Genomic DNA, 57,671 nt, shown 5'->3' with positions numbered 1-57,671 from the left:
CCATTTGCACGACCAACCATGAAGTTGTCGTTGTTCTGGTACATGGTGTCATCGCCATAGATTGGCAATTGGTCGGTGTAGGACATTACGTCGTAGATCACGCCGTAGTTACGACCGTAGTCGAATGAACCAGCATCACCGAATTTCAGACCTGCGAAGCCCAGACGAGTTTTGTTGCCTTCGTCGCCAGCGCTTTCTGCGTGGTTAGCCTGAACGTTGTATTCCCACTGGCCGTAACCGGTCAGTTGGTCAGTAATTTGAGTTTCGCCTTTAAAGCCGAAACGAACATAAGTCTGGTCGCCGTCATCGCCAGCGTTGTCAGAGAAGGTGTGACGTGCATCAACTTTACCGTACAGGTCCAGTTTGTTGCCGTCTTTGTTATAGATCTCTGCTGCATTAGCTGCACCAGCAACTAACAGAGCTGGGATTACCACTGCAAGAATGTTGCGCTTCATCATTATTATTACCCTCATTGGTTTTATTCGGACACCTGCCACTGCCGTGAATAATTCTTTACGGAACTATTCATGAAAGTTTGGTGTCTCCTGTGTCTGAACGCACTATTCCATCCGAGGTTCGCTTAATCCATAGCGAAAATGCTACTAAATTACTAAATATGTTTCAGTTAGAAAAAATGTATTTCAAAATGTGTATTTTACGGAACTTTGTGACAGGGATCTATCTTTAAAAATGACAAAGGCCAGCTAAGCTGACCTCTGAATTGTGGCAATTTTGTAAAATAAAAATACGTTACTTAATTAGAAGGTTGCATTACGTGGTGTGCGAGGGAACGGGATCACATCACGCACGTTTTGGACGCCGGTCACATAAGCAACTAAACGCTCAAAACCTAACCCGAAGCCAGAGTGTGGCACGGTGCCGTAACGACGAAGATCGCGATACCACCAATAATCTTCCTGTTTCAGACCCATCTCAGCCATACGGGCGTCCAGAACATCCAGACGTTCCTCACGCTGTGAACCCCCGATAATCTCACCAATGCCTGGTGCCAGAACATCCATCGCGGCGACTGTCTTGCCGTCGTCGTTCAGGCGCATATAGAAAGATTTGATATCTTTAGGATAATTTTTCACAACGACCGGCGCTTTAAAATGCTGCTCAGCAAGATAGCGTTCGTGTTCGGATGAAAGATCCACACCCCATGAAACCGGGTTTTCGAATTTCTGACCGCAATTCATTAGGATTTCTACTGCATCGGTGTAATCCACCTGCGCGAAATCGGAGGTTACAAAACGCTCCAGGCGTGCAACAGCATCTTTGTCTACGCGTTCTGCGAAAAAGGCCATATCGTCTGAACGTTCGTTCAGAACGGCCTGGAAAACATACTTCAGCATGTTTTCAGCCAGTGACGCGATATCGTTCAGCGTTGCAAAAGCAATTTCAGGTTCAACCATCCAGAACTCAGCCAGGTGTCGGCTGGTGTTGGAGTTTTCTGCACGGAATGTCGGGCCGAAGGTGTAAACCTTGGACAGCGCGCAGGCATAGGCTTCACCGTTCAGCTGGCCGGACACGGTCAGGAAAGATTCTTTACCGAAGAAGTCTTCGCTGAAATCTACTTCGCCTTTGTCGGTACGCGGCAGGTTTTGCAGATCCAGCGTGGAAACGCGGAACATCTCGCCTGCGCCTTCAGTATCAGAAGCAGTGATCAGCGGGGTGGATACCCAGAAGTAGCCGTTTTCGTGATAGAAACGGTGAATCGCCTGAGACAGGGTGTTACGCACGCGTGCAACCGCACCAATCAGGTTTGTGCGCGGACGCAGGTGAGCTACTTCGCGTAAATATTCGATGCTGTGGCGTTTTGCCGCCATCGGATAAGTATCAGGATCATCCACCCAACCCACGACCTTAACGGCAGTTGCCTGCAGCTCGAAACTCTGGCCTTCGCCAGGTGAAGCCACAACGGTACCCGTCACTTCTACTGAGCAACCGGTCGTCAGGCGCAGAACGTCTTCCTGATAATTGGGCAGAGAATTATTGACGACGGCCTGTAATGGATTAAAGCAGGAGCCGTCATAAACGGCGACGAATGAGATACCAGCTTTAGAATCTCTCCGGGTACGTACCCAACCGCGTACGGTGACTTCACTGTCAACCGCAGCACGGCCTTGCAGTACGTCGACTACAGGCACAACGCTCATAGATTTCTCTCTTTCTTTATATATGTTGACTAAGAAATATTGGACACCCTGTAAAAAGGGATTTTGCTATGTTACTTAGCCTTTCTCAGGACACAAGCAGAAATCGTCATCGTCAGCCAAGAATTCACAGGCAGAAGGATGGATTGGCTGAAATTATTAACCGAACGAATGAAAGCCGAACGAATTAAATCGTAGCTATATAAAGGAAGAGAATGCGAGGCATTATTACGGGGAAAAATACATCACTGTGCCGGCGTTCATTTTTCCGGCACAGTATTTATGTCTTAGGATGCTTTCTTAACCAGCGGCAGATCGAATGCCTTACGCAACGCTTTTACAAACGCTTTATCCTGGCAGATGGTTTTTCCCGGGCTGTCAGAAAGTTTTGCTACCGGTTTGCCATTGCACTGAACCAGTTTGATCACGATGTTCAGCGGTTTGACGTGCGGGATATTACAGGTCAGGCGTGTGCCGATACCAAAGACCAGATTCACCCGCTGATGGAAATGCCGGTACAAATGCAGCGCTTTATCCAGGTCCAGATTGTCGGAAAACACCAGCGTTTTGGTCATCGGGTCGATTCCGAGCGCCTGGTAATGTGCAATCGCTTTTTCACCCCATTCAACCGGATCCCCGGAGTCATGACGCAGTCCCTGATAAGCGTTGGCGAATTTTGTTCCGAAATCACGCAGGAAAGCATCCATGGTGATGCAGTCCGTGAGGGCAATGCCCAGCTGATCGGGATATTCTTCAAGCCAGGCTTGTAAGGCCGCGCGCTGGCTGTTCGCCAGAACCGGGCTGATTTGCTGATGTGCCTGGAACCACTCGTGCGCCTGTGTTCCAACCGGCGTCAGCTGCAATTTATGGGCTAAATCGTAGTTGCTGGTGCCGACCAGATAAGGGAATTCGTTTTTCAGCGTGGTGACAATCGCTTCCTGAACTTCACCGGAGAAACGGCGACGCGTGCCGAAATCCATCAGCCGAAAAGCGGAAAGATCAATGTCAGCGGCCTGTTCCTTGAAACTGGCGAGATTTTTACGCAGCTGATCGACCGCCATTTTCGCGGTAATATCCGGCGAGCGCTGACGGTGCACAACTTCACTGATGACGGCCAGCAGCGGCACTTCCCACATAATCACTTCACGCCACGGCCCTTCAATGCGCACGTGCAAATGCCCGTTGTGATCGGAAACGGTGACATGTTCAGGATTGTAGCGGAACGTTTTCAGCCAGTTGAGATAATCCCGGGTGAAGAAGGGCAACCCGGAAAGATAGGTGAATTCGTCGTCGGTCAGCGCCAGTTGGCTCATTTTCTGGATCTGCAGACGAATTTCGCCGGCGTATTCGCCCAGAAGTTCATCACCGCGGCAACGGAACTCAGCCACGACGTTAATATTGCGATAGCGATGGTAAACCGCTTGCTGCATATGAAGCTTGTAGGCATCGGTATCTAACAGCGAAGTCAAAATCGGGGAGGCGTATGGAATCATAGCGCGCTTACAGCATCCTCGTCAGAAACTGAGTGTTTGAACACAAACAACCGTTCCGTAAAAAAAACGTTCTGGATAAAACAGCAAAGTCTGTGAAGTATACCGTATTATCCTGTTAAAGAACCCTCATCACATCATAATTGTCTGCAAATGGTCGAGGCTTAATTGTGCTCAAACATAGGGAATATGGGCAAACAGGCGATCTTCCGGATTAAAAAAAGCACAAATTGATTACATAAATTTAATCAACCTGACATTCAGAAAAGAAAAATCGGGGCGATTTTACCCCGATTTTTGTGTGTTCATTCCGCTTCGTTTGTTCACGATAGTAAACGATCAGATGTTTTCCAGATTAATCCCCCGCGTCTTAGGGCCAAAAATCCCGATCACCAGCATCACGATAATCATACTGAGGACGATGAACGCAATCACGCCCTGCGTTCCGGCATATTGCAGGATCAGGCCGATCAAAATACTGCTAAAGACGGTCGACAAACGGCTGAAGGAATAACAGAAACCCACCGCACGGGCGCGGATGTGTGTCGGAAATACCTCGGTCTGATACGCGTGATAACTGAATGTCAGCCATGCGTTGGAATAGGTGATCAGGAAACCACAAATGACCAGCATGACCGGATGAGTCTGAAACGCGAAGAGGGTGCCGAAAATTACCGTCATCAGGGAAGAAAGGACGATTTGCCATTTGTTTTCGATCTTGTCGGCATAACGGCTGCAAATCAGAGAACCCAGCGGATACGCCAGTGTAATAAAGAAGGCGTAAAGCAAACTGTGGGTCACTGTAGTGCCTTTGCCGGAAAGCAGGGCGGGCAGCCAGTTGCCAAAACCAAAGAAACCGATGGCCTGGAAGAAGTTCATTACCGTCAGCATCAGCGTGCGTTTGCGGTATTGAAATGACCAAATTTCCCTGAACGTGCCTTTTCGCGGTAATCCGCTGGCCTGTTCAGGCGCGACATATGCCGGGCTTTCGGCCACGCCGCAGTGTTTTTCCATCGCCGATACGACATTGTGCGCCTCTTCGTTTCTTCCCTGCTGTGCCAGCCACCGGGCGGATTCAGGCAGGTTTTTACGCACAAACCAGATAATCAGTGAACACAGCGCCCCGGCGATTACTACGTAACGCCAGCCTGTGAGGCCGAAGAAAGTCTGCGGAACCAGCCACCAGGACATCAGGGCGACGGCCGGAACCGAGAGGAACTGTATAAAGAAAGCAAACGCAAAGGCTCGGCTTCGCAGATGACTGGGAACCCATTCGGTCAGATAGGTATCAATCGTTACCAGCTCCAGTCCCAGGCCAATCCCGACCAGAAAGCGGCAAAGAATGATCCCCTCCGCGCTGTTCTGGAACGCCATCAGTAATGAAAAACAGCCATACCACGCCAGCGCAAACATAAATGTCATGCGGCGGCCAAACCGGTCAGCGTTAGGTGCCAGCATGCTCGCGCCGAGAAAAAGGCCCAAAAATGTGGAAGATGCGAAGGCGGCCTGATCGGAAATACCGAGTACACCGGCGCTGCCAATATGAAATATGTTTTCTGCGATCAAACCCGAACTAATGTATCCCGTCTGGAAAAGGTCGTAGAGTTCGAAGAATCCACCCAGCGAGAGCAAAATAATAAAACGCCATAGCCCGGCGGAAGCGGGAAGCGAGTCAATTCTGGCTGATAATGTATTGTTATTTAATGTTTTTTGATTTGTTATCCCCTGGTCGGGGGCGCAGGTGTCACTCATTTTATTATTAGCCTCAGTGATTCATCGTATTCATGATCATGCTAATGACTCCCGATCGGATTTAAATATTGAATTTATGTAACGAATAAGAAAATAGAGCATAAAAAACTGCGCAAAAGTGCGTTTTGAAAAGTACAGTTTTATCAGTGCAGAATGTGACGGCGATCGGACTTCCATTTTTAAGCCCGAGAAAGGCCCTTTAAGACAAATTTCTGTGTTTTGGTTGAAAGGTGCGCATACGCACTCACAAACTGGCAACAATCTGGGATTTTCTGGTGCCTGTGTTAGAGTTTAGAGAGAAAAGTATGAAGGCCGGCAGGGCTCTGCGCAGCGATTTGCTGACAAAAAGCGCCCGCTTCAATGCCATGAATCGTCATCACCCTAAACAATGAAAACGCCAAAAGGTTTTTTATGACTCAACTGCCACAAGCCAAGTTTCGCCACGACTATCGTGCGCCGGACTACACCATCACGGATATCGACCTGAATTTCGAGCTTGATGCACAGAAGACCCTTGTGACCGCCGTCAGCCAGATTAAACGACAGGGTGCAGAAGGCGCTCCGCTGGTGCTCAACGGGGAAGATCTGACGCTTATCAGCCTGAAAATTAACGGTCAGGACTGGCCTCAATATCAGTTAAAAGAAGGCGCGCTGGAAATCACTGGCCTGCCTGAAGCGTTCGAACTGGCGATTGTTAACGAAATTCACCCGGCGAAAAACACCGCGCTGGAAGGGCTGTATCTTTCCGGGGAAGCGCTGTGTACTCAGTGTGAAGCCGAAGGTTTCCGCCACATTACCTATTATCTGGATCGCCCGGATGTTCTGGCGCGCTTCACCACCCGAATTGTAGCTGACAAAGCCCGCTATCCTTATCTGCTGTCCAATGGTAACCGGATTGATCAGGGGGAGCTGGAAGGTGGCAAACACTGGATAAAATGGGAAGATCCGTTCCCGAAACCTTGCTACCTGTTTGCGCTGGTTGCTGGTGATTTCGACGTTCTGCGTGATTCTTTCAAAACCCGTTCAGGCCGCGATGTGGCGCTGGAGCTGTTCGTTGACCGCGGCAATCTGGATCGCGCGGGTTGGGCAATGGAATCCCTGAAACAGTCGATGAAATGGGACGAAACCCGCTTCAATCTCGAATACGATCTCGACATCTTCATGATTGTTGCCGTTGATTTCTTCAACATGGGCGCAATGGAAAACAAAGGCCTGAACGTCTTTAACTCCAAATACGTGCTGGCAAAAGCCGAAACTGCGACCGACAAAGATTACCTCGGAATTGAAGCGGTGATCGGCCACGAATACTTCCACAACTGGACCGGTAACCGCGTGACCTGCCGCGACTGGTTCCAGCTGAGCCTGAAAGAAGGCCTGACAGTATTCCGCGATCAGGAATTCAGCTCTGATCTGGGCTCCCGTTCCGTCAACCGTATCGATAACGTCCGCGTTATGCGTGGCGCGCAGTTCTCTGAAGATGCCAGCCCGATGGCGCATCCTATTCGTCCAGAAAAAGTTATCGAAATGAATAACTTCTATACGCTGACTGTGTATGAGAAGGGTTCTGAAGTTATCCGCATGCTGCACACCCTGCTGGGCGAAGAGAAATTCCAGGCCGGAATGCAGCTTTATTTCGAGCGCCACGACGGCAGCGCTGCGACTTGCGACGATTTCGTGCAGGCGATGGAAGATGCCTCGAATGTTGACCTGTCGCTATTCCGCCGCTGGTACAGTCAGTCCGGCACGCCGGTGCTGACCGTGCGCGACGACTACGACGTGGAAAAACAGCAATACACCCTGACCGTCAGCCAGAAAACCCCGCCAACGCCTGATCAGACTGAAAAGCTGCCACTGCATATTCCGCTGGATATCGAACTCTACGATCCGCAGGGCAACGTGATTGCGCTGAAACAAAACGGTCAGACGGTCAGCAACGTGCTGAATGTGACCGAAGCCGCGCAGACCTTCATCTTTGACGATGTGGAATACCCGCCGGTGCCTTCTTTATTACGTGAATTCTCCGCGCCGGTGAAACTCGATTACAAGTGGGGCGATCATCAGCTGACTTTCCTGATGAAGTACGCGCGTAACGATTTCGCCCGCTGGGATGCGGCGCAAAGCCTGCTGGCGATTTACATCAAACTGAACGTGGCACGTCATCAGCAGAAACAGCCTCTGTCTCTTCCGCTGCATGTGGCGGATGCGTTCCGTGCGGTACTGCTGGATGAAAATATTGATCCGGCACTGGCGGCGCAGATCCTGACCCTTCCGTCTGAAAACGAAATTGCAGAACTGTTTGAGATCATCGATCCGGAAGCCATCAGCGCCGTTCACGACGCCATTACCCGCTGCCTGGCAACGGAAATGGCCGATGAATTCCTGGCGGTTTATAACGCCAATCGTCTGCCTGCGTATCGTGTTGTGCATGAAGATATCGGTAAACGTTCACTGCGTAATACCTGCCTGCATTATCTGGCTTTTGAGGATGTTACTCTGGCTGATCAGCAGGTTAAAACCCTGTTTGAGCAGGCCGATAACATGACCGACTCACTGGCCGCAATGGCCGCCGCTGTGTCCGCGCAATTGCCTTGTCGCGAAACACTGCTGGCCGCTTACGACGAGCGCTGGCATCACGATGGCCTGGTTATGGATAAATGGTTTATCCAGCAGGCGACCAGCCCGGCGGCCGATGTGTTGCAGAAAGTACGTTCACTGCTCAACCACCGTTCATTCAGCATGGGCAACCCGAACCGCGTCCGTTCACTGATTGGTGCGTTCGCGTCGGCTAACCCTTCTGCATTCCACGCCGCAGATGGCAGCGGTTATCAGTTCCTGACCGAAATGCTGACCGATCTGAACACGCGTAACCCGCAGGTTGCCGCACGTATGATTGAGCCGCTGATCCGTCTGAAACGTTATGATGCTGGCCGTCAGTCGCAGATGCGTAAGGCACTGGAACAGCTGAAAGGGCTGGAAAATCTGTCCGGTGATTTGTTCGAGAAAATCACCAAAGCGTTAGATGCGTAACTAACCGCAGAAACGCAGTAAGGCAAAAGGGCGATGGAAACATCGCCCTTTTTACATGTTGAGATGACGGGACTTTCCGTCAACTCTGCGCGCGTTTCGCTTCCTGCGGAACGTTCTGCGCAGGCTGTGGCGTCAGCACGCGTTCCAGCACTTCCGCTTCCAGCTCAGCCAGACGGGCAGATCCTTTACGGCGCGGGCGTGGCAAATCAATGGTCAAATCCATGCCAATTTGCCCCTGGTCGATAAGGATCACGCGATCCGCGACCGTGACCGCTTCGCTGACATCATGTGTCACCAGCAAAACGGTGAAATCATGCTGCTGCCATAAACGTTCTATCAGGCTTTGCATTTCAATACGCGTCAGCGCATCGAGCGCACCCAGCGGTTCGTCCAGCAAAAGCAAACGGGGGCGGTGGATCAGCGCCCGTGCCAGCGCCACGCGTTGCTTTTGTCCGCCGGATAACGCCGAAGGCCATTCGTCGGCGCGGTCGGCCAGCCCGACTTCTTCCAGCGCTGCCCGCGCGGCTTCACGCCATTGACCTTTCAAACCCAGCCCGACGTTATCAATCACCTTTTTCCACGGCAGCAGGCGGTCATCCTGAAACATCAACCGTGTATCTTCCCGAACTTCACTCAACGGCGCACTGGCGCTGAGCAGCTCGCCTTGCGTGGTTTTTTCCAGCCCTGCGAGCAGGCGCAGCAGGGTACTTTTCCCGCAACCGCTGCGGCCAACAACGGCCACAAACTGGCCGGGTGGAATACGCAGATTGATATCATTCAGTACGGCGCGGTTGCCGTATTTTTTCGTGATGCCGGATAAGGTGACCGGCGTGCCTTGCCCGATACGTGCAGGTGCGCTCATGCGGCGTCTCCTTGTTTTTTCTGATAGGCCGGGTGCCAGCGTAGCCAGACACTTTCCAGCTGGCGGGCCAGCACATCGGCCAGTTTGCCGAGGATGGCGTACAACACAATGGCCACAACCACGACGTCAGTTTGTAAAAACTCGCGGGCGTTCATCGCCAGATACCCGATGCCTGAATTAGCCGAAATGGTTTCCGCGACGATCAGCGTCAGCCACATAAAGCCCAGCGCAAAACGAACGCCGACCATAATCGACGGCAGCGCGCCCGGTAAAACCACCTGAATAAACAGCGGGAAACCGGATAAACCGTAGCTGCGCGACATTTCCAGCAAACCGCGGTCAATGTTGCGGATGCCGTGATAAGTATTGAGATAAATCGGAAACAGCGTGCCCAGCGCCACCAGGAAAATCTTGGCGGATTCATCGATGCCGAACCACAAAATCACCAGCGGGATCAGGGCCAGATGCGGAATGTTCCGCAGCATTTGCAGCGAGCTGTCGAGCAGACGTTCGCCCCAGCGTGAAAGCCCGGTGATAAAGCCGAGCAGTAAACCCAGACTACCGCCGATGGCAAAACCGGTCAGCGCGCGGAAGGTGCTGATCTTCAGGTTCTGCCAGAGATCGCCGCTTTTGGCCAGTGTCCAGAAGGCTTCCACCACCGCGCTCGGTGCCGGAAGTATGCGGTTAGACAACCAGCCAGCTTCAACCGCCAGCTGCCAGCCGCCGATCAGGACAACCGGAACGACCCAGGGCGCGGCGCGGTTCAGCCAGCGTTGTGATCTCGTCATCTTTATTCTCCTTAATGCTGGCTGGCGGCACGTTTATTCGCAAAATCGTGCGCCACAAGTTCACCGCGCGGCAAAATGGCTTTTTTCACGGTTTGATCGTCTTCGTGTTTTGCCAGATCCAGATGCGGGAATAGCAGCTCGCTGACGCGGTACGCTTCTTCCAGATGCGGATAACCGGAGAAAATAAAGGTATCGATGCCCAGATCGGCATATTCCTGCATGCGGGCCGCAACGGTCGGGCCGTCTCCGACCAGCGCCGTGCCGGCTCCGGTACGCACCAGACCAATGCCTGCCCACAGGTTCGGGTAGATTTCCAGTTTGTTGCGATCGCCGCCGTGCAGGGCGGCCATGCGGTGCTGACCGACGGAATCAGTTTTCGCAAATGCGGCCTGCGCACGCTGAATAGTTTCGTCATCCACGTTGGCAATCAGCTTGTCGGCTGCGCGCCAGGCCTCTTCGTTTGTTTCGCGGACAATCACGTGCAGACGAATACCGAAACGCACGGTACGGCCTTTCGCTGCGGCTTTCGCACGGACCTGCTCGATTTTTTCTTTCACCAGTGCCGGCGGTTCACCCCAGGTGAGATAAAGTTCAACCTGCTCAGCGGCCAGATCCTGCGCTTCGTCAGAAGAACCGCCAAAATACAGCGGCGGACGGGGGTACTGAACTGGCGGGTGCATCAGGCTCGCCCCTTTCACCTGAATGTGTTTGCCTTCGTAATCCACGGTTTCCCCTTCCAGCACACGACGCCAGATACGGGTAAATTCGGCGGACGCTTCGTAGCGTTCCTTGTGATTGAGGTGCAAACCTTCGGCAGCCAGTTCGGTGGGATCACCGCCTGTCACCAGATTAAACAGCGCACGACCGCCGGAAAGCCGGTCCAGCGTGGCGGCCTGACGGGCAGCCAGCGTCGGAGAAATAATCCCCGGACGCAGCGCGACCAGAAATTTCAAACGCTGAGTCACCGAAATCAGTGAGGCGGCCACCAGCCATGAGTCTTCACATGAACGGCCCGTTGGCAGCAATACACCGCCAAAACCCAGGCGGTCGGCGGCCTGTGCGATCTGCTGAAGATAGCCGTGATCGACTACTCGCGCGCCTTCTTCAGTGCCTAAATAACGGCCATCGCCGTGGGTAGGTAAGAACCAAAATACGTTCAGACTCATGTTGTTTTTCCTCTCAATTCGTCACGGGTGCCGCTCAGCGGGCGGCTCAATGAGTGATCAGTTAGCCTGTACAGCGGGCTTCCAGATGCGATCTTTAATCTCAACAGGTTTTGGCAAAATATGGTTTTCATAGAACAAATCGGCGGTTTGCTGTTGGCGTTTTTCCGTTTCAGCACTGACCGGTGTGATTGGCATATCCGGCAGATGATCGAGATAAGACGCCACGACTTTATCCGGCAGCCCCATCGACTGGGAAAGCAGCGTGATGCTTTGCGCACGGTCGGTTTTCGTCAGCGCATTCGCCTGCGTTAACACGTCCAGAACGGCGCTGATAAATTGCGGATTCGCTTCGGTATATTTTTTCGGTGCCAGATAGAAAGAACCGGTCTGGTGCAGCGTGGAACCGTCGGTCAGGACGCGGACATCGCCCTGAACTTCAGCGGCGGAGTAGTACGGATCCCAGATAGCCCAGGCATCGACGTCATGCTGCTGGAAAGCCGCGCGGGCGTCAGCGGGCGTCAGATAAACCGGCTGGATATCGGTGAATTTCAGCCCGGCCTGTTGCAGCGCACGAAGCAGTAAATTGTGCGAGCTGGAGCCTTTTTGGAAAGCCACTTTATGTCCTTTCAGGTCCGCGACAGTTTTAATCGGGCTGTTGCTGTCGACCAGAATAACTTCAGCTTTCGGCTTCGGCGGTTCAGAACCGATATACAGCAAATCCGCGCCCGCGGCCTGCGCGAACAGCGGTGGCAAATCACCGGTTCCGCCCAAATCAATGCTGCCAACGTTCAGTGCTTCCAGGATCTGCGGCCCTGCAGGAAATTCCACCCAGCTGATTTTGGTGTCCGGGAAACGCTTTTCCAGTAACTGATGAGATTTCGCCAGCACCAGGCCGACGGATCCTTTCTGGTAGGCGATGCGTAACTGTGCGGGATCTTTTTCCTGCGCAAGCGCCGCACCGCTTAGCGTCAGGCTGGTCAGCAGCCCGGCAATAACCGGCAGGCGGCGTAATAAAGAGAAGGATGCTGGCATGGTTAATTCCTTTTAAAGTTAAACGCGTAATGCCTGAGCAGAAAGGGACGCGACTGACGGCGCCAGCGGGCGGCGGCGGCTGAGTGCCAGATAGAAGTTCTCCAGCGATTCGGTCAGACGCTCTTCAAGTGCGGGATCAAGCTTCGCCGGGTAACTCTGGTAATCGGTGATCAGGCTGTCATCGGCGAAAACGCCCTGCAAAACTTCCTGGGCCTTGAGCGACGCCAGTACCGGTTTGAGCGCGTAATCCACGGCGAGCATGTGGCCGATCGAACCGGCGGTGGCCAGCGGCAGTACAACTTTATGGTCGAGCGCGCGTTCCGGCAGCAAATCCAGCAATGTTTTCAGTGCACCGGAAAACGAGGCTTTATAGACCGGCGTTGCCACGATCAATCCATCGGCGCTTGCCAGTTCAGCAGTCAGCTGTTTGAGCTGCGGGCTGGCGAAATTTGCGAAAAGCAGGTCGTCAGCAGAAAAATCCTGAATCGTATAGGTGAAAACCTCGACGCCGCGGCTTGCCAGCCACTGATGGCTGAGCGCCAGCAGGGAGGAAGAACGTGAAGGTTGTCGCGGGCTGCCTGCGATTGTTATAACGCGCATCTCTCTTCCTTATAACAAAAAGTAATAGAACCATTATTTTCTTTAACAAAGTGGAGTAAACGTAACAGGGGGACGCTGCGCACCGGAAATCTCAATTTTGGCTATGAATAGTTTGAAAACGGATAAAGCAGGGATGAAGCGGGCGCGGGGGGAATAAAAGTAAAATTAAGGTAAATAAAAAGTAATCGTTTGCGTACGGAAACAATTATTGTGCCAATCCGCTGGTTATCGTTTCCAATTGCCTGACGCTTAGTCGATAATACCGCCCCGTCTAGCCACCGGGAATCCAGGAGTCTCCATGTATTATCCTTTTGTCAGGAAAGCACTGTTTCAGCTCGATCCAGAACGCGCCCACGAGTTAACCTTCCGCCAGTTAAGCCGCATCTCCGGCACCCCACTTGAGTTTTTAATTCGTCAGTCCGTTCCGGCCAAACCGGTGACCTGCATGGGATTAACTTTTAAGAACCCGCTGGGGCTGGCTGCTGGCCTGGATAAAGACGGCGAATGTATTGATGCACTCGGCGCAATGGGATTTGGTTTTGTGGAAGTGGGAACCGTGACACCGCGCGCGCAGGCGGGTAATGATAAGCCACGTTTATTTCGCATCGTTGAGGCAGAAGGCCTGATTAACCGCATGGGTTTCAATAACCACGGCGTGGATAATCTGGTGAATAACGTCAAAAAATCCCATTTTGACGGCATCCTGGGGATTAATATCGGCAAGAATAAAGATACTCCGGTCGAGCAGGGTAAAGATGATTATCTGACCTGTATGGAAAAGGTATATCCGTACGCGGGTTATATCGCGGTGAATATTTCTTCACCAAACACGCCGGGATTACGTTCACTGCAATACGGCGAAGCGCTGGATGATTTACTGGCGGCGATTAAAAATAAGCAGCTTGAACTTCAGCAACGTCATCAGAAATATGTGCCGGTTGCTGTGAAGATCGCGCCGGATCTTTCTGAGGAAGAATTGATCCAAATAGCCGACAGTCTGGTGCGTCATAATATGGATGGTGTGATTGCGACTAACACGACGCTCGATCGTAAACTGATCCAGGGCCTTAATAATTGTGATCAGGTAGGCGGACTAAGCGGTCGCCCGCTGCAACTGCGCAGCACAGAAATTATCCGTATGCTGTCAAATGAATTACAAGGTCGTCTGCCTGTTATTGGCGTCGGTGGCATTGATTCCCTGACGGCAGCGCGTGAAAAAATGGCAGCCGGTGCATCATTAATTCAAATCTATTCCGGATTTATCTTCCGCGGACCAGGTTTGATCAAAGATATTGTTACTCACCTCTGATATTTTTCATCCTTAAGGCGAGTCAGGGGTTTATTTATTAACCCGGCTCGTCTATATTTTGTCCACTGACCATTATTCAGGCTCAGGATTTGTCTGATACCCGTTCGTAATAAAAAATTCTATTCTTATCGGATCAGGTAACAATAGAACATCACGAACAAACAGGCAGAGGGCATCGCGCAAACAGGATGACGAAATGAAAATCAAACCAGATGATAATTGGCGTTGGTATTTTGATACTGAACATGACCGGCTTATGTTGGATCTCGCTAATGGCATGATTTTCCGTTCCCGATTCCCCGCTAAAATGTTAACGCCGGATGCGTTCGGCGATATGTCATTTTGTGTCGATGATGCGGCGCTGTATTTTGATTTCGAAGAGCAGTGCAAACATATTCGCCTGGCCGCCGAGCAGCGCGCCGAATTAGTATTAAATGCATTAGTCGCCTTTCGCTTTTTAAAACCGCTGATGCCTAAGAGCTGGCATTTCAGTCAGCAACATCGTCCTTTCCAGCCAGCAAACGGTCAGCTTGCGCAGGTGCAGGTAATGGAAAGTGGTGAGCAGGCGACATTACTGGTGGTTGAGTCCGGCGATAACGCCAGTCTGTGCCTGCTGGCGCAGGAACGTCTGACAGTGGCAGGGCGCGGGATGGTGTTAGGTGATGCGATCAAAGTGATGCATGACCGGTTGATGCCAGCGGCATTCCGGGTAGACAGCGATGTCTACGATCAGGCAGTTTAAGTTCTTTAATTCCGGTTTAAACTGCCTGACTCTGCATTAACTGCGTTTTCTAGCCGATGATAATATCTGAGGCCGGAATACAGCTGCACGACAATATCATTCCGTCTTTGCCCACTGCGCTTTCTTTCAGCGGCGAAACTTTTCCCTCTTGTAATGTCATTTTGCAGGCACCACATATTCCCGCACGACACGAATATGGGATCCGTAATCCCTGCAATTCCAGTTGTTCGAGCAAAATCTGCTGATTATTCCCGGTAAACTGCGTGCCCTGATAATTGATGGTCACGTCCTGCGCAGTGCTTTTCGGTGCGTCGACGTTTTCAACCACTTCACCTGCGCCGTAAGGCCGCGGTGGTTTGGTGGCCAGCACCTCAACGCTGTCGCCCGCTCGGATCACGCCGGTATTTCGCGCAATCATATTCTGGCCGAAATCCACGTCGCCATCGCTGGCAGTACGGTAGCCCTGCAAGGTCTTCAGCGGTTCGCCACGCGGATGTTTACGTCCGCGCTCAATGCTGACCGTGGTGAAAATACAGCGGCTGCACGGTTTGACCAGATCGAAAATGACTTCGCCGATGCGGATCGTCTGCCAGGTATCTTCGGCATAAGCTTCGGTGCCACTGACCACAATGTTGGGCCGGAATTGCTCAATGCGTACCCCCCCCGGACAGCGGCGCTGTAAATCCTGCATCGACGCTTCATTGATCAGCAGATACGGGAAGCCGTCGGCAAACGACAACGGGACTTCCGGATGTTTTTTCACACGGCGCGTCGGCTCTTCGCCAACCCAGCGAAGCTGGACGTCACGCTTTAAATAAGCACTTAACCAGCGATTTACCGGTTCCGGCGCGATGAGTGAGGTAAACTGATTGCCCCAGACTTCTGTCGGAGAGTTTTCACCGGCGAATTCACGGAATTTTACGCTGATGCTGTCACCTTCTGGCGCAGAGATCATCAGGCCATCGGGCAGGATCACCGGGGTGAACAGGACAAGGTTGGGATACTGGCGGGCCGTAATAAAAGTGCCTTGCGTATCGGTAATCATGAACTGGCGGTCGAACGTCAGTCCTGTTGCTGTAACCAGTGCGTGGGAGACTTGCAGACCACGCATGGATTTGACCGGGTGTACGAATAAACGTGAAAGAATGGGCACTGAACGTCGCCTCTCTGTATATAAAGTCTTAAAGAGAACCAGAGACTTTATGACAAGCGGTGGGGATTAGCTATAATGCGCAACAATTTTATTTTTGGTGATATGTCGATATGAACTCTTTGTTTGCCAGCACGGCGCGTGGACTGGAAGAACTGTTAAAAAGCGAACTGGAAACGCTGGGTGCGCAAGCCTGCAAAGTTGTGCAGGGAGGGGTACATTTTGAAGGTGACGATCGCCTGATGTATCGGAGCTTACTGTGGAGCCGTCTGGCTTCGCGCATCCTGTTACCGCTGAACGAATTCAAAGTTCACAGCGATCTGGATCTTTACCTCGGCGTGATGGCGATTGACTGGCCGTCCGTGTTTGGAGTGGAAAAAACGTTTGCCGTGCATTTCAGCGGCCTGAACGACGAAATCCGTAACAGCCAGTATGGCGCGTTGAAAGTGAAAGACGCCATCGTTGACAGTTTTACCCGCAAAATGGACGAACGTCCGAATGTGGCAAAACAGCAACCGGACATCCGCGTTAACGTGTTTCTGCAACGTGATACTGCCAGCGTCGCGCTGGATCTCAGCGGCGAAGGCCTGCATCAGCGCGGCTATCGTGACCTGACCGGCCAGGCTCCGCTGAAAGAAAACCTGGCCGCGGCTATCGTGATGCGTTCTGGCTGGCAGGCGGGTACGCCAATGGTCGACCCGATGTGTGGTTCCGGTACGTTGCTGATTGAAGCAGCCATGATTGCCGCCGATCGCGCGCCGGGCCTGCATCGCCAGCACTGGGGCTTTACCGGCTGGAGCAAATTTGACGCTGAACTGTGGCGTGAACTGACTGCCGAAGCGCAGGTTCGTACCCGCCGTGGCGTTCAGGAAACATCATCACGCTTCTTCGGCTCTGATATCGACCGTCGCGTTATCGAGATGGCACGTGCCAACGCCCGTCGCGCGGGTGTGGCAGAATTGATCAGCTTTGACGCTGCCGAAGTCGGCAAACTGGTGAATCCGCTGCCGGAAGGCCCGACCGGGACGGTGATCAGCAATCCGCCATACGGCGAGCGTCTGGAAAGCGAACCGGCGCTGATTGCGTTGCACAACATGCTTGGCCGCATTATGAAGACACAGTTTGGCGGCTGGCAGCTCTCCTTATTCAGTGCGTCACCTGAGTTGTTAAGTTGTCTCCAGCTGCGCGCTGAGCGCCAGTTCAAAGCGAAAAACGGCCCGCTGGAATGTGTGCAGAAAAACTACCAGCTGGCGGAAAACCCGACCGGCGCGGCAGGTGCGCAAATGGCAGAAGATTACGCCAACCGCCTCCGGAAAAATGTTAAGAAACTGGAGAAATGGGCCAAACAGCAGGGCATCGAATGCTATCGTCTGTATGACGCCGATTTGCCGGACTACAACGTGGCGGTTGACCGCTACGGCAGCAAAGTTGTGGTTCAGGAATATGCGCCACCGAAAACGGTTGATGCGCAGAAAGCCCGTCAGCGTTTGTTCGACGTGATTAACGCCACGATGTCCGTCTTGGATATTTCTTCCAGCCAGCTGATCCTGAAAACCCGTGAACGTCAGAAAGGCACCAGCCAGTACGAGAAACTGGCACAGAAGGGTGAGTTCCTGCTGGTTGAGGAATTCGACGCTAAACTGTGGGTTAACCTGACGGATTATCTCGACACCGGTTTGTTCCTGGATCACCGTATTGCCCGCAAAATGCTCGGCGAAATGAGTAAAGGAAAAGACTTCCTGAACCTGTTCGCGTACACCGGCACGGCCAGCGTTCACGCCGGTCTGGGCGGTGCGCGGAGCACAACCACGGTAGATATGTCCCGTACCTATCTGGAATGGGCAGAGAAAAACCTGCGTGCCAATGGCCTGACCGGCCGTCAGCACCGCCTGATTCAGGCAGATTGCCTGTCTTATCTGGGCATGTGTGATGAACAATTCGATGTGATCTTTATCGATCCACCGACGTTCTCCAACTCGAAACGTATGGCCGACAGTTTTGACGTTCAGCGCGATCATCTGGCATTAATGAAAGATCTGAAACGCATTTTACGTCGCAACGGCACCATTATGTTCTCGAACAACAAGCGCGGCTTCCAGATGGATCTCGACGGACTGAGCAAACTGGGGCTGACCGCCAAAGAAATCACCAGCCAAACCCTGTCACAGGATTTCGCCCGTAACCGTCAAATTCATAACTGCTGGCTGCTGTCCCACGCCGGCGAGGAAAAATAAAGTTTATGTCGTTAATTAGTATGTCAGGTGCCTGGCTGTCATTCAGTGACTCGCCGCTATTGGATAACACCGAATTACACATCGAGCCGAACGAACGCGTCTGTCTGGTTGGCCGTAACGGCGCCGGTAAATCGACGCTGATGAAAATCCTTAACCGAGAAGTGCCGCTGGATGACGGCCGTATCGTGTATGAGCAGGACCTGATTGTTGCGCGTCTGCAGCAGGATCCGCCGCGTAACGTTGAAGGCACGGTCTTTGATTTCGTTTCTGAAGGCGTGTTCGAGCAGGCTGAATATCTGAAGGCGTATCACGCCATTTCGCATCTGGTTGAAACCGATCCGAGCGAAAAGAACATGAACAAACTGGCGCAGGTGATGGAGATCCTCGATCACCAGGGCCTGTGGCAGCTCGACAGCCGCATTAATGAAGTGCTGCTGAAACTGGGTCTGGACGCGGATACAGAGCTTAAATCTCTGTCCGGCGGCTGGTTGCGTAAAGCTGCGCTGGGCCGTGCGCTGGTCAGCGCGCCGCACATTTTACTGCTCGATGAACCAACCAACCATCTTGATATCGAAAGTATCGCCTGGCTGGAAGATTTCCTGAAAGAGTTCCAGGGCAGCATTATCTTCATTTCCCATGACCGTTCTTTCATCCGTAACATGGCGACCCGTATTGTCGATCTCGATCGCGGCAAACTGGTGTCTTATCCGGGTAACTACGAAGAATACCTGCTGGCGAAAGAAGAAGCCCTGCGCGTTGAAGAATTGCAGAACGCAGAGTTCGACAAAAAACTGGCACAGGAAGAAGTGTGGATCCGCCAGGGCATCAAGGCACGTCGTACCCGTAACGAAGGCCGCGTTCGCGCATTGAAAGCCTTACGTCAGGAGCGTTCTGAACGTCGCGAAGTCATGGGCACCGCTAAGATGCAGGTCGTTGAAGCTTCGACTTCGGGCAAGATTGTCTTCGAAATGGAAGATGTCAGCTACGCGATTGCCGGTAAGCAACTGGTGAGCCACTTCTCCGCGCAGGTGATGCGTGGCGATAAAATTGCGCTGGTTGGCCCGAACGGCTGTGGTAAAACCACCTTGCTTAAACTGATGTTAAGTCAGATTAAGGCCGACAGCGGTCGCGTTCACTGCGGCACCAAGCTGGAAGTGGCGTACTTCGACCAGCACCGCGCCGAGCTTGATCCGGAACGTACAGTGATGGACAACCTCGCTGAAGGTAAGCAGGAAGTGATGGTGAATGGCCGTGCACGCCACGTGCTGGGCTATCTGCAAGACTTCCTGTTCCATCCGAAACGTGCAATGACGCCGGTAAAAGCGCTGTCCGGCGGCGAACGTAACCGTCTGCTGCTGGCAAAACTGTTCCTGCGTCCAAGCAACCTGTTGATCCTCGATGAACCGACCAACGACCTGGATGTGGAAACGCTGGAACTGCTGGAAGAGATGATCGACAGCTATCAGGGCACCGTGATGCTGGTGAGCCATGACCGTGAATTTGTTGATAACTCGGCCACCGAATGCTGGATTTATGAAGGCAACGGCGTGATTAACAGCTATGTGGGCGGTTATTTTGACGCACAGCATCAGCGTCGTAACCAGAAGCCAATTCGTCAGGCTGTTGTCACGGAAAATAAACCGGCGGCGCAACCAAAAGCAGAACCGGCCAAACGCACGGCAAATAAGCTCAGCTATAATCAACAGCGTGAACTGGAACAATTGCCTCTGCAAATCAGCGCACTGGAAGAAAAAATTGAAGCCCTGCAACAGAAGATGAGTGATGCTGATTTCTTCACACTTCCTCATGAAGAAACACAGAAAGTGCTCACTGCTTTTGCTGCCGCAGAGCTGGAATTAGAGCAGGCGTTTGAACGTTGGGAAGCGCTGGAAGCGCAGAAAAACGGCTAACACTGCATTACGATTGGCAACCGGCGTAATGGAAATCCGGTTGCCACTATCCTTTGCCTTTGCGCTGTTGAGGAGTCGATAGTGTGTTTTGACGCCCATGACAATGACCCGCACATCCTGTGTCCCCAATGCGACATTCTGGTGGCCATACCTGGTCTGAAAATAGGGCAAAAGGCCGTTTGTCCCCGTTGCCATACGACGCTGACAACCCGCTGGAATGAGCCACGCAGACGTCCTGTCGGTTATGCAATCAGCGCATTATTCATGCTGTTGCTGGCCAACCTTTTTCCTTTCGTCAATATGAACGTTGCCGGGCTGAGCAGTGAAGTGACACTGGTGCAGATCCCGCAGGTTTTGGTTTCTGAAGATTACGCCAGTATGGCGTCTCTGTTTATGATCGTGGTGCAACTGCTTCCGGCGGTTTGCATGCTCTCGATTATCCTCCTTTGCTACGGCAACAAAATTCCGGTTCACTGGAAAGTGAGCATCGCGCGCACGCTGTTTCGGCTGAAAAGCTGGTGCATGGTGGAGATTTTTCTCGCCGGTGTGTTGGTGAGTTTCGTCAAACTGATGGCGTACGGTGATGTGGGGATTGGCACCAGCTTTATCCCCTACGTTTTGTTTTGCCTGCTGCAACTGCGCGCGTTTCAGTGCACCGATCGCTTCTGGATGTGGGAACACATCGAACCCGCACCTGAACTTGTTCAGCCGTTACGGGTAGGCGAGAGCGGTTTGCGCCAGGGGCTGCGCTCCTGCCATTGCTGCATGGCGATTCTGCCTGCGGAGCAGGAAGTGTGCGGGCGCTGTAAAAGCAAAGGCCACGCGCGACGTAAAAATAGTCTGCAATGGACGATGGCCCTGCTGGTGACGTCTATTTTGTTATATCTCCCGGCCAATATGCTGCCGATTATGATCACGCAGGTTCTCGGGAATCCGATGCCTTCAACGATCATGGCCGGTGTTGTGCTGCTGTGGAGTGACGGCTCTTACCCTGTGGCAATGGTGATTTTCATCGCCAGTATTATGGTGCCGACATTAAAAATGATCGCCATTGCCTGGCTGTGCTGGGATGCCAACAGTAATAAGCAAATCGACAGGGAAAGGTTGCATGTCATTTATGAAGTTGTTGAGTTTGTTGGCCGCTGGTCAATGATTGACGTGTTTGTTATTGCGGTGCTGTCAGCCCTGGTAAGAATGGGGCAACTGATGAGTATATATCCGGATATCGGCGCGCTGCTGTTTGCAGGCGTTGTCATTCTCACGATGTTCGCCGCCATGACGTTTGACCCAAGGCTCATTTGGGATCGCGCTGGAATGAAGTCTGCAAAGGAGCCACAAGATGGCAGGAAATAACATGGCAGAACACGACGGAACTGCCAAAGTCGAAAAAATTAAACGCTGGTCTCCGGTGTGGATTGTGCCGATTGTTACGGCACTGATCGGGGCCTGGATCCTGTTTTATCACTACAGCCATCAGGGCCCGGTAGTCACGCTCATCACTACTACCGCGGAAGGCATTGAAGGCGGCAAAACCACCATCAAAAGTCGCAACGTGGACGTGGGCAAAGTGGAGACGGTCACGCTCAGCGACGACCTCCAGCAGGTCATCATCAAAGCCCGTCTCAATACCGGTATGGAAAAAATGCTGCGTGGCGATTCCGTATTTTGGGTGGTCAAACCACAAATCGGGCGCGAGGGTGTTTCCGGCCTCGGTACGTTGTTGTCCGGCGCATATATTCAGCTACAGCCCGGTAGTAAAGGTGGCGAGAAAGAAGAATATAAGCTGGACGATTCACCACCGCTGGCGTCACCGGATGCGAAAGGCGTCCGTGTTATTCTGGAAAGCGAGCGTTCAGGGCAACTGAATCCGGGCGATCCGGTGCTGTTCCGTGGTTATCAGGTCGGTACGGTTGAAACCAGCCACTTTGATCCTAAAGCCCGTAACATCAAATATCAGCTTTTTGTCCGTGCGCCATACGACACGCTGGTGACCGACAATGTGCGTTTCTGGAAAGACAGCGGAGTGAATTTCGACATGTCCGCCGCCGGTATGCGTGTGGAGATGGGGTCACTGACGACGCTGTTTAGCGGAGGCGTAAGCTTCGATATTCCGAACGGCTGGACGCAGGGCGCTGAAGCGAAAAATGGCGATAACTATCAGCTGTTTGACGATCAGAAAAGTATTCAGGAATCACTGTATACGCGTCATATGGACTACGTGATGTTCTTCTCGGATTCCATCCGTGGGCTGCAAAAAGGCGCGCCAGTAGAATTCCGCGGTATTCGTCTCGGTACTGTGGCCGAAGTGCCGTTCCCGATGAATGTGCTTAATCAGCAAATGTCAGATGATTACCGCATTCCGATCCTGATCCGTATCGAACCAGACCGCTTCGCACAGTTGTTGGGCAGCAATTTCAATATTGACGATCATATCCGCGACGGCATCGCACATGGTCTGCGCGCCTCCATGAAATCAGCCAACCTGCTGACCGGGGCGATGTATATCGATCTGGATTTCTATCCGAACGAGAAACCGTGGAAAGGGCCGCTGGAAATTGCCGGACATAAACTGCTGCCGACCGTGAGCGGCGGGTTTGCGCAAATCCAGCAGAAACTGATGACGACACTGGATAAAATCAACAATCTGCCAATTGAGCCGATGATGCGTGAAGCGACCAGCACGCTGGCTGAAAGCCAGAGAACGATGAAATCTACGCAGAAAACCATTGAGTCCCTGAACGCGATTGTCTCGAGCAAAGAGATGAAAAATCTGCCTGCGGATATGCAGCAGACGCTCATTCAGCTTAACCGTAGCCTGAAAGGCTTCCAGCCTGGCTCACCGGCCTACGGCAATCTGGTTGGCGATATGCAGAGTCTGGATAAAACGCTGCGTGAGCTTCAGCCGGTATTGAAAACGCTGAATCAGAAAAGTAATGCACTGATTTTCGCCGCCCCAGGGCAAGATGATCCTCAGCCGAAGAAGGCCAAATAATGATGAAATGGATACCTGTCGTCTTAGTATTATTCCTGTCTGCATGCAGCAGCAGTAACGAGAAAACGTATTACCAGTTGCCGGTACTTAGCAGCACGCCAGTGGCGGGCAGCACGATGGCATCCGGTTCAACCGCGCAGCGTCACTTGTGGGTAGAACGGGTGAGTGTGGCTGATTATCTGGCGGGAACCGGGTTGGTTTACCAGACCAATGATGTGCAATATACACTGACTCAGAATAACCTCTGGGCCAGCCCGCTGGATCAGCAGCTTCAGCAATCCCTGGTGACCTATCTGCGCCGAGATTTGCCGGGCTTCCTGGTTTCTTCGCAGGCGGGCGGTTCTGACGATCAGGATGTGCTGAACGTGAATGTCACCGGCTTCCATGGCCGCTACGATGGTATCGTGGTGGTCAGCGGCAGCTGGACGTTGACGCACGCTGGGCAGACAGTTCAGCGTGATTTCGCGCTGAACCTGAAACAAAACGAAGACGGTTATGATGCACTGGTCAGAACGCTGGCGACAGGCTGGCAGCAAGAAGCAGGCCAGATTGCATCACAGATAAGATGACAATTTTTTAAGCTTAATATTTTTTAAGTTAAAGACAAAAAATCCCGGTTTCTGACTTTTCAGACACCGGGATTTTTTTATGACGATCAGCCAGATGAGCATTACGCTGGCGCGATTAGTTTGCGCGCAATCGAATAATATAGCTCACGAATGTGACATTGGCGTGAATTTTGCGCATTGACCTCTCCTGCGATTGCGGCTATTTGTTAGGTGTGGACGCAGAAGCGCTCCACTGTTTTCTTTCCACCTGACCTGAATAATGAGGGATACAAGGCATGAAGAGACAAAAACGCGATCGCCTGGAACGGGCACAATCACGTGGATATCAAGCAGGTATTGGCGGACGCTCTAAGGAGATTTGTCCGTACCAATCATTAGATGCCCGATCACACTGGCTCGGGGGTTGGCGACAAGCCATGGAGGACAGGGCCGTTACCGCTTAAGCGGCTCCCCTGTCAGAATAAGGAACGACCTCCGCTGCGCGCGGAGGTTTTTGTTTGTGGCTCTTTCAGCTGAACTTTAAAAGATCATAAAAAAACGGCGAGCACAGGGCTCACCGTTTGTCTGGCATGAACTGAAAGGGCTCTTAGAACGCCGCCGCGTCTTTGAACAGGCCGACTTTCAGATCCGTTGCAGTATAGATAACTACGCCATCAACCAGAACTTCGCCATCTGCAACGCCCATGATCAGTTTACGGTTGATCACGCGTTTGAAGTTCAGGCGGTAAGTGACAAGTTTAGCCGTCGGTAATACCTGACCGGTGAATTTCACTTCACCCACACCCAGTGCGCGGCCTTTGCCTTCGCCACCGAGCCAGCCCAGATAGAAACCTACCAGCTGCCACATTGCATCCAGACCCAGACAACCCGGCATGACCGGATCGCCGATGAAGTGGCAACTAAAGAACCACAGGTCAGGATTGATATCTAATTCAGCTTCAACATAGCCTTTGCCATGGGTGCCGCCATCTTCCTGCATCTTCACGATGCGGTCCATCATCAGCATGTTGCCTGATGGTAATGGAGGGCCGCCTGCACCGAACAGTTCACTGCGGCCAGAAGCTACGAGGTCTTCTTTCGTATAGGAATCGCGTTTATCTACCATGTTCTATGTAAGCCTTATTTTAATGAAGGGCGGAGCTTAGCTTACAGCTGTAAGCTGAACAACTCCGATCAGCTGTGGTTGAACCAGTTCAACCAGCGAAGAGGCCACGGATAGCGGGGGCTGCCCTGAGACGTGACAAGTGCAATACGCTGCTGAATTAATCCCAGCAAACTTGCAAGCTCTTCTTCAGCTTCTCCTTCGTTGGAGTAAATCAGTCCGGTCAGGATAGGCAGCGCTTCGTCTGCGCTATCGACTGCCCATAAGTGAAACTGGCCGTCGCGAACGGCGTCAATCACCTGCGGATGCAGGCACAAATTACGCACGTTGCTGGTTGGCAGAATGACCCCTTGTTTACCGGTCAAACCGCGACGCTGACAAACCTCGAAGAAACCTTCGATTTTTTCGTTCACGCCACCAATAGGTTGCACATTCCCAAACTGATCGACAGAACCGGTCACCGCAATTTGCTGGTTAATCGGCTGCATCGACAGCGCACTAATCAGCGCGCAGAGTTCAGCAAGGGAAGCGCTGTCGCCGTCCACTTCACCGTAAGACTGCTCAAACACAATCGAAGCGGAGAAGGGCAGAGGCTGGTCGAGTTCTAACTCGGAGATCAGGAATGCCTGCATAATCATCATGCCTTTCGCATGAAGATTGCCGCCTAATTCTGCCTTGCGCTCAACGTCGGTAAATTCGCCGTCGCCGGTGTGTACGACACAACTAATGCGCGAAGGTTCACCTAAAGCACGCGGATGACCCGGATATTCCAGAACAGAGAGGCCGTTGATCTGCCCGACCACTTCTCCTTCAGTTTCTATGCGGATTTGCCCAAGCTCAATTTCATCCTGCATACGTTCCTGCAGGTAACTTTCGCGCCATGCACGTGCGCTGGACGCGGCTTCCAGCGCCTTGGCGCTCAGCAGCTCATCTTCATTATAAAGGGCAGCTTCACTGAGTTGCGCGTTCAGCCAGACCGGATCGAGCGTCAGACTGCCCTGATCGGTGCTCTGGCGGATTGCCAGCTTAAAGAATTCAGGCCATGCATCGGCAGCAAGGCGGGGAATTTCCAGCTCATCGGCCAGCGTGTTGACATATCCACACCAGGTTTCCATGTCGCTTTCTTCTGTCAGCGGCAGGTCAGCTTCAAATTCGCCATAAATGGCAGAATCCATCAGCTCCGGTTCCATGTCACTCAGATCGCCCAAAGAGAGACGGTCGCCAACCAGAAGCAGACGGAGATCCAGTGGCATAGGGGGAATGGTAACCGGTAAAGGTTTGGTTTCATCCGGGGAAACCCAGTGATACATGCCTTCGGTGATCATCTGTTTCAGGCGAAGCCACATCAGCGGTTGAGCGATGAGTGTGCGGATAGACAGCACCAGAACACCGCCATTAACCTGATGAACCAGACCAGGTTCGAGCTGGATGAGATCTTTATGCACACGAACACAGCCAAACAGCTGCTCCGGCTCAAGCCACTCGCGATACTGGCAGGTGAACTTCGCAGCAAAAGCATCTTCCGCTGATTTTGCCGCGAGCAGGGTGACCTTACTGCCTTCAATATGATAGCGGTTGCCAGTCACTTCAGTGGGTTCAGGCAACAGATCGTTTACCGCCTGAGCAATGCGTGACAGATACTCACGGTTTTCCTGCGCCTTAAGCGTCATAAAGCGAGGGCGGGAGCGGGGATGACAAAACAGCGTTAAACCATTTTCCAGCCGGGGCTGTGTTCCAGCGAAATCGACAGGGGCTAACTGGGCTGCCGTTGCAAATATTGCCTCATAAGGCGCGGAGTCAGGCAGTAAAAGCTGCCAGTCAAGTCGGTTATTGGTCAATGTGTTAGCTGTTTTCTATAAAAAGGGAAAGAGCGATTATACAAGAATAAATCCGGCTGCATACAATGAGAGTCGCGACTGAACATGGCTTAGTGCACATTGCTGACCAGGTGCGCAAAAAACGGACAATATATGCAGGTTTATTTGGGGTGAAAATTGAAATAAAGCTGTTATGCTTAGTAAAGTTACGGGGTCACCGAAGAGTTCACGATGAAATATCAGCAACTGGAAAATCTTGAAAGCGGTTGGAAATGGAAGTACCTAGTGAAGAAACACCGGGAAGGTGAGCGGATCACCCGTCATCTGGAAAACAGTGCCGCACAGGAATCCGTGAACCAACTTCTCAGTCTGGAAAATGAGCCAGTGAAGGTCACGGACTGGATTGTGAATAACATGAATCCGGCGCTGGAAAACCGGCTTAAACAAACTATTCGTGCACGCAGAAAACGTCATTTTAATGCTGAACATCAGCATACCCGTAAGAAATCCATCGATTTAGAATTCCTCGTCTGGCAGCGGCTGGCAGGCCTTGCACAGCGTCGTGGTGCAACGTTATCTGACACCATCATTCAACTGCTTGAAGACGCAGAACGAAAAGAGAAATACGCCAACCAGATGTCTTCACTCAAAGAAGACTTACAGCAAATCCTCGGTAAACAAGATCTCTGAGCCTTTTTGTATCTCTGGTTGAAAGCTTTCTCCTGTTGTATTCGAATCGCTGAATTCAAAGCATAAAAAAACCCCGCCGAGGCGGGGTTTTTAGTATCTATCGTTAAAGCTAAAGAGTGTTATTAAGCCTGTGGCTGAGTAACAGTATCTTTGTAGCCTTTAACTTCGATTTCTACACGACGGTCTGGTGCCAGGCAGTCGATCAGAGCAGCACGGCCTTTAACGGAGTCACAGGTAGAACCAGTAACTGGGTTAGATTTACCTTGGCCTTGTGCAGAGATCTTGTTCGCAGGGATACCTTTAGATACCAGGTAATCCACTACGCTCTGTGCACGTTGCTCAGACAGTTTCTGGTTGTATTGTTCTGAACCGATACGGTCGGTGTAACCCAGAACGATAACTGAACCGTCTTTAGGATCGATTGAACTCAACTGGCTGTACAGCTGATCCAGAGCCTGTTGGCCTTCTGGTTTCAGAGTCGCTTTGTTGAAGTTGAACAGAACGTCAGACTTCAGAGTGAATTTCTTAGTTTCCACAACTGGAGCTGGTGCTGGAGCTGGTGCAACAACTGGTGCTGCAACATCATCCTGACCGAAACGGTAAGAAACACCTACAGACAGCATGCCGTTGTCTGGACGTGCGCCAACAGTCTGCGCGTCGCCGATGTTGTTAACCCACTGGTAATCCAGACGGGTAGCCCAGTTTTTGGTCACTGCGTATTCAACACCAACAGCTGCCAGTGGAGAAACACCGGTGTCGTGATCGCTTACGCGCTCACCAGTACCACCGAAGTTACCTTTGGAGTCTGCACGCCAAACCATACCACCCAGACGGGTATACAGGTCCAGATCGTCAGTCAGCGGGTAGCTCAGTTTAGCAGCCAGCTGAACGCCTTGTGCTTTGAACGCGCCGTTGTTTACGCTGCCTTTGTAAGGCATGCGGCCAAGCCAGTCATATCCCATTTCAAAGCCCAGGTATTGGTTCGCTTGGTAACCCAAGAACGCACCTGCACCCAGTTGGCTATCGTGGGTAGGGCCGTTGCCGATACCTTCGTAAGCATTTGCGAAACCAGTGTCATGGTATTGGGACCAGCCCAATTTACCACCGGTATACCAGGTGTTATCTTTAGGGGCGGCTTGCGCTACGGTAGCGAAACCTGCCAGTGCCACTGCTAATGCGATAGCTGTCTTTTTCATTTTGCGCCTCGTTATCATCCAAATAGGCAATTGAGCTTTAAGCTTTAAGCCCTTGGTTAAAATCCTTACGCCAAGATTCTTGCTTCAATTAAGAACTTGCCACTTTACGTTGGCATTATAGAGCAACCTTGGCGTTGTAAAGTCTACAACGTGGCGCGAAACTTACAAGCTTGAAGTGTTAACACCGTGGAAAAAAAGGGAAAAACGTACACATTTCTTAACGGCTTTGACTAATTGTTGACAAAAACTGGAGATAATCTGAGGTCGGAATACCCATTTTTACTGGGTTTGAAGCCGGTTTCAGCACAAATCACTAAGTTCCGTACTATTTTCGTAGGAACATTCCTATTTGAACTAATGGTATACAGAAGAGTGAATTTTTACTGTGGAGTGATGTCCACTAGCTGAATTCTGTTCATTTGTTGGCTTCATAATGAACCCATATGACCCTCCCTGACGTGCTGCAATTTGCAGTCTTTCTCTTTCTGAATCATTCAAATCGGGTAACCACCCAAGCACAACACTGTAATTCCCTGTGAGCAACGCTTTTTCCATTGCATCAACTGTAGACATCGCTGTGATTTGATTTACCTGCACCATTTTATCGACCGGCAAACCAGATTGAGATAACCAGTGACGGCTCAGTTTCTGCTGAGGCGTGAGCCATAACAACCAGCGGGATTGCATACCCAAATGTTGAAGCAGGGGCAGAAGTAACTGCGCAAATGCTGGCTGGCTCGCACTATAAACGAACTCCGTGATCAGACCATTATTCAAGGACGCAGACGAATTTACCTGTGTGTGGGCGACGGGCAAAGCAGACTGACTAAAATGATGATTTGTAAGATGTTGAGTGCGCATAGTGATATACCCCAGTAGGTTACTGTATGAATGTACAGTACTCTGGCGATGAGCAAAGATCAACCCAATTTTTCCAAGACATCTCGCAAATTTTGAAGGGAATATCCTCTGGCTGCATTTTATGTTTGTTGCCCATCTCTACATTGCGTATTTTGCTTTTAGCAGTACAGGTAACTTACATGGGATATATGGAATGAACATGAAAAGGATAACGCGATGATAAATCAATCAAAAAAAAGAGTGCTGGAGTGTCTGGAAATTTTTGCTTCTCTGGGGGAAGTACGTGCCCGTACCCAGTTTGGCGGCTTCAGTTTATCTGCTGATGGAGCCATGTTTGCATTGGTCTCAGACGGAGAATTATATCTGCGCGCCAGTGCTGAAACTGAGGCACATTTTTGCCGGAAGAAGATGGAGAGATTGATTTATCGCAAGCGGGGAATGGATGTGAAGTTACGTTATTTCAAAATTAATCCGGCGCAGTGGGACGATACCGAGGCTGTGCGGAAACTGGGTAAATACTCACTTAAAGGAATGCTGCGTGAAATCGAATTGCGCAAAAATAACGAAGCCGGGCGGCTAAAAGATTTACCGAATCTTTCTCTGGCTCTGGAGCGGTTGCTCTGGCAGGTGGGGATAGCAAATTCGGGCGATCTGCGCACACAAGGCGCGTGCAAGACCTACCTGAAACTCTGCGCAATGAAAAAGAAGAATCTGGGTATTAACTTGTTAATGGCGCTGGAGGGCGCCATTTTGGGATATCACGAGGCCGCTTTGCCGATGGCTTCCAGAGAAATACTGACTCAATGGTTTAACCACCAGCAAGAGCAGCCATTCGACACGATGCACTAAGTTTCACCGGATCCTGACGGGCTGTCAGTCATGGCTCTGAACGGGCAGAATTTTACTGTTAAGACTGGTGAGCTCTGGAAGATGGGCCACCAGCAATCCGATTTGTTGCAAGACAAGCTGTTCTTTGCTGTCTGAATCGGTCGTCCGCATCTGGATCCTTGCCGTCAGTTGCTCCAGGGCTTTTTCTATCCGCCCGGATTCAGAAGGCAAATGGTGCAGTGCGCCATCAACACAGCAGACCGCGTCATCAAGCAGTCTCAGGGTTTCGGTATCACCGAGTTTTTCACGATGCGCCCCCAGCGCTGAAATGAAACTCAGCATGGTGTGATTAAGACACAGCAAGCGAAACGCCGCTTCAAGCGTGGCAGGGTCGTTGTTTTTCTCCGAACTCATATTCGAAACCACCGATGCCAGCTCAGCATCGCAGTTATGCGCGTCACGCCGAGCCAGACGGTAATCCAGACTGTTATCTTTGCCCTGATGGTATTGCACTAATATCGCATCCAGATACCGGCAGTTTGCGTCGAACGTTTTGCTGACGACTTTATCAATCTGCCTGAATTTCCAGTCCGGCCAGATGAACGTCACGGCGGCCCATGCAATCGCACAGCCAATCAGCGTATCGATGATTCGGGGTATCGCAATCTCAAAACCCTCTCCCAGCAAGTTGAAGCACAGCAACACCAGCAGGGTGATGAACATCGTCGCCTGCGCGTATTGCACGGTGCGGAAGGCAAAGAACAATAATCCGCTGATCACAATCAGGATCATTTGCCCTTCAACCGAAGGCACGAAGTATAAAATCGGAATGCCCAGAGCAATCCCGGCCAGTGTCCCGATGATTCTCAACGCCAGCCTGCGGCGGGTCGCGCTGTAGTTCGGCTGACAGACAAACAGGCTGGTCAGCAAAATCCAGTAACCGTGGCTCAGGCCGCTGACCTGTATGAATACGTAGCCGATAAACAGCACCACCGACATGCGCACTGCATGACGAAACAGGACAGACTGCGGCGTGAAATGCCGGGAAATACGTAGCCAGATATCATCCAGCCCGGTGAGCTTATCGTCGACGAACGGACTTTTGCCTGTCTGGTTTTCCGGTAATGATTGCTCTGATTCGATATTCGCCAGCTGCGCGTCAATCGCGTGCAAATTCCTCAGAAGATGGCGAAGAGCCTGGAGCATTTCCCGGTGCTCGCCCTGATATTCCAGTCGTTTCAGCGCTTCTTCAAGACGGGAAAACGCCCGCTCGAACTGGCTGTTGTGCGTATATTTCTGGCGATACAGGATGCACTGGGAAAGCTGCAAACAGGCGCGGGCCTGCATACTCATCAGACGCTGAAAACGGAAAAGAATATCGCTGTGGTGAAACTGCTCGCTGAGTTTGAGGTATTTCACATGCGATGAGCTTGCGCGCTCATGAATATCCTGTACCACAAAATAATAGTGCAGGGTCCGGCGAGTACCTTTCTGTCCGCGGTCACCTTTCAGGCGGGTTTGCAGCGTATTTTTGGTCTGATTCAGCGTAGAAACCAGCTGGCCGTTAGCCATGGCCAGTTCCACCAGTTGCTGATTATTATCTTCCTGATCGGGGTCAAAAAGCGTCGCTTTAGCTTCCAGATAAGCCGCCAGCTGCGTGAAACAGCGGGAAATCTGATCCTGGAGCGGCCGGATAGGGAAAATAATATGCCCGGCCAGCGTCAGCAGGTTATACCAGATGGCGCCGGCGAGCAGGATCAGAGGCTGCTGATACCAGATGTGATACATGCTGGTGCCGAGCATTGTATAAATCGCGATGAGCAACGCACCGAACGCAATCGTGGCATACCGTTGTCCAAGTGCGCCCAGCAGGATAAAACCGCAGGTTGAAATCATCAGCCCGGGTGCGAATAACCAGGGATAGGGAAACAGCAGTTCGATAGACGCTGAAGCGATAAAAAAGCAGACCAGAGTGATCAGCAAATTGCGTAAGCGACCTGCCAGACGATCGTCCAGATCGGCCAGCGCAGCCGCTACCACGCCGAGCGTCAGAGGGATGGTCAGCGTTATCTGACCCAGCCACCAGGGCATTGCGGCGGCACCCGCCAGCGCAATGAAAATCCTGATGTGGTAAAGCACATTGCTGTTATAGGCATAGCGCCTCAAACCCGGTGCAATAGAAAGCACGGAAAAACCCCACGGTTAACATCAAAAATGAAAAATCAGCGAATGCGTCCGTTTTTTAGCTGACGGCTGGCATTGGCTTCACGAACTTGTTTTGCCAGTTCGACGGAGACCACTCTTCGCCCTACCGGCCAGAGCGCGATGGCTGCGATTTTAAAGTTCGCGATGCCCACCGGAATACCGATAATGCTGATACATTGAGTGATGCCGGCCAAAATGTGTGACAAGCATAACCACCAGCCGAAAAAAATAAACCAGAAGATATTCAACAGGGTTCCGCCACCGGACATCAGCGCGCTGCGTTTTTCCGGGTATAATTCGTCAACATGCACCGCTTCATTGCCAAAAGGCATCAGTGAAAGACGGGTGATCTCCCAGCAAGAGCGGGTCAGCGGCAGGGTGAATATCAGCACAATGCTCACCAGCGTGGCGAATAGCCAGGCGAGGGTGGTAAAAAAACCGCCTAAAACGAAGTTAAGAATATTGAGTACAGTGCGCATATCGACTCTTCCCGAAGATATTAATAAGTTGAAAAATTTCAGGTTAACTAAAAAGAAACACCGTCTTATTCTACCCTGTTTTGGAATGTGGATCGCCTCTGCAAATCAAAGGTAAACTCTTAAAACGACTTGCATGTAAAATAAGAAATATTACTTTTCCGTCAGGAATTAAAGAGAAAAAACGGTGTGATGATATGGAATTGAAATCGACCTCTTTCGGGAAACATCTGGCGCAGCATCCCTATAATCGGGTGCGTCTGCTTAATGCAGGCGTAGAAGTCAGCGGCGACAAACACCACTACCTGATCCCTTTTAATCAGCTTATCCAGATCCGCTGTAAGCGTGGCATTGTCTGGGGCGAGCTTGAATTTGAATTGCCCGAGGCAAAAGTTGTCCGCCTGCACGGCACTGAGTGGCAGGAAACGCAGCGTTTTTATCAGCACCTTCTCAAAATCTGGCAGGCCTGGAGTGAGGAGATGAGTGGCGTCAGCGCGGGCGTTCTGCACGGGCAAATTGAAAAAATCACGCACATTGAAGAACAGGATAAGTGGTTTAAAAGCGCCGATCTGGCTGACGTCCAGAAAGACATCACCGGGGCATTTTCCGCCATTCCTGTCCCCGTCGGGCGTCTCAATGATTTCGATAATTGCCGCGAAGATTATCACACCTGCTTACGCTGGCTTGAGCAGGGAAAACGCAGCGTCGATAAACGCAATCTGGCCTGGACTGACCGGGTGATTGCGGAAAATCAGGACTTCTTTGATACCGTCGAAGTTTCTCCGCTAAATGAAAGTCAGTGTCGCGCGGTAGTGAATGGCGAAGACGCGGTTCTGGTGCTGGCAGGTGCTGGCAGCGGCAAAACCTCGGTGCTGGTGGCGCGCGCAGGCTGGTTGCTGCACCGTCAGGAAGCGGTACCGGAGCAAATTCTGTTGCTGGCGTTTGGACGTCAGGCCGCGGATGAAATGAACACGCGTATAAAAGAACGTCTGCATACCGACGGGATCAAAGCCAAAACGTTCCACGCGCTGGCTTTGCAGATTATTCAGGAAGGCAGCAAGAAAGCGCCAAAAATCAGCAAACTGGAAACTGATGCGAAAGCGCGCCGCAGCCTGCTTATCAAAACCTGGCAGGAACAATGCGCTGGCAAGAAAGTGCAGGCCAGCGGCTGGCGGCAGTGGATGACCGATGAGCTTGAATGGGATGTGCCGGAAGGGGATTACTGGAAGAATAAACCGCTGGCCGAACGTCTGGGCAGCCGTCTTGAGCGCTGGCTGAGTCTGATGCGTACGCACGGCGGGAGCCAGGCCGAAATGATTGAGAGCGCACACGAAGACGTGAAAGACCTGTTTTCTAAGCGCATCCGCCTGATGGCTCCGTTACTGAAAGCCTGGAAAACGGCGCTGAAAGAAGAGGGCGCGGTGGATTTCTCCGGGCTGATTCATCAGGCTGTGAACATTCTGGAGAAAGGTCGCTTTGTCAGCCCGTGGAAACACATTCTCGTCGATGAATTTCAGGACATTTCCCCGCAGCGCGCGCTGTTGTTGTCGGCATTGCGCAAGCTGAATAAGCGCACCAGCCTGTTTGCGGTGGGCGATGACTGGCAGGCGATTTACCGTTTCAGCGGTGCAGAGCTTTCCCTGACCACCGCTTTCTCAACACACTTTGGCGAAGGGGCTCAGTGCACGCTGGATACCACTTACCGTTTCAACGACCGCATCGGTGAAATCGCCAATAAATTTGTTCAGCAGAACCCTTATCAGCTGAAAAAACCGCTGAACAGCCTGACGAAGGGCAACAAGAAAAACGTGGTGATCTTGCCGGACGAACAGCTGGAAAAGCTGCTGGATAAGCTCAGTGGCTATGTCACTGCCGATGAAAAAATTCTGGTGCTGGCGCGTTATCACCATTTACGGCCGCAGATTCTGGAAAAGGCCGCTACCCGCTGGCCTAAGCTGAATCTTGAATTTATGACGATCCACGCCAGTAAAGGTCAGCAGGCGGAATACGTCATTATAGTCGGCCTGCACGAAGGCAACGACGGCTTCCCGGCACCGGCGCGTGAATCGGTGCTGGAACAGGTCTTATTGCCGGAACCGGAAAACTTCATGGATGCCGAGGAACGGCGGTTACTGTATGTGGCGATGACCCGTGCGAAGCATCAGGTCTGGTTAATGCAGGATAAAGCACGCCCTTCCGTTTTTGTGGAGCAGCTGGAAGATATCGGCGTTCCGGTGCAACGAAAACCCTGACAACACAACGCCCGGCAAATGCCGGGCGTTGTGTTGATGAAGGTGTGACGAATACGCAGTTGTGCGCATCATTCTTTCAAACGTGCCCACAAGTAACGCTGATAATCAGGGATAGTAATATCCACTTCTGACTGGAAAAGCGGCGAGGCAATCAGGAAATCCGCCGTCGCCACATTGGTGGCGACCGGAATATTCCATACAGTTGCCAGGCGCAGCAGGGCCTTAACATCCGGGTCGTGAGGAACGGCATTGAGCGGATCCCAGAGGAAAATCAGCAGATCAATTTTTCCTTCCGCAATCAGTGCGCCAACCTGCTGGTCACCCCCCATCGGGCCACTCAGCATACTTTTTACCGTAATCCCGGTGCTACGCTGAACCATATTTCCGGTGGTGCCGGTGGCATAGAGAACGTGTTGCGACAGTTCAGCGACGTTTTTATCCACCCATTTCATCAGGGTATTTTTGCAGTGGTCATGCGCGACCAGGGCAATGTGTTTTTGTTTGGCGATCGTACGGGTCGTGTATTCCATCTAATTCCCTTCAACGCGTAAGTAAGAGTGGCTCACAGAATACTGAAACTCCGTTTTACTGCATAGCGTGGGGGCAACAAATCGACGTTAAGAAAGAGAATGCGTGATGCAGATTAAGTTACGACGCGCGTTCTTGTTTTTCCGGCAGTTTAAACCAGAGTAAAAATTGTTCGATACCGGCATTGGCGGCCAGACGCGTCCAGAGCGGATGAAGATAAGCGATGGAAATTTGCGAAGGAACATCACTTGCCAGCGCTGATTTTCTGTCGGTATTACCTCGGGCAAAAGAAGGTACGGCAGCGCGTGCACCGGATAAGTTATACGTCATCATGAGCTTTTCAGCGGCAGCCGTATTACCCGGGGTAAACAGGCTCAGGACATCGCGTTGGGTTACCAGAGTTTTTCCCTGATCATCCACCAGCTGATAATTCATTTGCTGACTGAACTGGGCGGTGTCTTTTTCATTACTCAGTGAAGGCAGGATGAAAGAAACCGAGCGACTTCCTTTGGCATTGAATGTGACGATCAATGCCGGAGAGTGATAAATCTGCGCGTTTTGCGCAGCAGCAGGGTGCAGATTCTTGCTGACCTGAAACAAAATCTGATGCTGCCCGCCATCCAGCTCAAGGCTGTCCGCGCCTTTCAGAATAGCGCCAGACATCTGTTTGCCGTCGATAACCAGCACATCCACATCCGCAGATAGTTTGAGTGAGGTCGCAGAAGCTGACGCCATCAGGCTGAAGCTCGCTAATGCGACCAGCGCACGACAGACTTTCATTCTTCTCTCCTCAGACACACCATTGCTCATCCTCCATTATTCAGTAATGGTGATTGTGTGTCAAAGTTTTACAAAATGTTTTAATTTCACATAAGGCAATTCTGCACACCGATCCTTTTTGCGCCGGGCCCTGTCGAAACTGTCAGGCTGCGTTACACTTAGCGGATACAGGTCAAAAGGAGATAACCCCGTGCAAGACAATGATATTCGCAAAATTCTTGAGGACGTAAAAACGATCGCTCTGGTGGGCGCCAGCGACAATCCTGGCCGCCCGAGTTATGGCGTCATGGCTTATCTGCTTTCTCAGGGATATAAGGTTATTCCGGTCAGTCCGAAACTGGCAGGGCAGGAACTGCTGGGGCAAAAAGCGGTGGGATCGCTGGCTGAAATCGCAGAACCGGTGGATATGGTCGATGTTTTCCGTAACGCGGAAGCCGCTTACGGTGTAGCGCAGGAAGCCATCGCAATTAAAGCAAAAGTGCTGTGGCTGCAACTGGGCGTGATCAACGAACAGGCCGCTGTGCTGGCAAAAGATGGCGGGCTGAAAGTGGTGATGGATCGCTGTCCGAAAATTGAAATCCCGCGGCTGGGTATGGAAAAGTAACCGCCGCAGGCAGTGATTAGACGAAAAAAAACCGGCCAAAAATAGCCGGTTTTTCATTATGCGGGCGCGGGATAATCAGTTGCGCAGACGCGGTGCCTGTAACTGACTGCGGATAGAAGCGGCCAGGTCATCCAGAGACGTTTGTTCCGGGTGCGAGCGGGCAGCTTCATGATCAATCTGAATTTCTGCCAGATACGTGTGTACCGGCTGGCCTTCTTCATCTTCCATTACCACGTGATACCAGGGCGCGGCACGCATTGAATCGTCAGCGGCGACGTCATCGACGCCGGGTTTTTCGAGTGAATATTCAGCGTCGACATCAATTACCACGCCTAAATAGCCTAACAGTCTGTGGCGAACCTGCTGGCCGATACCGTATTTGCTGGCAATCATAGTCATCTCCCAAAATCATCATTAATCTCTATATGGAGATAAAATGTGCTATTTCAAGTTTTGACCGCTTAATCTGCTAAAAATTCTGCGACGCGCTGCCGGAACAGCACGTCGTGATCATCGGATTAATTCATCACCAGACAGGCGAAGCCCTTCAGGTACAAACCTTCAGGATACGCGCCGGTCACCGGGTGATCGGCAGCCTGACGGAACTGCTCCACGAACTGAATTTCCCGGCCGGCATCCAGTGCGGCGTCAGCGAGGATTTTCTGGAACAAATCGGTTGGCAGCAGACCGGAACAGGAGAAGCTCAGCAGAATTCCGCCCGGACGCAGCAACTGAATCGCCAGCATATTAATATCTTTATAACCACGACAGGCGCTTGCCAGCTGGTTTTTGTTCTCAACAAATTTCGGCGGATCCATCACAATCATGTCGAACTGCTGGCCTTCCGTGCGGTATTTACGCAGCAGCTGGAAAACGTCTTCGCGGACGAATTCGGCTTTCGATAGATCCAGTTTGTTCAGCTCAACGTTCTGACGCGCAACGTCAAGCGCGGCCTGAGAGGTATCTACGTTAGTGACTTTGGTGCAGCCGCCCATCAGCGCAGACACGGCGAACGCGCCGGTGTAGGAGAAACAGTTCAGCACATTGCGGCCAGCTGCGTAGCTGCGTGCAGCAAAGCGGCTGTCGCGCTGATCAAGATAGAAGCCGGTTTTATGGCCTTCTTTGATATCAACCAGCAGGCTCATACCGTGTTCCTGAATCGGCAGCAGGGCAGGGGGTTCTTCACCGACGACGTGACCCTGAACCAGCTCCAGGCCTTCTTTTTTACGCACCGCAACGTCGGAACGATCCCAGATGGCGCATTCCGGATAGCAGTGTTGCAGCGCGGCAATCAGAGGTGCGCGCTGGTATTCTGCACCAGCAGATAGCAATTGCAGCACCAGGAAATTCTGGAAACGGTCAATGGTGATGCCCGGCAGACAGTCGGATTCACCGGCAATCAGACGGTAGCCGTCCAGCCCGTCACGTTTGGCGATATAATCACGCCAGCTTTGCGCCTGCTGTAAACGGCGGATGAAAAAATCAATATCGATGTCTTCATCTTGTTTAAAAGTCCAGACACGGGCACGGATCTGGGATGACGGCGAATAAGCACCGCGCGCCAGCCATTTCCCCTGACTGTCTACAATATCAATAGTGTCGCCGGAATTGGCTTTACCCTCGAGGCGCTGAACAGCGCCGGAAAACACCCATGGGTGGCGGCGTAAAAGTGATTTTTCGCGGCCTTTGGCCAGAATTAAACGTGCAGTCATAAAATTAGGTTCTGTCGGTTCGGAGACAAAAAAGAGCGACATTGTCCGGTCATGCAGGTGAAATTGCAACGAACCATACCGCTAACGGAGAGAAATATTATGGCAAAAGTCAGTATAGCCGCCTATGTCTACGGCAGGGTGCAGGGGGTCGGTTTTCGTTTTGCGACACAACATCAGGCTACCGGGTTAGGGCTGACCGGTTATGCAAAAAATCTTGAGGACGGCAGCGTCGAGGTGGTGGCGTGCGGCGAACAGGAGAAAGTGGATCATCTGCTAGCCTGGCTGAAACAGGGCGGCCCGAAACATGCGCGGGTTGATCGCGTGCTGTGTGAGCCCGCCGCTCCCGGTCATTACACCGATTTCAAAATCAAATACTGAAGCATTACAGGCATTTTACCGGTTTTGGCAGGCCTGCGATTTTTGTCGCCTGTTTGGCCGGGCCTTTCGGGAACAGCCTGAACAGATAGCGGCTGTTGCCTTTCTCTTCACCGTATTTCTGTGCCATCGCTTTCACCAGCATGCGCACGGCCGGTGATGTATTGAATTCGAGATAAAACCCGCGCACAAAACGCACCACTTCCCAGTGCGCATCGGTAAGCTGAATGCCTTCTTCTTCTGCCAGCAGCGGTGCCATGCCTTCCTGCCAGTCATTACTGTTTTTCAGGTAACCCTGAGCGTCGGTTTCTATTACCTGACCGTCGAATTCCAGCATACAACCTCTGACCTGTAAAAATGCAGCCGACAGTTTAGCAAAAAGCCCCGTCTGACAAAATAAAAAGCCCCGCACGGTGGCGGGGCTGGAACGAATTACGTGTTTAATCAGTTACGTGATGACATCCCGAGAATGCTCAGCAGGCTGACAAACACGTTGTAGAGCGACACATACAGGCTGACCGTGGCGCGAATATAGTTGGTTTCGCCGCCGTGAATAATATTACTGGTCTCCCACAGGATCGCGCCCGCTGAGAACAGAATAAACAGGCAACTGATCGCCAGTGACAGCGCCGGAATTTGCAGGAACAGGTTCGCGATCACCGCCACCAGCAGCACAACAAAGCCCGCCATCATCATGCCCGACAGGAACGACATGTCTTTTCGCGTTGTCAGCACGTAAGCCGAACAACAGAAGAAGACCAGAGCCGTACCGCCAAGCGCCAGCATAATAATGTCACCGGCACCCACGGAAAGCAGGGAACTCAGCAACGGTCCGAGCGTGTAGCCCATGAAACCGGTCAGCGCGAAGGCTGATAAAATACCCGCCGGACTGTTCGCCGTGCGGTAAGTCAGGAACATCAGGCCATAGAAACCGACGATAGTCAGCAGGAAGCCTGGTGCAGGTAAGCGGAGAACTGTACTCGCCGTCGCAGTAATCGCCGAAACGCCGAGCGTCAGTGCTAACAGGAAATAAGTATTACGCAACTCCCGGTGTGTGCTTAACAACGAGCCTGCGCGTGATGACGTAGAGGCAGCGTAACGATCCATAATAAAATTCTCACTTTTAACAAAACGTTGGAGTCGGTGAAAATACAGTCAGACTGGAGTGTAAGTAGTTGCGTGACGTCATTAAAGACGTTTTACCCTTCTTTACCTCTCTAAGCGCCGCCAGGCGGGGTTTCCTGATGCCAAAATCGCCGTAATGATGCTTAAATCGCCGCTTAAGAACCGAATGCCTGTTTTTCAGGCAATTGAATGTAATCAGGCTTTACAACCCGATCGGCTATGTTTATAGTTCGCTTCGTTGCGGAGGGGTGGCCGAGCGGCTGAAGGCACCGGTCTTGAAAACCGGCGATGGGAAACCATTCAAGAGTTCGAATCTCTTCTCCTCCGCCATATACAACACAAGAAAGCTGCTAAGAAATTAGCGGCTTTTTTTGTCTCTGAAATTTGTGAAGCTGATTTAAATGCTCATTAAATCAACAAAGTAGACTGAAAATAATGTTTGCATCTTTTTTCCGGTCTTGTATACTACGCCCCGTACTGAACGACTGACGTCGCGAAGTGCTTGTTGTTTACGGAGGGGTGGCCGAGCGGCTGAAGGCACCGGTCTTGAAAACCGGCGATGGGAAACCATTCGAGAGTTCGAATCTCTCCTCCTCCGCCATAAACAACACATTGAAGCTGCTAAGCAATTAGCGGCTTTTTTTGTGTCTGAAATTCGTCTCACTCCGCAATGGCTGTATTTTCTTCGCCCGCTTCTATCTGCCCGTATTGCCGTGGCGAACAGCCGAGCGTCCGTTTAAACGCCGTGCTGAATGCACTTTCTGATTCATAACCCAATGACAATGCCACGCTGGAAACCGGCTCGTTGCCGTTTGCCAGCCGGTCTCCGGCCAGCAACATGCGCCAGCGCGTCAGATATTCCAGCGGCGCGCTGCCGACGGCCTGTTTAAATTTCAGTGAGAAGACCGAGCGCGACATGCCTGCGCGTTCTGCCAGCGTCTGAACCGTCCACCGGTGCGCGGGATTTTCATGCATCGCGTTCAGTGCTTTCGCTAATTGCTTATCCGCCAGTGCGGCAAACCATCCGCTGGCCCCGCGTTCTGGCGCGTTATCGACGTGCATCCGCAGCGCCTGCACCAGCATCATGTGCGCCATATGCTGCGCGATAAGCAAACCGCCGGGGCGTTCGTCGCGCAGTTCCTGCATCATCTGTTCCACCGCCCAGCGCAAACTGTCTTTGTCGGATTCTTTTGAGATATGCACAACCGGCGGCAGCATCGCCAGCAGGGTCGGGGCGTTGGCTCCGCTGACGGCAAAACGGCTGCCGGTCAGGAAGAAATCTTTGCCGCCATTACACGACACCGTGCCGCCGCCGCGCGCCTGTTCAAAAATCGGCCCTGCATCGACCGGTGAAATACTCAGATCGCTGGCAAGCCGGAAAGGGCGGCCGCTGGGCAACACGAAACAGTCTCCGGCTTTAAGATGGACCGGTTCAGGCACCGATTCGACGGCCAGCCAGCATTCGCCGGTAATAATCGCATTGCATTTAATTGACTGATAATGAGACGGAAATTGCACGGACCAGTCTCCACCGGCTTCAAAACCTTTGGACATATAGCTGCGTGGTTTGAGCAGCGACAACACATCAGAAAGTGGATCCATCAACGACTCCGGACGATTACAAAGATATTACGGACATTAGCGCATAGATCGTCTTTTCTCCAGCCCCTATATTTCATGGCGTAGTCTTTCATTTTTTCAGAGAACACAGAGGAAATTGCCATGCGTGTATTTGTAACAGGAGCAACAGGTTTTGTCGGTTCTGTGGTCGTGGAGGAATTGCTGCGCGCGGGCCATCAGGTGCTCGGGCTGGCCCGTTCGGACGCGTCAGCGCAGGCGCTGAAAGGGGCCGGAGCCGGTGTGATTCGCGGCAGTATTGAAGATCTGCAAAGCCTGAAAGCAGGCGCGGCGCAGTCCGACGGCGTGATCCACACTGCGTTCATTCATGATTTTTCTAAATTTATTGAGAACTGCGAAAAAGACCGGCTGGCAATAGGCGCGCTGGGAGAGGCGCTGGCGGGAACGGAAAAACCGCTGATCGTGACGTCCGGCACGGCGCTGGTGAATAACGGCCAGCGGGTGACGGAAAAGGATTTGCCGGATCCGCAGGGCGGAAATCCGCGCGTGGCGTCCGATCTGGCCGTCGCCGCGCTGGCAGAACAGGGCGTGCGGGTTTCGCTGGTGCGCCTGCCGCCGTCCGTGCATGGCGCGGGTGACCACGGTTTTGTGCCGATGATCATTGCGATGGCGCGGGAAAAAGGCGTGTCGGTGTACATTGGCGAAGGCAAAAATGTCTGGCCTGCGGTTCACCGGCTGGACGCGGCGAAAGTGTTCCGGCTGGCGCTGGAAAAGGGCGCGCATAATGCGGTTTATCATGCGAATGCCGAGGAAGGCGTGCCGTTCCGCGAGATTGCAGAAATGATCGGCAGACACCTGAATATTCCGGTGGAAAGCAAAACGGCAGAAGCCGCCGCGGCGCATTTTGGCTGGTTTACCCACTTCGCGGGGCTGAGTAATCCGACGTCCAGCGAACTGACCCGCAGGGTTTTAGGCTGGAAACCCGAGCATCAGGGCTTGCTGAAGGATATCGATACCGCCGGATACTTTGATTAATTCCTCACGCAAATCAGGCTGCGTTTGCAGCCTGATTTTAACGTCTCGCCGTGGTTTTTATGGTGTTAATTGCCTAAAAAACGCCCCGACTCACAAATCGGGAAGATAAAAACAATCCCTCATTGCCTGTCTGACGTTATGCGTTATGTTGATTTTTAGTTTCTCAAATGTAACTAGAGGTTAACAATAATGTCTAAAAAATTACGTCTGTCTCTGATTGCTGCTTCTGTACTGATGTCTTCCTCCGCAATGTCTGCCCTGCCGCAGGGCTATCCTGCGGATTACCAAAAAGTCGTCGATGCCGCGACCAAAGAAGGCAAAGTGGTGGTGTATTCCACCACCGACACCAAAGCTGCCGGCCCGCTGATCCAGGGTTTTGAGGCCACTTATCCGGGCATTAAAGTGGAATATAACGACATGAACAGCACCGAGCTGTACAACCGTTATATCAGCGAACAGGCGGCGGGCGGCACCAGCGGTGACGTGGTCTGGAGCTCTTCCATGGACACCGCGCTGAAGCTGGCGACTGATTACGCGCAGGAATACAAATCGCCTGAACAAGGCCAGTTGCCGAAATGGGCGGTGTGGAAAGACAAAGCCTACGGCACGACCTATGAACCGGTGGTGTTTATTTATAACAAACGCCTGATCCCGGCCGGTGATGTACCGGATTCCCACGCCGCGCTGGCAAAACTCATCGCCAGCCAGACCGAGAAGTTCAACAAAAAGGTCACCACTTACGATATCGAGAAATCCGGTCTTGGCTTCATGCTTTCCGTGCAGGATTTCAAAGCCGATCCGAACTATTTCAAAACGCTGGCTGACGTCGCCAAAGGCGGTTTAGCAGTGCAGTCTTCCACCGGCACCATGATGGAAAGGGTGTCTTCCGGTGAAAACCTGATTGGTTTTAACATTCTCGGTTCCTACGCCGAAGCCCGCGCCAAAACCGATCCGTCGCTCGGCATTTCCTATCCGAAGGATTACACCCTGGTGCTTTCGCGCGTTTCCTTCATCAGCCAGCAGGCCAAAAATGACAACGCCGCCAAACTGTGGCTGGACTACGTGTTGTCTGAAAAAGGGCAAACCATTCTGGCAAATCAGGCCGACATTCCGTCAATCCGCAACGATATCGAAGGTAAAAACGACATCGACGGCCTGACCAAACTGCTAGGCAATGCGCTCAAGCCAATCCCGGTCGATGAAACCCTGCTCGAATACCTGCAACAGAAAAAGCGTCTGGATTACATCAAAGAGTGGCGCGCCGCAGCACAAAAATAAGACTCACGGAGGCGTCCGCGCCTCCTGTTCTCTTACCTGATTTCGCTGTTCAGGGTTCCTAACCGAAGGGAAGTAACATGAATGCATTGCGCAGAAAGTGGCAAAGCTTGCCGCGTGGCATTGTGGTGCTGATAACCGCGCTGGTTATCTACATTCCGTTGTCGTTCATCGTGATACAAAGTTTTCTCTCCGCTCCGTTCTTTTCCCCGTCAAAAGAGTGGAGCCTCGAGTCTTTCGGATTCATTTTCACCGATCCGGATTTTTATAAGGCGCTGAGAAGCGGCTTTATTCTGGCCTTCGGGCTGGTGGTGATCGCCATTCCGCTGGGCGGTATTCTGGCGTTCCTGATGGTGCGCACCGATTTGCCGGGCCGCCGCGTGATTGAACCGCTGATCCTGGTGCCGATTTTCGTCTCGCCGATGGTATTAGGTTTCGGTTACGTCGTCGCCGCCGGGCCGGTCGGGTTCTTCTCGCTGTGGGCGCAGTCGCTGATCGGGTTTGTGCCGTGGAACATCTACGACATGTCGAGCATCGTGGTGATTGCCGGGCTGACGCACGTTCCGCACGCTTATCTGTACATCTCCTCGGCGCTGCGCAGCGTGGGTTCAGATGTGGAAGAAGCCGCGCGAACCGCCGGTGCCTCGCCGCTTCAGGTCATGACCGCCGTCAGTCTGCCGATGGTGCGTCCTTCCATTTTATACGCCACCGTATTGCTGTTTTTCCTCGGGCTGGAAGTCTTTGGGCTGATGCTGGTTCTCGGCGACCCGGAAGGCAACATGGTGCTGGCAACTTACCTGTATCAGCTGACCAACAAACTCGGGACGCCGTCTTATCATCTGATGGCCGCCGTCGCGGTGGTGCTGATTTGTATCACCATTCCGCTGGTGATGTTGCAGCGCCGCCTGATGCGAACGGCGAACCGCTTCGTGACCGTCAAAGGCAAAGCCTCTCAGGCGCGGGCGTTGCCGCTCGGGAAATGGCGCTGGGTGGCCGGTGCGGTGGTGGCGTTCTGGCTGACCGTCACAATTGGTGTGCCGCTGCTCGGCGTGATGCTTCGCGCGTTTATTTCTAACTGGGGCGTCGGTGTTTCCCTGTGGGATGAGCTGTCGTTCAACACCTTCCGCACGATCTGGGAACAGCCGAACCTGCTGCGCGCGATCGTCAACTCGATGGCAATTGGTGTCATCGGTGGTGCGCTGGCGGTGGCCTGTTATCTGTTTATCGGCATTGCGATGCACCGCAAACCGGACGGCGTCACGCGTTTCCTCGATTACAGTGTACTGGTACCGCGTGCGGTGCCGGGCTTGCTGGCCGGTCTGGCATTTTTGTGGGTATTTCTGTTCCTGCCAATGTGGCTGGATAACGCGCTCAAATCCGGCTGGCTTTCCGGGATGCCGTGGTCGCAATGGCTGCGCGACAACCTGGTGGTCTGGCTGCGTTCCCTGCGCAGTACCATTTTCAGCGTCTGGCTGGCCTACACCGTGGTGTGGATGGCGTACGGTCTGCGGCTGATCTCCTCCACGCTGTTGCAGGTCGGCCCTGAACTGGAAGAAGCGGCGCGCAGCACCGGCGCAACGCGCGGGCAGATTACCCGCCACGTCACTATCCCGTTGTCGCGCTACGGCCTGATTGGCTCGTGGTTGCTGATGTTCCTGATTTTCGAGCGCGAATATTCCACCGGTGTGTACCTCTTATCGCCGGGTACAGAAACCATCGGCTCAATGCTGGTTTCCCTGTGGGCGGCGGGTGCGATAGACATCGTTGCCGCGCTCTCCTTTATTAACATCCTGCTGGTGGTGTTAGGTCTGGGTATTGCCCTTCGTTTTGGAGTCAAATTACATGATTGAATTATCGGTCGAGAATCTGCACTTAACCTACGGCGACAACCCGGTGCTCAAAGGCGTGTCGATGGATCTCAAGCGCGGGGAAGTGGTGTCGTTGCTCGGGCCTTCCGGCAGTGGCAAAACCACGTTATTGCGCGCCGTCGCCGGGCTGGAAAAGCCGACGCAGGGCACCATTATCATCGGCAAAAACAAAGTCTACGACGGCACGCCGCGCAGCGAAATTCCTGCGGAAGAGCGCAACCTCGGGCTGGTCTTCCAGTCTTATGCGCTGTGGCCGCATAAAACCGTGTTCGAGAACGTGGCGTATCCGCTGAAACTGCGCAAAATCGCAGCGGGTGAAATCACTCAGCGCGTGCAGGATGTGCTGAATCAGCTCGGGCTGGGGCATCTGGGCAAACGCCATCCGCATCAGCTTTCCGGCGGACAGCAGCAACGCGTGGCGATTGGCCGGGCGCTGGTCTACAACCCGCCGGTGATTTTGCTCGATGAGCCGCTCTCCAACCTGGATGCCAAACTTCGCGAAGAAGCCCGCGTCTTCCTGCGTGAGCTGATCATCAAGCTGGGGCTGTCGGCGCTGATGGTCACGCACGATCAGAACGAAGCGATGGCAATTTCCGACCGCATTCTGCTGCTCAATAACGGCAAAATTGAGCAACAGGGTACGCCGCAGGAAATGTACGGTTCGCCAAAAACCTTGTTTACCGCGGAATTTATGGGCAGCAATAACCGCCTGCACGGGAAAATCACTGAAGTCCGCGACGGCAAAGCGCGGATCGAAGGCAGCGGCTGGACGCTGTGGGGGCAGGCGGGCGACGGCGTGCAAGCCGGTCAGGAAGGCACGGCGGTGATCCGCGTTGAGCGCGTGGTGCTGGCGGAGGGGCCGGGCGATAATCAGCTGGAATTACCGCTGCTCACCAGCATGTATCTCGGCGACCGCTGGGAGTATCTGTTCCGCACGTCCGGCGATGATTTTGTGATCCGTGCGTACGGCGCTGATGTACGCGATCCGCAGCATTGTCATCTGTCTTTGCCGGAGCAACATGTGTGGATCTTCCCTAAACAACAGGGAAGCACTCAGGGCGCTTGACACAAACAAGGGGAATCGACAGATTGGTTCCCCTTGTTTGTTTAAAACGGTTTTTCCATGACTCAGATTTCATCTTCCACCGCTAACAGCACCTTAAAAATTGTCAGCCTGGCCGACGTTCCTCAGTATCTGGACGTCGTGACCGAATACCTTCACGGTGAATGGTCTGACTTTCCTCACTGGGCCCAGAAAGAGTATATCCGCCAGCGGCTTATACAGCGGATGAACAGTCGCGGACGCCAGTGTGTGCTGATTGCGCTTGATGAAAATGACCAGGTTGTGGGCACGGCGGGCGTGATGCGTTACGAACTCAGCGATGTCGCGGAACGCAAATACTGGCTGGGCGAAGTGTTTACGCCGCGTCATCTGCGCGGAAAAGGGATTGGTACGGCGCTGGTTAAAGCCTGTATCAGCCGCTCGCGCGATGCCGGGCTGGAAACGCTCTGGCTGTACACGCCGGATCAGCAGGGGCTGTACGGGCGTCTTGGCTGGCAGGAAGTGGAAAACCGCGAAGTCGATAATGAACAGGTCACCGTGATGCAGCGTTCGCTCCGCTGAAGCTATTCATGCTCTTCCATTCAGGGGAACCGCGTCCTGCGGTTTCCTGAAATATTTCTGTCATTTCCTGCGCGTAAAATTCTGCCTCTTATCCAAATAATGCAGAATAATCATGATATTAACTTCTCATTCACGTATTGGTAAAATACCTTTCAACAGATTATTTCGATCTGTTTTCACAAAGCGTCCGCGGGGAATACTTTTCGGGGTAATTTGTGTTATCGCCCTGTTTTCTGCTTTACAGATTTTCTCCACCGTTGTGCTCACCAACATTCTTCAGGACGCGCGCAATAACGTTATTGCGACGGAAAACCTGCGTCAGCAACAGGCGGTGATGGATAAAGCCCGCATGGAACTGCTGATGGCCAGTGACAAACTCAACCGCGCAGGCATTTATTACATGCAGGATAAAGAAACCGGTTCTGACGGCAGCTGGCACAGCCTGATGCAGGAGTCGCTGGATTCCCTGACCGCCTCGCAAAAAGCGTTTGCCCGTTTCGACGGCATGACGAAGAACGCCGACAAAGCCACCGCCGAGCTTAAAGCCAGCTACCAGATGTTCTTTGACGGGCTGCGCGAACAGTCGGACGGTCTGCAAAAAAACAACACCATTGATTCCTTCTTTGAAGTACCGATTCAGGCATTTCAGGATGATTTCAGCCAGAAGTATTACGCCTATCTGGAGGTCAATGAACACACGGCGGTGTCGCTCAGCGACCGTTTGCTCAGCTCGCTGACGCAGGCAAAAACCTTATTTATGGGCGCGCTGGTCATTCTGGCGGTGATCGCCGTTCTGGTCTGGCGCGGCGTCACGGCCTGGATAATCCGCCCGCTGCAACGGATGATCGGGCATATCAGCGTGCTGGCCGCCGGGGATTTATCCCGCGACGTCGAAGACGATCATTCGCGTGTGATTGAAATGCGCGAACTGGGCGTAAGCCTGCGCAACATGCAGCGCGGCCTGCAAAAGCTGGTCAGTGAAGTGCGCGATGCGTCCTCGCACATCATGCTTAACATCAACCAGATGGCGAAAGGTAATGAAGAACTTTCCGCGCAGGCGGCCATTCAGAGCGAAGAACTGAAAGCGGCGACCGAACACATCACCCATCTGAATGAGCGGGTCAAAGAAAATGCCCTGCACGCGCAGCAGGCCAGTAAACGCGCCGAACAGGCAAAAGGCGTGGCGACGCGCGGCGGCGAAGTCATGGGGCAGGTGGACACGGCGATGAAAGAGATTGTCAGCCAGTCGACGGAAATGAGTAGCATCGTGTCGATGATCGACAGCGTGGCGTTCCAGACCAACATTCTTGCGCTGAATGCGGCCATCGAAGCAGCGCATGCCGGGCAGCACGGGCGCGGCTTTGCGGTGGTGGCAAAAGAAATCGGCCTGCTGGCGCAAAAAGCAGCCATTCCACACGCGGCATTCATCAGCTGATTGACGATTCCGTAGAGCAAATCGGACGCGGATCGGCGTCTGTCAGCGTTCTGAGCCAGAGCCTGGAGGAGATTATCAACATCTTCAACGGTCTGAGCGCGCTGGTGAATGAAATTTCAGAAGCGACGTTGTATCAGGGGCAAAGTGTTCACGATGTCTCCGAACGGATCACCGCGCTCAACCATGTGACGCTGCAAAACGGCAAACTGGCCGATCACGCGGCGGCATCTTCCCAGCAATTACTCGACCAGTCACAGCGGCTGGAAAGGGCGGTGGCGCGTTTCGGGCTGGCAGCGGCGTAAGTAAAGATTAGCTTTTATGCCAGACCAGCATGCTGCCTTCGCTGTGCCCGGTGACCGGATCGGTCGCCGGCAGCGGCACGGCTTTGACCGCCTTAGTGCGTGCGGCCAGCAGCGGCAGTTCGTCATGACACAAATCGGCTTTAATGTCCGGTGGATAAGCGCCGACCAGCATAAAATCCTCGTCGGCGGAAATCTGTTTATGGCCGATACCGGCGGGAAGTAACAGGACATCGCCGACTTTCACGTCAATAATCTTGCCGTGTTCGCCGCCGAGTTGCAGCTTGGCCGTGCCGGAAAAAACGCCCAGCGCTTCATGCGTATTTGAGTGGAAATGCGTGAATGTATAAACCGGATAACGCCACTGCGGCGGCCAGCCGTTGGAGCGGAAAAGGTGTTCAAGATAATCGGCGTTATCGACGGCATCGGGTGGGATCACGCGATGATAAATCAGTACCGGTAAGGAATTATTGGGTACGCCGCCATCGGGTTTATCAATCAGCAATGTGTCCATCGCGACCTCTCTGGGATCCGCAAAGCCTAAACGGGGGATCGGCAACAGGGCCATCAAACCCAGCAAAGTCACAAACCGGCGTCGGTCCAAATGCATCAGGAATAGCTCCTTGTCGCGCAATCAAAGACTTACATCATTCATGTATAGATCATAAATGGCGGGCTGGCCTCTTTTTACGCGCCATTTTTTTGCCCGCCGGAAAACGGTTAAATTCGCCACTACAGTTATCAGAAAAAACTTAAAAACTGTAGCAATCAACAAATATAAGTCATATTGGCTGGCTATATCGGCCATCTCTTCTAGTCTTAACAATACAAAAAAGACCTCAGGAGGAGATGTTATGAATAAGAAAATGTTAATTATGGTTGCTACAGCAGTTTCTGTACTGGCAGGGTGTCAGACTTACGATCGTGCAGCGAGTTACGTGAAAGAACCTGTCGTCAGCGACGTTAAAGTCGGCATGACCAAATCTCAGGTTCGTGCTATTGCAGGGCCACCGTCAACGGAAGCGACGCTGGTGCACGCGAAAGGGACTTGTCAGACTTACGCTGTCGCCCCGCGTGATGGTAAAGCGCAGACTTACTTCGTCAGCTTCAACGATACCGGTCATGTCATGAATAAAGGCTATCAGTCTTGTTCAGACTACGACAAAGATCCGCAGGCGGGTCAGTAATAGGGTCTGGCTTCTCCTCCGGCTAAGGGGGAGAAGCCTCATTCTCAGGCTTTCTCTGTCACAATCCTCACACCGACTTTACTCACCTGATTCCCGTCCATTTCTGCAATCGTCCACGTCAGCCCGTCCCATTCGATATGGTCACCGATGACCGGTTCGCCACCCAGCAGGCGGATAACAAAGTGTCCCAGCGTTTGTGACTGGTCAACGGAATCTTCCAGGTTCAGGCCATACAGTTGGGAAATCGCATCCAGCGGCGCATCGGCCTGCAAAATGAAATCCCCGAAGAAACGATCGTCGAGCACGACTTTATTGCTGTCGCTGAACAATTTACCCAGTTCCGGCAAATCCTTTTCCTGACCGATGACGCACAAAATATCGCCTTCCTTGAGCCGGGTGCTGCCGGTCGGATGCAACATTTCCTTACCGCGGAACAGGGCCGCAATCCGCGTCGCCTGCGGCATTTGCAGGTCACGCAGAGCCGCGCCGACGCACCATTTGTCGGAGCCGAGCTGATACACAAACTGTTCCCAGTCGTTATAAACGTCGATATCCAGCCCGACGCGGGAAATCGGCGTCGGCTGCGGTGGCACCAGCACTTTGGCTTTTTTGGCCGCATAACCCAGAGATGTGCCCTGAAGCAACAGCGACACGAGCACGATAAAGAACGCGACATTGAAATACAGCGTGGCGTTCGGCAGGCCAGCCATCATCGGGAAAACCGCCAGAATGATCGGCACCGCGCCGCGCAGGCCGACCCATGAGATAAAGAAACGCTCGCGCAGGGTGAAGTTTTTGAACGGGATCAGGCTGACAAACACCGACAGCGGGCGGGCCAGCAGGATCATCCACAGGGAAAGCGCCAGCGCTGCGAGGGCGATAGGCAGCAAGTCGCTCGGCGTCAGCAACAGGCCAAGTACCAGGAACATCCCGATCTGGCTCAGCCACGCCAGCCCGTCGAAGGTCTGCAAAATGCCGTGACGGTTGCGGACCGGCATATTGCCCAGCATCAGGCCGCACAGATAGACCGCCAGAATGCCGCTGCCTTCCAGCGCCATGGTGGCCGCATAAACCAGCAAGCCGCCGCTGAACGCCAGCAACGGATAGAGCCCGGCCGCCAGCGTAATCTTGTTGATGAGTTTATGCAGCAGCCAGCCGCCGCCAACGCCAAACACAATGCCGAGGCCAAACTGGCGCACGACGTCCACGACAAACATCAGGCTCAGCCCGTGTTCACCTTTGGAAATCATGTCGATAAGTGTGATGGTCAGGAAGACAGCCATCGGGTCATTGCTGCCGGATTCAATTTCTAAGGTGGCGCTGACGCGTTCGTTCAGGCCTTTTCCGCCGATCAGCGAAAACACCGCCGCCGCATCGGTGGAGCCGATAATCGCGCCAATCAGTAAACCCTGCATCAGATTGATGTGGAACAGCCAGGCGGCCGCCAGCCCGGTCAGCCCGGCGGTAATCAGCACACCGACTGTTGCCAGCGATAGCGCGGGCCAGAGGGCAACGCGAAAGGAGGAGGCGCGGGTGCGCATTCCGCCATCGAGCAAAATCACCGCCAGCGCCAGGTTACTGACCAGATACGCGGCCGGATAATTATCAAAGGCAATGCCACCGATCCCGTCGACGCCGGCCAGCATGCCGATCGCCAGGAAAATGACCAAAATAGGGATACCGAGCTTCGAAGAGAACGAACTGAGCAAAATGCTCGCTGCAACTAACAGGGCGCCAATAAAGAAAAGGGTATTAATCGTGCTGGCGTCCAAGAGAGATCTCCTTGTAAAGCTTTAAGGGCGCGGGGGAAGTGCGGTTGAGTCATCAATGACAACAGGTCTAATTTATCAGGAACATGAGCGTCTTGCTGAGGTCATTTAGGATTTTTATTAGTTGCACTTAAGAATAAAAAACTATGCTTAAAGATGAGCAATGTCCATGAGTAGTGAACACAATAGGAACTAAACATGAGTGAATATACCGGTGTACGCCGTGAGGTGCTGAAAGACGGCGCGATAAAACATGTGGTTATCCGCGATGCTGGCGGTACTGAACAGGCGATCGCAGCAAAAGATTACATTTCGCAAGGGATCCTGCCCGATCTGAATGAGTTGCCCGAAGTCAGTACGGATAACGAATTTCCGGTCGCCGGAAAAGGGTAAGCCCCCGCAGGGCACCTGCGGGGAAGGGGCTGTAGCCGGTTAAACCCCAAGCCGGTCGCGCAGTGAATAATAAGCAGCGCCGAGCATGGTAAACGGCACCTGGAGGTTGCGGCCACCGAAGAACGGCATGTGCGGCAGGCGGGCAAATGCGTCAAAACGTTCCGCATCGCCGCGCAGCACTTCGGTAATCAGCTTTCCGGCCAGATGCGTGAGCGTCACGCCGTGGCCGCTGTCGCCCTGCATATAGTAAATATTCTTTTCCAGCCGCCCGAACTGCGGCAGGCGGGAGAGTGTTAGCAGGAAATTGCCGCCCCAGCGGTAATCAATCTTCACACCTTTGAGCTGCGGGAACGTGCGGTTGAGCTTTGGCAGGATCACCGAATCAATGTTCGGCGGATTCTTCCCGCCGTAGGTCACGCCACCGCCGTACAGCATGCGGTTATCGGCAGTAAGACGGAAATAGTCGAGCAGATAGTTACAGTCTTCCACGCAATAATTATTCGGCAGCAGCGACAGCGCCATATCATCGGACAACGGCTCAGTGGCAACAATCTGCGAACCGCACGGCATGCTCAGGCGCGTCAGGCGCGGTGCAAGTTGCTGGCTCAGATACGCATTGCCCGCCAGAATCACATATTTCGCTTTGACCGTGCCTTTCGCCGTATGCGCGATGGCCGGTTCGCCGTGCTCGATGCGCGTGACCGCCGAGCCTTCAAAAATGCGTCCGCCGTGACGGCGTATCGCTTCGGCCTCGCCCAGCACCAGATTGAGCGGATGAATATGCCCGCCATTTTTATCCAGCAGCCCCCCGACATAACGGTCGGTGGCGATTTCGCGGCGAACCGCGCTCTCATCGAGCAGCGTCAGCTCGGTATGGCCGTAGCGGTTCCAGAGTTTTTGCTGGTCACGCAATTTATTGAGCTGTCTTGTGCTCAGCGCCGCAAAAATACAGCCGGGGCGGTAATCGCAGTCAATCGCGTACTGATCAATGCGCTGGCGGATGATATTGGCGCCTTCAAACATCATGCTGCCGAGCATGTCGGCGGTCTGGCGGCCATAGCGGTCTTCAATCACATCGATATCGCGGCTGTAAGAATTGACCACCTGACCGCCGTTGCGCCCGCTGGCGCCCCAGCCGACGCGCGCGGCTTCCAGCACCACCACGTCGTAACCGGCTTCGCACAGATATAACGCTGAAGAGATGCCGGTATAACCGGCACCGACAATACAAACGTCGCACTCAATATTGTCATTAAGCTCAGGCCACGGCGCGTGAGCGTTGACAGAACTTGCGTAATAGCTGTCGGTGTGAGGCGCACCGGCAGCGCGGGGACTTCCTGTTTGAGCACTCATGATGACATCCTTCTTTGGGTTCCCGTCGTCAGGCCCAGAACGCTGACAACTAGAAGGTATTAGGGGTATGTGCGCTGACTATCCTGCAAATCCGCGTCGAATTATTACTGAAACTGTGTGGGTTCGCGGTGTTAATGGCATAGCTTTGGCCCGCGCGCAGCGGGTAGCTCTGACCGTTGATGGTTAAGATGATTTCTCCTTCGAGCAGGGTGCCGACTTCCTCTCCCTGATGTTTAATTTTGTCGCCCGTTGTGCTGCCGGGTTGATAGGTTTCAAGCAGCATGGCGACCGCGTGGTTTGGCGTGCCGTTATGCACCATTCGCATGGAAACACCCCGGCTGCCGATCTCAATCAAATCTGCCGCATTAATGACGATTCTCGGTTCGTCACTTTTGCGTTCTTCGGCGAAAAACTCCGATAACGACAGCCCGTAAACCCGCAATAACTTTTGCAACGTACTGACGGCGGGGCTGACTTTGTCCTGTTCGATGGTACTGATGGCGCTGTGCGTCAGGCCAGACAACTCGGCGGCTTTACGTTGTGACATGCCCAGTTGCTGACGAATTTCAGAAAGCCGGCGACCAGGCGCCAGACTGACTTCGCTCATCCCTTTATTCCTCTTGTGCGCTCCGGGCCTGATGGCCTTTGCGACACGCCGCGATAAAAGCGTTAAACAGCTGACGGGAAACGGGATCCGTCAGGCTGTGCCATTCCGGATGCCACTGCACACCCAACGCAAACGGGTGACCGCGGACACTCACGGCTTCCACCAGATTGTCCGGCGCACGGGCTTCGACAGCCAGTTCTGCGCCCAGACGTTTCGCTCCCTGACCGTGCAGGGAATTCACCTGAAATTGCTGATAGTCGGGTAATAATTCTGAAAGTAAGCCGCCCGGTTCGATAAATACCGGATGCGCGGGATCGTACTGCGCGTCATGCGGCAATGACGTGTCTTCGCGGTGATCCATAAAGCCGGGTTCTTCGTGCACCTTGCGGTACAAACTGCCGCCGGTCGCGACCACCAGCTCCTGCAAACCACGGCACGCGGCAAACAGCGGAATCTTTTTATCCAGCGTGGCGCGAATTAGCTGCAAACTCAGACGGTCGCGGCCCGGATCGGCCAGCGCTTCAACACCTTCTTCACCGTACTGATGCGGCTCAATATTGCTCGGGCTGCCGGTGAGGAAAATGCCGTCCAGACCACGCAGTATCTGGTCTATCGCCCCGTCGCGTGCCGCCAGTTCGTGTGGCAGGCAAACGGGCAGGGCGTCGGCGTTAAAAATAGCGTCCAGATACTTCTCGTGGACGGTGAGCGCCGGGTTTTCATCCACCGTGTTTTCGCACATCACAACCCCAATAACCGGTCTGTAGCTTGTCTGTTTTCCTGCGGATGCCGTGGAAAATATATTGCCCATAATACCGCCTCTTTGAGTTGATGAATGTGTCGCCAGCGCGTGCCTCCCCGCACGCAAAGGGTCGTTATCTGTCAATAATAATGAACTCCTGTTGAACAATTTAGCAGCGCACTGATGGCTTTTCAAACTGATATGTTGCGTGATTGTAGGTGTTGCAAATAATTAATGTTACAGCTAGGGTTAATCATATGGCCTATATTTTGAGCACCCCGTGAGGATCCCGACTAATGAGAAGACTGCGTTGAACAGCACAATGAAACGGTAACGCATAACCGGCAGGCATCATGGTGGTGCCATTGACGCCGGAAACCAGCAAATGGCGGAAAACCTATGCAAACGACTGAACTGATGAACGATATTAAGAAAGAGATTAGCGAGAATGAGCCCCTTGCTAAGCCGGTGGAAGAGCGAAGTAGCGCGTTCCAGGATGAAGTATCTCAATACCTGGAGCGTCACCCGCTTACCCTGCACGTCGACGTCCTGCTCACCGATCTCAATGGTTCCTTCCGCGGCAAACGCATTCCTGTCTCCGCCCTGCGCAAACTCGAAAAAGGCTGTTATTTCCCGGCATCGGTCTTCGCCATGGACATTCTCGGTAATGTTGTGGAAGACGCCGGTTTAGGCCAGGAACTGGGCGAACCCGACCGCACCTGTATTCCCGTTCCCGGCACGTTAACGCCTTCGGCTTCTGACCCCGAACACATCGGCCAGCTGCTTCTCACCATGCTTGACGAAGATGGCACTCCCTTTAACGTTGAACCACGCAATGTGCTGAACCATATCTGGCAAACATTGCGCCAGCGGGGCTTATTCCCGGTGGTAGCGGTAGAGCTGGAGTTCTATCTGCTCGACAGGCAGCGGGACGCGGAAGGCTATATTCAGCCGCCGTGTACGCCCGGCACGCAGGAACGTAGCCTGCATACGCAGGTTTATTCCGTCGATAATCTTGATCACTTTGCCGATGTGCTCAGTGATATTGACCGTCTGGCGCACATCCAGGGTTTACCGGCGGATGGCGCGGTGGCGGAGTCCTCTCCGGGACAATTCGAAATCAATCTGCACCACAGCGAAAATATTCTGCGCGCCTGTGACCATGCCCTGATGCTTAAACGTCTGGTGCGGCTGGTGGCGGAAAATCATGAAATGGACGCCACTTTTATGGCGAAACCGTATGACGAATATGCGGGCAGCGGGATGCACATCCATCTCAGCGTGCTCGATGACAACGGCAAAAATCTGTTCGCCGACGCGAACGGTAAAGATTCCGCGCTGATGCAACGTTCGCTCGCCGGGATGATTGCCCTGATGCCCGCGTCGATGGCCGTTTTAGCGCCCAACGTGAACGCTTTCCGCCGCTTCCAGCCGGGCATGTATGTTCCGACGCAGGCGTCGTGGGGGCACAATAACCGCACCGTCGCACTGCGCGTGCCGTGCAGCGGAACCGCCGATCACCGTGTGGAATACCGCGTGGCCGGTGCCGATGCTAACCCGTATTTGGTGGTCGCCACCGTGCTGGCCGGGATGCTTTACGGGCTGGATAACGATTTGCCGCTGCCTGAACCGGTAACGGGAAACGGTCTGGAGCAGGAAGGGATCCCGCTGCCAATCCGCCAGAGCGACGCGTTGTATGATTTTGATGATCAGCCAGCGCTGAAGAAAATCCTCGGCGAACGTTTCTCGCAGGTCTATCACGCCTGTAAATCTGACGAACTGTTGCAGTTCGAACGGCGCGTGACAGAAACAGAGATCGACTGGATGCTTAAAAACGCCTGATCCTCATCATCTCTGGCGTTGCACCGGCGCTGGCCGGGCAAGATGTTTAAAATCGGAAAAGATTTTGTAACTCACCACCTCTGAATGTTGTCATTTATGCGTGATTTGTGCAAAATACGCAGCACTGCAGATAACCGACGCTTAAAGGCGCCGGTTATTTTTTTTGTATGTGCAGTACCCAAACTAATTCAACAGAGGCCGGACCCAGATCCGGATAGATAACAAGGTTCGTGTGCGACCCCAAATTAACAACGGTCGCCACTATGAGGAAATGTAACATGGGGCAATACTTCAAACCTGTACCGGTGCCCGCCGGTGCTTCTTTCAGCTGCGGCCA

At 52.9% G+C, this 57,671-nt stretch carries 50 protein-coding genes, 2 tRNA genes and 1 pseudogene (1 of these 53 only partly in view); 25 read left to right on the top strand and 28 right to left on the bottom strand.

All coding sequences use genetic code 11. The features are described from left to right. The 4 genes from ompC to J8X26_RS08115 all read right to left on the bottom strand — a co-directional run. Positions 1 to 458, bottom strand: the 5' portion of a protein-coding gene (gene ompC / locus J8X26_RS08130) for a porin OmpC (RefSeq protein WP_275858770.1). It extends 655 nt beyond the left edge of the window; 458 of the gene's 1,113 nt are visible here — the first part of the coding sequence; it begins with the start codon at positions 456 to 458; its stop codon lies beyond the left edge, outside the window. A 300-nt stretch (positions 459 to 758) separates the two neighbouring features. Further along, positions 759 to 2,159 carry an asparagine--tRNA ligase gene (gene asnS, locus J8X26_RS08125; RefSeq protein ID WP_152324148.1) on the bottom strand — a complete coding sequence of 467 codons (1,401 nt, stop codon included), beginning with the start codon at positions 2,157 to 2,159 and terminating at the stop codon, positions 759 to 761. Between the two features lie 284 nt (positions 2,160 to 2,443). Then, positions 2,444 to 3,649 carry a nicotinate phosphoribosyltransferase gene (gene pncB / locus J8X26_RS08120; protein WP_208950625.1) on the bottom strand — a complete coding sequence of 402 codons (1,206 nt, stop codon included), beginning with the start codon at positions 3,647 to 3,649 and terminating at the stop codon, positions 2,444 to 2,446. Between the two features lie 336 nt (positions 3,650 to 3,985). After that, a complete protein-coding gene (locus J8X26_RS08115) occupies positions 3,986 to 5,398 on the bottom strand; it encodes an MFS transporter (RefSeq protein ID WP_208950624.1) in 1,413 nt (470 codons plus the stop codon). Positions 5,399 to 5,809: 411 nt separating this feature from the next. On the opposite strand from J8X26_RS08115, the gene pepN reads away from it, so the two are divergent. After that, complete coding sequence (gene pepN / locus J8X26_RS08110; protein WP_208950623.1) at positions 5,810 to 8,425, top strand: aminopeptidase N; 2,616 nt, start codon at positions 5,810 to 5,812, stop codon at positions 8,423 to 8,425. A 79-nt stretch (positions 8,426 to 8,504) separates the two neighbouring features. Here pepN and ssuB read toward each other — a convergent pair whose 3' ends face one another. The 5 genes from ssuB to ssuE are packed head-to-tail and all read right to left on the bottom strand — an operon-like array spanning position 8,505 to position 12,873. Then, the gene (gene ssuB / locus J8X26_RS08105; protein WP_152324144.1) at positions 8,505 to 9,287 is read right to left on the bottom strand and encodes an aliphatic sulfonates ABC transporter ATP-binding protein; all 783 of its coding nucleotides are present in this window, start codon (positions 9,285 to 9,287) and stop codon (positions 8,505 to 8,507) included. After that, on the bottom strand, positions 9,284 to 10,075 hold the full coding sequence (gene ssuC / locus J8X26_RS08100; RefSeq protein WP_152324143.1) for an aliphatic sulfonate ABC transporter permease SsuC: 792 nt from the start codon (positions 10,073 to 10,075) through the stop codon (positions 9,284 to 9,286). The genes ssuB and ssuC overlap by 4 nt, the downstream gene beginning before the upstream one ends. Before the next feature lie 11 nt (positions 10,076 to 10,086). Next, on the bottom strand, positions 10,087 to 11,241 hold the full coding sequence (gene ssuD, locus J8X26_RS08095) for an FMNH2-dependent alkanesulfonate monooxygenase (protein WP_165058078.1): 1,155 nt from the start codon (positions 11,239 to 11,241) through the stop codon (positions 10,087 to 10,089). Positions 11,242 to 11,298: 57 nt separating this feature from the next. Then, positions 11,299 to 12,273 carry a sulfonate ABC transporter substrate-binding protein gene (locus J8X26_RS08090; protein WP_152324141.1) on the bottom strand — a complete coding sequence of 325 codons (975 nt, stop codon included), beginning with the start codon at positions 12,271 to 12,273 and terminating at the stop codon, positions 11,299 to 11,301. Between the two features lie 18 nt (positions 12,274 to 12,291). Further along, positions 12,292 to 12,873, bottom strand: a complete 582-nt coding sequence (gene ssuE, locus J8X26_RS08085; protein WP_152324140.1) for an NADPH-dependent FMN reductase — start codon at positions 12,871 to 12,873, stop codon at positions 12,292 to 12,294. Between the two features lie 298 nt (positions 12,874 to 13,171). On the opposite strand from ssuE, the gene pyrD reads away from it, so the two are divergent. Both pyrD and J8X26_RS08075 read left to right on the top strand, forming a co-directional pair. Continuing rightward, the gene (pyrD, locus tag J8X26_RS08080; protein ID WP_152324139.1) at positions 13,172 to 14,182 is read left to right on the top strand and encodes a quinone-dependent dihydroorotate dehydrogenase; all 1,011 of its coding nucleotides are present in this window, start codon (positions 13,172 to 13,174) and stop codon (positions 14,180 to 14,182) included. A gap of 196 nt (positions 14,183 to 14,378) precedes the next feature. Beyond that, entirely contained in the window at positions 14,379 to 14,924 is a 546-nt protein-coding gene (locus tag J8X26_RS08075; protein ID WP_152324138.1) for a cell division protein ZapC, read from the top strand. Between the two features lie 49 nt (positions 14,925 to 14,973). Here J8X26_RS08075 and J8X26_RS08070 read toward each other — a convergent pair whose 3' ends face one another. Then, a complete protein-coding gene (locus J8X26_RS08070) occupies positions 14,974 to 16,077 on the bottom strand; it encodes a YcbX family protein (RefSeq protein WP_208950622.1) in 1,104 nt (367 codons plus the stop codon). Positions 16,078 to 16,187: 110 nt separating this feature from the next. Between J8X26_RS08070 and rlmKL the strand changes: the two genes are divergently transcribed. The 6 genes from rlmKL to rmf all read left to right on the top strand — a co-directional run bounded on the left by rlmKL (position 16,188) and on the right by rmf (position 24,222). Further along, the gene (gene rlmKL / locus J8X26_RS08065) at positions 16,188 to 18,308 is read left to right on the top strand and encodes a bifunctional 23S rRNA (guanine(2069)-N(7))-methyltransferase RlmK/23S rRNA (guanine(2445)-N(2))-methyltransferase RlmL (protein ID WP_152324136.1); all 2,121 of its coding nucleotides are present in this window, start codon (positions 16,188 to 16,190) and stop codon (positions 18,306 to 18,308) included. Positions 18,309 to 18,313: 5 nt separating this feature from the next. Next, the gene (locus J8X26_RS08060; RefSeq protein ID WP_208950621.1) at positions 18,314 to 20,218 is read left to right on the top strand and encodes an ABC transporter ATP-binding protein; all 1,905 of its coding nucleotides are present in this window, start codon (positions 18,314 to 18,316) and stop codon (positions 20,216 to 20,218) included. A gap of 81 nt (positions 20,219 to 20,299) precedes the next feature. After that, complete coding sequence (pqiA, locus tag J8X26_RS08055) at positions 20,300 to 21,571, top strand: membrane integrity-associated transporter subunit PqiA (RefSeq protein WP_208950620.1); 1,272 nt, start codon at positions 20,300 to 20,302, stop codon at positions 21,569 to 21,571. Continuing rightward, the gene (gene pqiB / locus J8X26_RS08050) at positions 21,558 to 23,210 is read left to right on the top strand and encodes an intermembrane transport protein PqiB (protein ID WP_371819761.1); all 1,653 of its coding nucleotides are present in this window, start codon (positions 21,558 to 21,560) and stop codon (positions 23,208 to 23,210) included. The genes pqiA and pqiB overlap by 14 nt, the downstream gene beginning before the upstream one ends. Next, positions 23,210 to 23,779, top strand: coding sequence for a membrane integrity-associated transporter subunit PqiC (gene pqiC, locus J8X26_RS08045; RefSeq protein ID WP_208950619.1), 570 nt, complete (start codon positions 23,210 to 23,212; stop codon positions 23,777 to 23,779). The genes pqiB and pqiC overlap by 1 nt, the downstream gene beginning before the upstream one ends. Before the next feature lie 275 nt (positions 23,780 to 24,054). Then, positions 24,055 to 24,222 (top strand): ribosome modulation factor, encoded by a 168-nt coding sequence (gene rmf / locus J8X26_RS08040; protein ID WP_013574871.1) that lies wholly within the window; start codon positions 24,055 to 24,057, stop codon positions 24,220 to 24,222. Positions 24,223 to 24,365: 143 nt separating this feature from the next. Here the strand turns inward: rmf and fabA are convergent, their stop codons facing one another. Beyond that, on the bottom strand, positions 24,366 to 24,884 hold the full coding sequence (gene fabA, locus J8X26_RS08035) for a bifunctional 3-hydroxydecanoyl-ACP dehydratase/trans-2-decenoyl-ACP isomerase (protein WP_165058072.1): 519 nt from the start codon (positions 24,882 to 24,884) through the stop codon (positions 24,366 to 24,368). Between the two features lie 68 nt (positions 24,885 to 24,952). Further along, entirely contained in the window at positions 24,953 to 26,719 is a 1,767-nt protein-coding gene (locus J8X26_RS08030) for a Lon protease family protein (protein WP_208950618.1), read from the bottom strand. 210 nt (positions 26,720 to 26,929) lie between these two features. On the opposite strand from J8X26_RS08030, the gene matP reads away from it, so the two are divergent. Beyond that, the gene (matP, locus tag J8X26_RS08025) at positions 26,930 to 27,388 is read left to right on the top strand and encodes a macrodomain Ter protein MatP (protein ID WP_195812770.1); all 459 of its coding nucleotides are present in this window, start codon (positions 26,930 to 26,932) and stop codon (positions 27,386 to 27,388) included. A gap of 122 nt (positions 27,389 to 27,510) precedes the next feature. Here matP and ompA read toward each other — a convergent pair whose 3' ends face one another. Then, positions 27,511 to 28,584: a porin OmpA gene (ompA, locus tag J8X26_RS08020; protein WP_152324706.1), complete on the bottom strand. Its 1,074-nt coding sequence runs from the start codon at positions 28,582 to 28,584 to the stop codon at positions 27,511 to 27,513. 354 nt (positions 28,585 to 28,938) lie between these two features. Then, positions 28,939 to 29,445 carry an SOS-induced cell division inhibitor SulA gene (gene sulA / locus J8X26_RS08015; protein ID WP_165058066.1) on the bottom strand — a complete coding sequence of 169 codons (507 nt, stop codon included), beginning with the start codon at positions 29,443 to 29,445 and terminating at the stop codon, positions 28,939 to 28,941. 216 nt (positions 29,446 to 29,661) lie between these two features. On the opposite strand from sulA, the gene J8X26_RS08010 reads away from it, so the two are divergent. Further along, positions 29,662 to 30,294 (top strand): TfoX/Sxy family protein, encoded by a 633-nt coding sequence (locus tag J8X26_RS08010; RefSeq protein ID WP_208950617.1) that lies wholly within the window; start codon positions 29,662 to 29,664, stop codon positions 30,292 to 30,294. A 24-nt stretch (positions 30,295 to 30,318) separates the two neighbouring features. Here J8X26_RS08010 and yccS read toward each other — a convergent pair whose 3' ends face one another. Both yccS and J8X26_RS08000 read right to left on the bottom strand, forming a co-directional pair. Then, positions 30,319 to 32,460: a YccS family putative transporter gene (gene yccS / locus J8X26_RS08005; protein ID WP_208950616.1), complete on the bottom strand. Its 2,142-nt coding sequence runs from the start codon at positions 32,458 to 32,460 to the stop codon at positions 30,319 to 30,321. Between the two features lie 35 nt (positions 32,461 to 32,495). Then, positions 32,496 to 32,957, bottom strand: coding sequence for a YccF domain-containing protein (locus J8X26_RS08000; RefSeq protein ID WP_152324126.1), 462 nt, complete (start codon positions 32,955 to 32,957; stop codon positions 32,496 to 32,498). A 194-nt stretch (positions 32,958 to 33,151) separates the two neighbouring features. On the opposite strand from J8X26_RS08000, the gene helD reads away from it, so the two are divergent. Next, positions 33,152 to 35,206, top strand: a complete 2,055-nt coding sequence (gene helD / locus J8X26_RS07995; protein ID WP_208950615.1) for a DNA helicase IV — start codon at positions 33,152 to 33,154, stop codon at positions 35,204 to 35,206. A gap of 68 nt (positions 35,207 to 35,274) precedes the next feature. Here the strand turns inward: helD and J8X26_RS07990 are convergent, their stop codons facing one another. Together J8X26_RS07990 and J8X26_RS07985 are read right to left on the bottom strand one after the other, a co-directional pair. After that, positions 35,275 to 35,736 (bottom strand): methylglyoxal synthase, encoded by a 462-nt coding sequence (locus J8X26_RS07990; RefSeq protein WP_152324124.1) that lies wholly within the window; start codon positions 35,734 to 35,736, stop codon positions 35,275 to 35,277. Between the two features lie 118 nt (positions 35,737 to 35,854). Further along, complete coding sequence (locus J8X26_RS07985) at positions 35,855 to 36,514, bottom strand: DUF2057 family protein (RefSeq protein ID WP_152324123.1); 660 nt, start codon at positions 36,512 to 36,514, stop codon at positions 35,855 to 35,857. Positions 36,515 to 36,704: 190 nt separating this feature from the next. On the opposite strand from J8X26_RS07985, the gene J8X26_RS07980 reads away from it, so the two are divergent. Continuing rightward, the gene (locus tag J8X26_RS07980) at positions 36,705 to 37,118 is read left to right on the top strand and encodes a CoA-binding protein (protein WP_152324122.1); all 414 of its coding nucleotides are present in this window, start codon (positions 36,705 to 36,707) and stop codon (positions 37,116 to 37,118) included. Positions 37,119 to 37,193: 75 nt separating this feature from the next. On the opposite strand, the gene hspQ is transcribed toward J8X26_RS07980, so the two are convergent. Together hspQ and rlmI are read right to left on the bottom strand one after the other, a co-directional pair. Beyond that, positions 37,194 to 37,511 (bottom strand): heat shock protein HspQ, encoded by a 318-nt coding sequence (gene hspQ, locus J8X26_RS07975; RefSeq protein ID WP_104921500.1) that lies wholly within the window; start codon positions 37,509 to 37,511, stop codon positions 37,194 to 37,196. Positions 37,512 to 37,636: 125 nt separating this feature from the next. After that, a complete protein-coding gene (gene rlmI / locus J8X26_RS07970; RefSeq protein ID WP_208950614.1) occupies positions 37,637 to 38,830 on the bottom strand; it encodes a 23S rRNA (cytosine(1962)-C(5))-methyltransferase RlmI in 1,194 nt (397 codons plus the stop codon). A 99-nt stretch (positions 38,831 to 38,929) separates the two neighbouring features. Between rlmI and yccX the strand changes: the two genes are divergently transcribed. Further along, positions 38,930 to 39,208, top strand: a complete 279-nt coding sequence (gene yccX / locus J8X26_RS07965) for an acylphosphatase (RefSeq protein WP_208950613.1) — start codon at positions 38,930 to 38,932, stop codon at positions 39,206 to 39,208. A gap of 4 nt (positions 39,209 to 39,212) precedes the next feature. Here the strand turns inward: yccX and tusE are convergent, their stop codons facing one another. Continuing rightward, positions 39,213 to 39,542 carry a sulfurtransferase TusE gene (gene tusE, locus J8X26_RS07960; protein ID WP_152324119.1) on the bottom strand — a complete coding sequence of 110 codons (330 nt, stop codon included), beginning with the start codon at positions 39,540 to 39,542 and terminating at the stop codon, positions 39,213 to 39,215. A gap of 107 nt (positions 39,543 to 39,649) precedes the next feature. Further along, positions 39,650 to 40,312 (bottom strand): FtsH protease modulator YccA, encoded by a 663-nt coding sequence (yccA, locus tag J8X26_RS07955; RefSeq protein ID WP_208950612.1) that lies wholly within the window; start codon positions 40,310 to 40,312, stop codon positions 39,650 to 39,652. Between the two features lie 260 nt (positions 40,313 to 40,572). Between yccA and J8X26_RS07950 the strand changes: the two genes are divergently transcribed. Both J8X26_RS07950 and J8X26_RS07945 read left to right on the top strand, forming a co-directional pair. Further along, positions 40,573 to 40,660, top strand: a tRNA-Ser gene (locus J8X26_RS07950). A 183-nt stretch (positions 40,661 to 40,843) separates the two neighbouring features. Continuing rightward, positions 40,844 to 40,931 (top strand) — tRNA-Ser (locus tag J8X26_RS07945). A 59-nt stretch (positions 40,932 to 40,990) separates the two neighbouring features. Here J8X26_RS07945 and J8X26_RS07940 read toward each other — a convergent pair. Beyond that, positions 40,991 to 41,932 (bottom strand): AraC family transcriptional regulator, encoded by a 942-nt coding sequence (locus J8X26_RS07940; protein WP_208950611.1) that lies wholly within the window; start codon positions 41,930 to 41,932, stop codon positions 40,991 to 40,993. Between the two features lie 120 nt (positions 41,933 to 42,052). On the opposite strand from J8X26_RS07940, the gene J8X26_RS07935 reads away from it, so the two are divergent. From J8X26_RS07935 to J8X26_RS07910, 6 genes and pseudogenes are all read left to right on the top strand, one after another. Next, positions 42,053 to 42,943, top strand: a complete 891-nt coding sequence (locus tag J8X26_RS07935; RefSeq protein ID WP_165058050.1) for an SDR family oxidoreductase — start codon at positions 42,053 to 42,055, stop codon at positions 42,941 to 42,943. Positions 42,944 to 43,132: 189 nt separating this feature from the next. Continuing rightward, positions 43,133 to 44,221: an ABC transporter substrate-binding protein gene (locus J8X26_RS07930; RefSeq protein WP_152324115.1), complete on the top strand. Its 1,089-nt coding sequence runs from the start codon at positions 43,133 to 43,135 to the stop codon at positions 44,219 to 44,221. Positions 44,222 to 44,298: 77 nt separating this feature from the next. Beyond that, positions 44,299 to 46,068 (top strand): iron ABC transporter permease, encoded by a 1,770-nt coding sequence (locus J8X26_RS07925; protein WP_101075872.1) that lies wholly within the window; start codon positions 44,299 to 44,301, stop codon positions 46,066 to 46,068. Beyond that, positions 46,061 to 47,152 carry an ABC transporter ATP-binding protein gene (locus J8X26_RS07920; protein ID WP_152324114.1) on the top strand — a complete coding sequence of 364 codons (1,092 nt, stop codon included), beginning with the start codon at positions 46,061 to 46,063 and terminating at the stop codon, positions 47,150 to 47,152. The genes J8X26_RS07925 and J8X26_RS07920 overlap by 8 nt, the downstream gene beginning before the upstream one ends. A 57-nt stretch (positions 47,153 to 47,209) precedes the next feature. Next, positions 47,210 to 47,710, top strand: a complete 501-nt coding sequence (locus tag J8X26_RS07915; RefSeq protein WP_208950610.1) for a GNAT family N-acetyltransferase — start codon at positions 47,210 to 47,212, stop codon at positions 47,708 to 47,710. A 112-nt stretch (positions 47,711 to 47,822) separates the two neighbouring features. Then, positions 47,823 to 49,447, top strand: a pseudogene (locus J8X26_RS07910) (methyl-accepting chemotaxis protein). Between the two features lie 7 nt (positions 49,448 to 49,454). Here the strand turns inward: J8X26_RS07910 and J8X26_RS07905 are convergent. After that, positions 49,455 to 50,054 carry a cupin gene (locus J8X26_RS07905; RefSeq protein WP_152324111.1) on the bottom strand — a complete coding sequence of 200 codons (600 nt, stop codon included), beginning with the start codon at positions 50,052 to 50,054 and terminating at the stop codon, positions 49,455 to 49,457. Positions 50,055 to 50,298: 244 nt separating this feature from the next. Here J8X26_RS07905 and osmE point away from each other — a divergent pair, with 244 nt between their 5' ends. Beyond that, positions 50,299 to 50,631, top strand: a complete 333-nt coding sequence (gene osmE, locus J8X26_RS07900) for an osmotically-inducible lipoprotein OsmE (protein ID WP_152324110.1) — start codon at positions 50,299 to 50,301, stop codon at positions 50,629 to 50,631. Between the two features lie 44 nt (positions 50,632 to 50,675). Here osmE and J8X26_RS07895 read toward each other — a convergent pair whose 3' ends face one another. After that, positions 50,676 to 52,403, bottom strand: a complete 1,728-nt coding sequence (locus J8X26_RS07895; RefSeq protein ID WP_165058046.1) for a potassium/proton antiporter — start codon at positions 52,401 to 52,403, stop codon at positions 50,676 to 50,678. 195 nt (positions 52,404 to 52,598) lie between these two features. Here J8X26_RS07895 and J8X26_RS07890 point away from each other — a divergent pair, with 195 nt between their 5' ends. Then, positions 52,599 to 52,793, top strand: a complete 195-nt coding sequence (locus tag J8X26_RS07890) for a hypothetical protein (RefSeq protein WP_101075866.1) — start codon at positions 52,599 to 52,601, stop codon at positions 52,791 to 52,793. 39 nt (positions 52,794 to 52,832) lie between these two features. Here J8X26_RS07890 and J8X26_RS07885 read toward each other — a convergent pair whose 3' ends face one another. The 3 genes from J8X26_RS07885 to puuD are packed head-to-tail and all read right to left on the bottom strand — an operon-like array spanning position 52,833 to position 55,561. Further along, positions 52,833 to 54,146, bottom strand: a complete 1,314-nt coding sequence (locus tag J8X26_RS07885; protein WP_165058044.1) for an FAD-binding oxidoreductase — start codon at positions 54,144 to 54,146, stop codon at positions 52,833 to 52,835. A gap of 49 nt (positions 54,147 to 54,195) precedes the next feature. Next, the gene (gene puuR / locus J8X26_RS07880) at positions 54,196 to 54,753 is read right to left on the bottom strand and encodes an HTH-type transcriptional regulator PuuR (RefSeq protein ID WP_152324107.1); all 558 of its coding nucleotides are present in this window, start codon (positions 54,751 to 54,753) and stop codon (positions 54,196 to 54,198) included. A gap of 4 nt (positions 54,754 to 54,757) precedes the next feature. After that, positions 54,758 to 55,561, bottom strand: a complete 804-nt coding sequence (puuD, locus tag J8X26_RS07875) for a gamma-glutamyl-gamma-aminobutyrate hydrolase (protein WP_208950609.1) — start codon at positions 55,559 to 55,561, stop codon at positions 54,758 to 54,760. 348 nt (positions 55,562 to 55,909) lie between these two features. On the opposite strand from puuD, the gene J8X26_RS07870 reads away from it, so the two are divergent. Next, positions 55,910 to 57,334 carry a glutamine synthetase family protein gene (locus J8X26_RS07870; RefSeq protein WP_152324705.1) on the top strand — a complete coding sequence of 475 codons (1,425 nt, stop codon included), beginning with the start codon at positions 55,910 to 55,912 and terminating at the stop codon, positions 57,332 to 57,334. Positions 57,335 to 57,671: the final 337 nt, after the last annotated feature.

Origin of the sequence: Rahnella sp. ChDrAdgB13 (genome assembly GCF_017655185.1) — a bacterium.
GTDB classification, from domain to species: Bacteria; Pseudomonadota; Gammaproteobacteria; order Enterobacterales; family Enterobacteriaceae; genus Rahnella; species Rahnella contaminans.
This window is presented reverse-complemented; position numbering and strand designations above follow the sequence as displayed.

Coding starts and splice junctions, on each gene's coding strand:
- ssuB (WP_152324144.1), bottom strand. CDS start 9,287: ATGAGCGCACCTGCACGTATCGGGCAAGGCACGCCGGTCACCTTATCC.
- J8X26_RS07940 (WP_208950611.1), bottom strand. CDS start 41,932: ATGGATCCACTTTCTGATGTGTTGTCGCTGCTCAAACCACGCAGCTAT.
- J8X26_RS07920 (WP_152324114.1), top strand. CDS start 46,061: ATGATTGAATTATCGGTCGAGAATCTGCACTTAACCTACGGCGACAAC.
- J8X26_RS07890 (WP_101075866.1), top strand. CDS start 52,599: ATGAGTGAATATACCGGTGTACGCCGTGAGGTGCTGAAAGACGGCGCG.
- J8X26_RS07905 (WP_152324111.1), bottom strand. CDS start 50,054: ATGCATTTGGACCGACGCCGGTTTGTGACTTTGCTGGGTTTGATGGCC.
- pepN (WP_208950623.1), top strand. CDS start 5,810: ATGACTCAACTGCCACAAGCCAAGTTTCGCCACGACTATCGTGCGCCG.
- ssuD (WP_165058078.1), bottom strand. CDS start 11,241: ATGAGTCTGAACGTATTTTGGTTCTTACCTACCCACGGCGATGGCCGT.
- rlmI (WP_208950614.1), bottom strand. CDS start 38,830: ATGACTGCACGTTTAATTCTGGCCAAAGGCCGCGAAAAATCACTTTTA.
- yccX (WP_208950613.1), top strand. CDS start 38,930: ATGGCAAAAGTCAGTATAGCCGCCTATGTCTACGGCAGGGTGCAGGGG.
- J8X26_RS08060 (WP_208950621.1), top strand. CDS start 18,314: ATGTCGTTAATTAGTATGTCAGGTGCCTGGCTGTCATTCAGTGACTCG.
- J8X26_RS07935 (WP_165058050.1), top strand. CDS start 42,053: ATGCGTGTATTTGTAACAGGAGCAACAGGTTTTGTCGGTTCTGTGGTC.
- matP (WP_195812770.1), top strand. CDS start 26,930: ATGAAATATCAGCAACTGGAAAATCTTGAAAGCGGTTGGAAATGGAAG.
- J8X26_RS07870 (WP_152324705.1), top strand. CDS start 55,910: ATGAACGATATTAAGAAAGAGATTAGCGAGAATGAGCCCCTTGCTAAG.
- pncB (WP_208950625.1), bottom strand. CDS start 3,649: ATGATTCCATACGCCTCCCCGATTTTGACTTCGCTGTTAGATACCGAT.
- J8X26_RS07915 (WP_208950610.1), top strand. CDS start 47,210: ATGACTCAGATTTCATCTTCCACCGCTAACAGCACCTTAAAAATTGTC.
- ssuC (WP_152324143.1), bottom strand. CDS start 10,075: ATGACGAGATCACAACGCTGGCTGAACCGCGCCGCGCCCTGGGTCGTT.
- tusE (WP_152324119.1), bottom strand. CDS start 39,542: ATGCTGGAATTCGACGGTCAGGTAATAGAAACCGACGCTCAGGGTTAC.
- asnS (WP_152324148.1), bottom strand. CDS start 2,159: ATGAGCGTTGTGCCTGTAGTCGACGTACTGCAAGGCCGTGCTGCGGTT.
- puuR (WP_152324107.1), bottom strand. CDS start 54,753: ATGAGCGAAGTCAGTCTGGCGCCTGGTCGCCGGCTTTCTGAAATTCGT.
- pqiC (WP_208950619.1), top strand. CDS start 23,210: ATGATGAAATGGATACCTGTCGTCTTAGTATTATTCCTGTCTGCATGC.
- pqiB (WP_371819761.1), top strand. CDS start 21,558: ATGGCAGGAAATAACATGGCAGAACACGACGGAACTGCCAAAGTCGAA.
- J8X26_RS07990 (WP_152324124.1), bottom strand. CDS start 35,736: ATGGAATACACGACCCGTACGATCGCCAAACAAAAACACATTGCCCTG.
- J8X26_RS08115 (WP_208950624.1), bottom strand. CDS start 5,398: ATGAGTGACACCTGCGCCCCCGACCAGGGGATAACAAATCAAAAAACA.
- J8X26_RS08090 (WP_152324141.1), bottom strand. CDS start 12,273: ATGCCAGCATCCTTCTCTTTATTACGCCGCCTGCCGGTTATTGCCGGG.
- sulA (WP_165058066.1), bottom strand. CDS start 29,445: ATGCGCACTCAACATCTTACAAATCATCATTTTAGTCAGTCTGCTTTG.
- J8X26_RS08010 (WP_208950617.1), top strand. CDS start 29,662: ATGATAAATCAATCAAAAAAAAGAGTGCTGGAGTGTCTGGAAATTTTT.
- hspQ (WP_104921500.1), bottom strand. CDS start 37,511: ATGATTGCCAGCAAATACGGTATCGGCCAGCAGGTTCGCCACAGACTG.
- rmf (WP_013574871.1), top strand. CDS start 24,055: ATGAAGAGACAAAAACGCGATCGCCTGGAACGGGCACAATCACGTGGA.
- rlmKL (WP_152324136.1), top strand. CDS start 16,188: ATGAACTCTTTGTTTGCCAGCACGGCGCGTGGACTGGAAGAACTGTTA.
- J8X26_RS07925 (WP_101075872.1), top strand. CDS start 44,299: ATGAATGCATTGCGCAGAAAGTGGCAAAGCTTGCCGCGTGGCATTGTG.
- J8X26_RS08075 (WP_152324138.1), top strand. CDS start 14,379: ATGAAAATCAAACCAGATGATAATTGGCGTTGGTATTTTGATACTGAA.
- osmE (WP_152324110.1), top strand. CDS start 50,299: ATGAATAAGAAAATGTTAATTATGGTTGCTACAGCAGTTTCTGTACTG.
- J8X26_RS07985 (WP_152324123.1), bottom strand. CDS start 36,514: ATGAAAGTCTGTCGTGCGCTGGTCGCATTAGCGAGCTTCAGCCTGATG.
- fabA (WP_165058072.1), bottom strand. CDS start 24,884: ATGGTAGATAAACGCGATTCCTATACGAAAGAAGACCTCGTAGCTTCT.
- pyrD (WP_152324139.1), top strand. CDS start 13,172: ATGTATTATCCTTTTGTCAGGAAAGCACTGTTTCAGCTCGATCCAGAA.
- J8X26_RS08000 (WP_152324126.1), bottom strand. CDS start 32,957: ATGCGCACTGTACTCAATATTCTTAACTTCGTTTTAGGCGGTTTTTTT.
- ssuE (WP_152324140.1), bottom strand. CDS start 12,873: ATGCGCGTTATAACAATCGCAGGCAGCCCGCGACAACCTTCACGTTCT.
- puuD (WP_208950609.1), bottom strand. CDS start 55,561: ATGGGCAATATATTTTCCACGGCATCCGCAGGAAAACAGACAAGCTAC.
- J8X26_RS07885 (WP_165058044.1), bottom strand. CDS start 54,146: ATGAGTGCTCAAACAGGAAGTCCCCGCGCTGCCGGTGCGCCTCACACC.
- J8X26_RS07930 (WP_152324115.1), top strand. CDS start 43,133: ATGTCTAAAAAATTACGTCTGTCTCTGATTGCTGCTTCTGTACTGATG.
- ompA (WP_152324706.1), bottom strand. CDS start 28,584: ATGAAAAAGACAGCTATCGCATTAGCAGTGGCACTGGCAGGTTTCGCT.
- yccA (WP_208950612.1), bottom strand. CDS start 40,312: ATGGATCGTTACGCTGCCTCTACGTCATCACGCGCAGGCTCGTTGTTA.
- helD (WP_208950615.1), top strand. CDS start 33,152: ATGGAATTGAAATCGACCTCTTTCGGGAAACATCTGGCGCAGCATCCC.